Source organism: Herbaspirillum sp. NPDC101397 (assembly GCF_044767325.1).
Classification (GTDB): domain Bacteria; phylum Pseudomonadota; class Gammaproteobacteria; order Burkholderiales; family Burkholderiaceae_D; genus Herbaspirillum.
In genome coordinates this window covers 56,692-114,362 of record NZ_JBIWNS010000005.1, presented here as the reverse complement: position 1 = coordinate 114,362, position 57,671 = coordinate 56,692, and the positions used below count along the sequence as shown (strand labels likewise).

47 protein-coding genes (2 of these 47 only partly in view) are annotated in these 57,671 nt (G+C 61.1%); 27 read left to right on the top strand and 20 right to left on the bottom strand.

Annotated elements, in window-relative coordinates:
• On the bottom strand, positions 1-250 hold the 5' portion of the coding sequence (rpsT, locus tag ACIROW_RS13170; RefSeq protein WP_034294187.1) for a 30S ribosomal protein S20. 17 nt of this gene lie to the left of the window's left edge; the window shows 250 of its 267 coding nt (coding positions 1-250); it begins with the start codon at positions 248-250; its stop codon lies beyond the left edge, outside the window.
• A gap of 272 nt (positions 251-522) precedes the next feature.
• Here rpsT and murJ point away from each other — a divergent pair, with 272 nt between their 5' ends.
• Complete coding sequence (gene murJ, locus ACIROW_RS13165; protein ID WP_402276167.1) at positions 523-2,073, top strand: murein biosynthesis integral membrane protein MurJ; 1,551 nt, start codon at positions 523-525, stop codon at positions 2,071-2,073.
• 91 nt (positions 2,074-2,164) lie between these two features.
• Positions 2,165-3,004: a SirB1 family protein gene (locus ACIROW_RS13160; protein WP_402276165.1), complete on the top strand. Its 840-nt coding sequence runs from the start codon at positions 2,165-2,167 to the stop codon at positions 3,002-3,004.
• 43 nt (positions 3,005-3,047) lie between these two features.
• Here ACIROW_RS13160 and abc-f read toward each other — a convergent pair whose 3' ends face one another.
• Positions 3,048-4,958 (bottom strand): ribosomal protection-like ABC-F family protein, encoded by a 1,911-nt coding sequence (abc-f, locus tag ACIROW_RS13155; protein ID WP_402276162.1) that lies wholly within the window; start codon positions 4,956-4,958, stop codon positions 3,048-3,050.
• 410 nt (positions 4,959-5,368) lie between these two features.
• Between abc-f and ACIROW_RS13150 the strand changes: the two genes are divergently transcribed.
• Entirely contained in the window at positions 5,369-7,789 is a 2,421-nt protein-coding gene (locus tag ACIROW_RS13150) for a penicillin-binding protein 1A (RefSeq protein ID WP_402276160.1), read from the top strand.
• A 459-nt stretch (positions 7,790-8,248) separates the two neighbouring features.
• Here the strand turns inward: ACIROW_RS13150 and ACIROW_RS13145 are convergent, their stop codons facing one another.
• Positions 8,249-8,812, bottom strand: a complete 564-nt coding sequence (locus ACIROW_RS13145) for a sigma-70 family RNA polymerase sigma factor (RefSeq protein ID WP_402276158.1) — start codon at positions 8,810-8,812, stop codon at positions 8,249-8,251.
• A 189-nt stretch (positions 8,813-9,001) separates the two neighbouring features.
• Here ACIROW_RS13145 and ACIROW_RS13140 point away from each other — a divergent pair, with 189 nt between their 5' ends.
• A complete protein-coding gene (locus tag ACIROW_RS13140; protein WP_402276156.1) occupies positions 9,002-9,730 on the top strand; it encodes a c-type cytochrome in 729 nt (242 codons plus the stop codon).
• 19 nt (positions 9,731-9,749) lie between these two features.
• Entirely contained in the window at positions 9,750-11,045 is a 1,296-nt protein-coding gene (locus ACIROW_RS13135) for a c-type cytochrome (RefSeq protein WP_402276986.1), read from the top strand.
• Positions 11,046-11,088: 43 nt separating this feature from the next.
• Here ACIROW_RS13135 and phoB read toward each other — a convergent pair whose 3' ends face one another.
• From phoB to ACIROW_RS13110, 5 genes are all read right to left on the bottom strand, one after another.
• Positions 11,089-11,784, bottom strand: a complete 696-nt coding sequence (gene phoB / locus ACIROW_RS13130; protein WP_402276984.1) for a phosphate regulon transcriptional regulator PhoB — start codon at positions 11,782-11,784, stop codon at positions 11,089-11,091.
• A 95-nt stretch (positions 11,785-11,879) separates the two neighbouring features.
• On the bottom strand, positions 11,880-13,217 hold the full coding sequence (glmM, locus tag ACIROW_RS13125; protein ID WP_402276153.1) for a phosphoglucosamine mutase: 1,338 nt from the start codon (positions 13,215-13,217) through the stop codon (positions 11,880-11,882).
• A gap of 42 nt (positions 13,218-13,259) precedes the next feature.
• Complete coding sequence (gene folP / locus ACIROW_RS13120; RefSeq protein WP_402276151.1) at positions 13,260-14,111, bottom strand: dihydropteroate synthase; 852 nt, start codon at positions 14,109-14,111, stop codon at positions 13,260-13,262.
• 207 nt (positions 14,112-14,318) lie between these two features.
• The gene (ftsH, locus tag ACIROW_RS13115) at positions 14,319-16,202 is read right to left on the bottom strand and encodes an ATP-dependent zinc metalloprotease FtsH (protein WP_402276148.1); all 1,884 of its coding nucleotides are present in this window, start codon (positions 16,200-16,202) and stop codon (positions 14,319-14,321) included.
• A 319-nt stretch (positions 16,203-16,521) separates the two neighbouring features.
• On the bottom strand, positions 16,522-17,166 hold the full coding sequence (locus ACIROW_RS13110) for an RlmE family RNA methyltransferase (protein ID WP_402276145.1): 645 nt from the start codon (positions 17,164-17,166) through the stop codon (positions 16,522-16,524).
• A gap of 96 nt (positions 17,167-17,262) precedes the next feature.
• Between ACIROW_RS13110 and ACIROW_RS13105 the strand changes: the two genes are divergently transcribed.
• Positions 17,263-17,727 (top strand): YhbY family RNA-binding protein, encoded by a 465-nt coding sequence (locus tag ACIROW_RS13105; protein WP_402276143.1) that lies wholly within the window; start codon positions 17,263-17,265, stop codon positions 17,725-17,727.
• Between the two features lie 124 nt (positions 17,728-17,851).
• Here ACIROW_RS13105 and greA read toward each other — a convergent pair whose 3' ends face one another.
• The 4 genes from greA to ACIROW_RS13085 all read right to left on the bottom strand — a co-directional run bounded on the left by greA (position 17,852) and on the right by ACIROW_RS13085 (position 23,659).
• A complete protein-coding gene (greA, locus tag ACIROW_RS13100; protein WP_053199973.1) occupies positions 17,852-18,334 on the bottom strand; it encodes a transcription elongation factor GreA in 483 nt (160 codons plus the stop codon).
• A 204-nt stretch (positions 18,335-18,538) separates the two neighbouring features.
• Positions 18,539-21,772: a carbamoyl-phosphate synthase large subunit gene (gene carB, locus ACIROW_RS13095; protein ID WP_402276140.1), complete on the bottom strand. Its 3,234-nt coding sequence runs from the start codon at positions 21,770-21,772 to the stop codon at positions 18,539-18,541.
• On the bottom strand, positions 21,765-22,928 hold the full coding sequence (gene carA / locus ACIROW_RS13090) for a glutamine-hydrolyzing carbamoyl-phosphate synthase small subunit (RefSeq protein WP_402276138.1): 1,164 nt from the start codon (positions 22,926-22,928) through the stop codon (positions 21,765-21,767). Before carA ends, carB begins: the two co-directional genes overlap by 8 nt.
• 323 nt (positions 22,929-23,251) lie before the next feature.
• Positions 23,252-23,659, bottom strand: coding sequence for a heme-binding protein (locus ACIROW_RS13085; RefSeq protein WP_116435047.1), 408 nt, complete (start codon positions 23,657-23,659; stop codon positions 23,252-23,254).
• Between the two features lie 231 nt (positions 23,660-23,890).
• Here ACIROW_RS13085 and ACIROW_RS13080 point away from each other — a divergent pair, with 231 nt between their 5' ends.
• Positions 23,891-24,460, top strand: coding sequence for a C40 family peptidase (locus tag ACIROW_RS13080; protein WP_402276136.1), 570 nt, complete (start codon positions 23,891-23,893; stop codon positions 24,458-24,460).
• 109 nt (positions 24,461-24,569) lie between these two features.
• Here the strand turns inward: ACIROW_RS13080 and ACIROW_RS13075 are convergent, their stop codons facing one another.
• On the bottom strand, positions 24,570-25,490 hold the full coding sequence (locus ACIROW_RS13075) for a patatin-like phospholipase family protein (RefSeq protein WP_402276134.1): 921 nt from the start codon (positions 25,488-25,490) through the stop codon (positions 24,570-24,572).
• 161 nt (positions 25,491-25,651) lie between these two features.
• Between ACIROW_RS13075 and ACIROW_RS13070 the strand changes: the two genes are divergently transcribed.
• The 9 genes from ACIROW_RS13070 to ACIROW_RS13030 all read left to right on the top strand — a co-directional run bounded on the left by ACIROW_RS13070 (position 25,652) and on the right by ACIROW_RS13030 (position 38,205).
• Positions 25,652-26,176: a sigma-70 family RNA polymerase sigma factor gene (locus tag ACIROW_RS13070; RefSeq protein ID WP_402276131.1), complete on the top strand. Its 525-nt coding sequence runs from the start codon at positions 25,652-25,654 to the stop codon at positions 26,174-26,176.
• Positions 26,177-26,178: 2 nt separating this feature from the next.
• Positions 26,179-27,207 (top strand): FecR domain-containing protein, encoded by a 1,029-nt coding sequence (locus ACIROW_RS13065; protein WP_402276129.1) that lies wholly within the window; start codon positions 26,179-26,181, stop codon positions 27,205-27,207.
• Positions 27,208-27,331: 124 nt separating this feature from the next.
• Positions 27,332-29,869 (top strand): TonB-dependent siderophore receptor, encoded by a 2,538-nt coding sequence (locus tag ACIROW_RS13060; protein WP_402276127.1) that lies wholly within the window; start codon positions 27,332-27,334, stop codon positions 29,867-29,869.
• Between the two features lie 210 nt (positions 29,870-30,079).
• On the top strand, positions 30,080-30,568 hold the full coding sequence (locus tag ACIROW_RS13055; protein WP_402276124.1) for a sigma-70 family RNA polymerase sigma factor: 489 nt from the start codon (positions 30,080-30,082) through the stop codon (positions 30,566-30,568).
• Positions 30,569-30,592: 24 nt separating this feature from the next.
• Positions 30,593-31,576, top strand: coding sequence for a FecR family protein (locus ACIROW_RS13050; RefSeq protein WP_402276122.1), 984 nt, complete (start codon positions 30,593-30,595; stop codon positions 31,574-31,576).
• 92 nt (positions 31,577-31,668) lie between these two features.
• The gene (locus tag ACIROW_RS13045; RefSeq protein ID WP_402276119.1) at positions 31,669-34,065 is read left to right on the top strand and encodes a TonB-dependent siderophore receptor; all 2,397 of its coding nucleotides are present in this window, start codon (positions 31,669-31,671) and stop codon (positions 34,063-34,065) included.
• Between the two features lie 192 nt (positions 34,066-34,257).
• Positions 34,258-34,737, top strand: coding sequence for a sigma-70 family RNA polymerase sigma factor (locus ACIROW_RS13040; protein WP_402276117.1), 480 nt, complete (start codon positions 34,258-34,260; stop codon positions 34,735-34,737).
• Position 34,738: 1 nt separating this feature from the next.
• Positions 34,739-35,728 (top strand): FecR domain-containing protein, encoded by a 990-nt coding sequence (locus ACIROW_RS13035; protein WP_402276115.1) that lies wholly within the window; start codon positions 34,739-34,741, stop codon positions 35,726-35,728.
• Between the two features lie 95 nt (positions 35,729-35,823).
• Complete coding sequence (locus ACIROW_RS13030; protein WP_402276113.1) at positions 35,824-38,205, top strand: TonB-dependent siderophore receptor; 2,382 nt, start codon at positions 35,824-35,826, stop codon at positions 38,203-38,205.
• 100 nt (positions 38,206-38,305) lie between these two features.
• Here the strand turns inward: ACIROW_RS13030 and ACIROW_RS13025 are convergent, their stop codons facing one another.
• The 3 genes from ACIROW_RS13025 to ACIROW_RS13015 form a co-directional block, all read right to left on the bottom strand.
• Positions 38,306-38,737: a MarR family winged helix-turn-helix transcriptional regulator gene (locus ACIROW_RS13025; protein ID WP_402276111.1), complete on the bottom strand. Its 432-nt coding sequence runs from the start codon at positions 38,735-38,737 to the stop codon at positions 38,306-38,308.
• A 101-nt stretch (positions 38,738-38,838) separates the two neighbouring features.
• The gene (locus ACIROW_RS13020; protein ID WP_402276109.1) at positions 38,839-39,606 is read right to left on the bottom strand and encodes an alpha/beta fold hydrolase; all 768 of its coding nucleotides are present in this window, start codon (positions 39,604-39,606) and stop codon (positions 38,839-38,841) included.
• A gap of 211 nt (positions 39,607-39,817) precedes the next feature.
• Positions 39,818-40,681 carry an AraC family transcriptional regulator gene (locus tag ACIROW_RS13015; RefSeq protein WP_402276106.1) on the bottom strand — a complete coding sequence of 288 codons (864 nt, stop codon included), beginning with the start codon at positions 40,679-40,681 and terminating at the stop codon, positions 39,818-39,820.
• A gap of 147 nt (positions 40,682-40,828) precedes the next feature.
• On the opposite strand from ACIROW_RS13015, the gene ACIROW_RS13010 reads away from it, so the two are divergent.
• The 3 genes from ACIROW_RS13010 to ACIROW_RS13000 all read left to right on the top strand — a co-directional run bounded on the left by ACIROW_RS13010 (position 40,829) and on the right by ACIROW_RS13000 (position 43,325).
• Complete coding sequence (locus tag ACIROW_RS13010) at positions 40,829-41,578, top strand: siderophore-interacting protein (protein ID WP_402276104.1); 750 nt, start codon at positions 40,829-40,831, stop codon at positions 41,576-41,578.
• 24 nt (positions 41,579-41,602) lie between these two features.
• Entirely contained in the window at positions 41,603-42,199 is a 597-nt protein-coding gene (locus ACIROW_RS13005; protein ID WP_402276102.1) for an MSMEG_1061 family FMN-dependent PPOX-type flavoprotein, read from the top strand.
• 133 nt (positions 42,200-42,332) lie between these two features.
• A complete protein-coding gene (locus ACIROW_RS13000) occupies positions 42,333-43,325 on the top strand; it encodes a diguanylate cyclase (RefSeq protein ID WP_402276100.1) in 993 nt (330 codons plus the stop codon).
• A gap of 97 nt (positions 43,326-43,422) precedes the next feature.
• Here ACIROW_RS13000 and ACIROW_RS12995 read toward each other — a convergent pair whose 3' ends face one another.
• The 3 genes from ACIROW_RS12995 to ACIROW_RS12985 all read right to left on the bottom strand — a co-directional run bounded on the left by ACIROW_RS12995 (position 43,423) and on the right by ACIROW_RS12985 (position 46,605).
• On the bottom strand, positions 43,423-44,388 hold the full coding sequence (locus tag ACIROW_RS12995; RefSeq protein WP_402276098.1) for a transporter: 966 nt from the start codon (positions 44,386-44,388) through the stop codon (positions 43,423-43,425).
• A gap of 62 nt (positions 44,389-44,450) precedes the next feature.
• Positions 44,451-45,509 carry a phenylacetaldoxime dehydratase family protein gene (locus ACIROW_RS12990; RefSeq protein WP_402276096.1) on the bottom strand — a complete coding sequence of 353 codons (1,059 nt, stop codon included), beginning with the start codon at positions 45,507-45,509 and terminating at the stop codon, positions 44,451-44,453.
• Between the two features lie 49 nt (positions 45,510-45,558).
• A complete protein-coding gene (locus tag ACIROW_RS12985) occupies positions 45,559-46,605 on the bottom strand; it encodes a carbon-nitrogen hydrolase family protein (RefSeq protein WP_402276094.1) in 1,047 nt (348 codons plus the stop codon).
• 322 nt (positions 46,606-46,927) lie between these two features.
• On the opposite strand from ACIROW_RS12985, the gene ACIROW_RS12980 reads away from it, so the two are divergent.
• From ACIROW_RS12980 to ACIROW_RS12950, 7 genes are all read left to right on the top strand, one after another.
• Entirely contained in the window at positions 46,928-47,929 is a 1,002-nt protein-coding gene (locus ACIROW_RS12980; RefSeq protein ID WP_402276091.1) for a helix-turn-helix domain-containing protein, read from the top strand.
• 136 nt (positions 47,930-48,065) lie between these two features.
• Positions 48,066-48,488 (top strand): MarR family winged helix-turn-helix transcriptional regulator, encoded by a 423-nt coding sequence (locus ACIROW_RS12975; protein WP_402276088.1) that lies wholly within the window; start codon positions 48,066-48,068, stop codon positions 48,486-48,488.
• A gap of 146 nt (positions 48,489-48,634) precedes the next feature.
• A complete protein-coding gene (locus tag ACIROW_RS12970) occupies positions 48,635-49,732 on the top strand; it encodes an efflux RND transporter periplasmic adaptor subunit (RefSeq protein WP_402276086.1) in 1,098 nt (365 codons plus the stop codon).
• The gene (locus ACIROW_RS12965; protein ID WP_402276084.1) at positions 49,729-52,821 is read left to right on the top strand and encodes an efflux RND transporter permease subunit; all 3,093 of its coding nucleotides are present in this window, start codon (positions 49,729-49,731) and stop codon (positions 52,819-52,821) included. The genes ACIROW_RS12970 and ACIROW_RS12965 overlap by 4 nt, the downstream gene beginning before the upstream one ends.
• A 10-nt stretch (positions 52,822-52,831) precedes the next feature.
• Complete coding sequence (locus ACIROW_RS12960; protein ID WP_402276982.1) at positions 52,832-54,265, top strand: efflux transporter outer membrane subunit; 1,434 nt, start codon at positions 52,832-52,834, stop codon at positions 54,263-54,265.
• A gap of 195 nt (positions 54,266-54,460) precedes the next feature.
• Positions 54,461-55,171, top strand: a complete 711-nt coding sequence (locus ACIROW_RS12955; protein WP_402276980.1) for an N-formylglutamate amidohydrolase — start codon at positions 54,461-54,463, stop codon at positions 55,169-55,171.
• A gap of 121 nt (positions 55,172-55,292) precedes the next feature.
• Complete coding sequence (locus ACIROW_RS12950; RefSeq protein WP_402276082.1) at positions 55,293-56,126, top strand: transglutaminase family protein; 834 nt, start codon at positions 55,293-55,295, stop codon at positions 56,124-56,126.
• Positions 56,127-56,133: 7 nt separating this feature from the next.
• Here the strand turns inward: ACIROW_RS12950 and ACIROW_RS12945 are convergent, their stop codons facing one another.
• A complete protein-coding gene (locus tag ACIROW_RS12945) occupies positions 56,134-57,075 on the bottom strand; it encodes a DMT family transporter (protein WP_402276080.1) in 942 nt (313 codons plus the stop codon).
• Positions 57,076-57,523: 448 nt separating this feature from the next.
• On the opposite strand from ACIROW_RS12945, the gene ACIROW_RS12940 reads away from it, so the two are divergent.
• Positions 57,524-57,671, top strand: the 5' portion of a protein-coding gene (locus ACIROW_RS12940) for a fumarylacetoacetate hydrolase family protein (RefSeq protein ID WP_016835854.1). It continues 698 nt past the right edge of the window; the window shows 148 of its 846 coding nt (coding positions 1-148); the start codon lies at positions 57,524-57,526; its stop codon lies beyond the right edge, outside the window.

Genomic DNA, 57,671 nt, shown 5'->3' with positions numbered 1-57,671 from the left:
TCAGGGCAGCAGCCAGACGGCTCTTGTGGCGAGCAGCCTTGTTCTTGTGGATGATTTTCTTGTCAGCGATGCTGTCGATAGTCGAGACCGAAGCCTGGAACACGGAAGTCGCAGCAGCCTTGTCGCCTGCTTCGATCGCCTTGCGGACAGCCTTGATTGCTGTACGCAGCGTCGAACGCTGGCTGGAGTTGTGCGCGTTTTGCTTAACAGCTTGACGAGCACGTTTGCGTGCTTGTGCGGTATTTGCCATGAATAATTATCCTAAATCGAGATCGAGAGCATCGCAATCTTGATAACTTGCGAGGCGGAATTCTGTAAAGCCACGGATTATAACCATTTTTCATCAAACTGGCAAATACAGCCTGACTATCGCCAGCCGCCTGTTGCAAAAGAGGCTTAATTACCTATATGCAAGATTCAAGGCGAACGTTCTTTGCGCGTTCGCCTCCAACCGCGTCAGCCCTGCGGGAATCCCTTGCAAACCCGTGGCTCCCGCGAAAACGAAAGCTATAATGCCGTCCCATGAACTTGCATAAAACGCTTGCCACCGTTTCTGGCATGACGATGCTCTCCCGCATTACCGGTCTCGCAAGAGAAATCCTGTTCGCTCGCGCATTTGGCGCCTCGGCCTATACCGACGCCTTCAACGTCGCCTTCCGCATTCCCAACCTGTTGCGCCGGCTGTTTGCCGAAGGCGCCTTTTCGCAGGCCTTCGTACCCATCCTCGCCGAATACAAGAACCAGAAAGGCGACATCGCCACCAAACACCTGGTTGACCACGTCGCGACCGTGCTGATCTGGGTGATGGTCGCCACCAGCATTGCCGGCATCGTGGCCACGCCGCTGATCGTGTACTTCATCGCCACCGGGCTCAAGTACAACCAGGGCGCGTTCGAGGCCTCGGTGGTCATGACCCGCATCATGTTCCCCTACATTGGGTTCATGTCCTTCGTGGCGCTGGCCGGCGGCATCCTCAACACCTGGCGCGAATTCAAGATCCCGGCATTCACCTCGGTGCTGCTGAATGTGTCCTTTATCGTTGCGTCCCTGTTCGTCGCCCCTTACATGGACCAGCCGATCTACGCGATGGCGTTTGCGGTGTTCGTCGGCGGCGTGCTGCAAGTCGCGCTGCAGATTCCCGCGCTGATCAAGATCGGCATGCTGCCGCGCCTGTACCTCAATCCGATGATAGGCCTCTCCGACGAAGGCGTCCGGCGCGTGCTCAAGAAAATGGGCCCGGCGGTGTTCGCCGTCTCGGCCGCGCAGATCAGCCTGATGATCAACACCAATATCGCTTCGCGCCTGGCGCACGGCAGCGTGTCGTGGCTGTCGTACGCCGACCGCCTGATGGAATTCCCGACCGCCCTGCTAGGCGTGGCGCTCGGGACCATCCTGTTGCCCAGCCTGTCGAACGCGCATGCCGAAAACGACATGGCCGAATATTCGGCATTGCTGGACTGGGGCTTGCGCCTGACCTTTCTGCTGGCGCTGCCTTGCGCGGTGGGGCTGGCGACGCTGTCGGAGCCGCTGACCGCCACGCTGTTCCATTACGGCAAATTCGACACGGTCTCGGTCGACATGACCGGCCGCGCATTGATCGCTTACGGCGTCGGCCTGATCGGCCTGATCCTGGTGAAAATCCTGGCGCCCGGCTTCTATGCCAAACAGGACATCCGCACCCCGGTCAAGATCGCCATCGGCGTGCTGATCGCGACCCAGCTGATGAACTACATTTTCGTACCATGGATCGCGCATGCCGGCCTGGCCTTGTCGATCGGCCTGGGCGCCTGCCTGAACGCAGCGTTCCTGTTCTGGGGCCTGCGCCGCCGCAACATCTACACGCCGCAACCGGGCTGGCGCATGTTCCTGATCAAGCTGACCGGCGCGCTGTTCCTGCTCGGCGGCGTGGCGCTGGCGGTGGCGCGGCATTTCGACTGGATCGCCATGCGCGCCCATCCGGCAGAGCGCATCGGCGCCTTGCTGCTGGTGTTTGCGGCATGCGGCGTGGCGTATTTCGGCGCCTTGATGGCGATGGGATTCCGATTCCGCGACTTCAAGCGCATCGGTCGCTGAGAGCGTACCTGGCCGCTGCAATGTTGCGTTGATGCTCCATTGCCAGCCAAACATTTCACAAGCGCGCATATTTTGATAGCATGTTCAATATATGACGCTTACACCGCTCGAATATTTTTCCTCGCTGGTTCGTCAAGACGATTCGATTCCGCTTTTTGAATCGGCTCTGGCGCTGGGGCAAGATGCGCACCCCGATCTGGATTTGTCCGCGTGCCAGATCGAGATGGATACCCTGGCGCTCAAGTTGAAGCAGCGTCTGTCCTCGGATGCATCGCATATCCAAAAATTGCGGATGCTCAACCACTTCTTTTTCCAGGAGCTGGCGTTCGCCGGCAACATCAACAATTATTACGATCCCGACAACAGCTACATCCATCGCGTGCTGACGTCGCGCCGCGGCATTCCGATTTCGCTGGCGGTGGTGTACATGGAGTTGGGACAGCAGATCGGCCTGAACATGAAGGGCATTTCCTTCCCCGGCCATTTCCTGATGAAGCTGTCGGTGCAATCGGGTGACATCGTGCTCGACCCGATGAACGGCGCCAGCCTGTCGCGTGAAGAATTGGAAGAACGCCTCGAGCCTTATCTCGAGCAACAGGAATATGGCGACGAGTTGCCGCTGGCGGCATATCTGCGCGCCGCCCATCCGCGCGAAATCCTGACTCGCATGCTGCGCAACCTGAAAGCCATCTACACCGACTCCCAACGCTGGCAGGGTGTGCTTGAAGTACAGGAACGCCTGGTGATCTTGTTGCCGGATGAAATTACCGAACGCCGTGATCGCGGCCTGGCCTACGCCAACCTGGCTGAACCGCAGGCGGCGCTGGACGATCTGGAGGCTTACCTGGCCTTGCGTCCCGATGCGGAAGACGCCGACAGCATGCGTGAAAAGCTGCCGGAGCTACGTCACGCCAGCAGGCGTCCCAACTGAAGTTGGAGACGCCAGCCTCGCGTCACTGACTACTGACTACTGCTTACCCCTTCGAACGCGCTTCAATCAATTCCCAGCGTTCGAGATTTTCCAGCAACAAACCGTCGATTTCAGCAAAACGCGCATTCAGGCGTCCCGCTTCGTCCCCGCCCGCCTTGTACAGATCCGGATCAGCCAGCTTGGCGGAAATCGCCGTCTGCTCTTCTTCCAGTTGCGCGATCAGCTTCGGCAGCTCTTCCAACTCGCGCTGCTCCTTGTAGCTGAGCTTCTTCGGCTTGGCAACAGCAGGCGCCGCCACCGGAAGTTCAGCCGGTTTGGATTCGCTCTTGCCGTCCGATTTCTTCGCGCTTGCCTGGGAGCTGGCGCGCACGCGCTCCCAGTCGCTGTAACCGCCGACATATTCCTTCCAGACGCCATCGCCTTCGGACGCAATCACTTGCGTGACGACGTTGTCGAGGAAGGTGCGGTCATGGCTCACCAGGAACACGGTGCCTTCGTAATCTTCCAGCAATTCTTCCAGCAGTTCGAGCGTGTCGATGTCCAGATCGTTGGTCGGTTCATCGAGCACCAGCACGTTGGCCGGCTTGGCGAACAGGCGCGCCAGCAACAAGCGATTGCGCTCGCCGCCGGACAGGGTTCGCACCGGCGAACGGGCGCGTTCCGGCGCGAACAGGAAGTCGCCCAGATACGTCATCACGTGGCGGCGCTGGCCGTTGACTTCCACCCAGTCGCTGCCCGGCGCGATGGTGTCGGCCAGGGTGGCTTCTTCATTGAGCTGAGTGCGCATCTGGTCGAAGTACGCCACCTGCAATTTGGTGCCTTGGCGGACGGTGCCGGTGTCAGCGGTTTCTTCGCCGAGGATCAGCTTGAGCAGCGTGGTCTTGCCGGCGCCGTTCTGGCCGATCAGGCCGACCTTGTCGCCGCGCATGAGGATGCCGCTGAAATCGCGCACGATGGTCTTGGCGCCGTAGGACTTGCTGACGTTTTCGAGTTCCGCCACGATCTTGCCGGAACGCTCGCCGGACGACACTTCCAGCTTGACCTGCCCCTGCCGGTCACGGCGCGCGCTACGTTCGAGACGCAAGGATTCGAGCCGGCGTACGCGGCCTTCGTCACGCGTGCGGCGCGCCTTGACGCCTTTGCGGATCCAGACTTCTTCCTGCGCCAGGAATTTGTCGAACTTGGCGTTCTCGACTTCTTCGTTATCCAGCAACTCTTCCTTGCGGCCCTGGTAGGTGCTGAAGTTGCCCGGGAAGGACAACAGCTTGCCGCGGTCGAGTTCGATGATGCGGGTGGCGACGTTGTCGAGGAAGCTGCGATCATGGGTGACGAACAGCACGCTGCCCTTGTAGTCGCGCAGCAGGCCTTCGAGCCACAGGATGGAGCCGAAATCCAGATGGTTGGTCGGCTCGTCCAGCAGCAGCACGTCAGGAGCGCCGACCAAACCGCAGGCCAACGCCACGCGCTTTTGCATGCCGCCCGACAGTTCACCGATGAGGGCTTCGCCCTTGAGGTTGAGCTTGTCGAGCGTGGTCTCGACCTTGTTGTTCAGGCTCCAGGCGTCGGCCGCATCGAGGACCAGCTGGATGTCGTGCATGCGCTCCATGAGCGCTTCGTCGTTGTCGCCGCCGAACTGGCCGGTCAGCGATTCGTATTCGGCCAGCAGCGCCGGCAACTCACCGAGGCCGGAAGCGACCGCGTTGAAGATCGTCATCTCGGCAGGGAAATGCGGCTCCTGATCAACGTAGGCGATTTTCAGGCCCTGCTGCATGACCAGCAGACCATCGTCGAGCTTGGAAACGGCGGCGATGATTTTCAGCAAGGACGACTTGCCTGTGCCGTTGCGGCCGATCAGGCCGACGCGCTCCCCGGTTTCGAGAGAAAATTCCGCATGGTCGAGGAGCGGGACGTGTCCGAATGCGAGCTGCGCATTGGAGAGGGAGATGACTGCCATAAGTATGCCGAGGGATGAGATCGAAGGTCGGGGCGGGAATGCCTTTGCCGCGACTCAATTAAAGAAGAAAGACCGCATTGTACCGATTGCGCGCGATGATGGTGTATCTATGCTGCGTATGGACGCCATCTGCACATGATCGGCTGTTGCGGTCAACGCAATCCATTACCTTTGGACAACAAACGATGCGGATTATGGGTTGATTTGATGTTTTTTTATTACGACCACGCACCGAAAAGGGCCCCTGCATACATTTGGAAACACAATCGTCGCGCCGATCGGCCGCAGATCGGCTGTCGCGCCCGGCCCATGTTGTAAGATACGGCACGCCCTTCACTACGAAGCCGTTTCAAGATCAAGCTGGCGCACACCACACCGCCCTGACTTTACGACGGTTTCCTACAATAACCATGCGCTTCAACTCTCGTTTGCACCACCTTTCGCGTCAACGCGGCTTCCTCAATCCCAACATCGCCAAGTTCCTTGCCTTCTCGGTGCTCGGCCTCGTCATCATCGGCGCGCTGATCATCGCTTATGCACTGATCTTCATCAATCCGCGCCTGCCGTCGCTGGACGTGATCACTGACTACCGTCCGAAGATCCCGCTGCGCATCTACTCCGCAGACAACGTGCTGCTCGGTGAATTCGGCGAGGAGAAGCGCAGTCTGGTCAAGCTCGACGACATCCCGGCCAACATGAAGAATGCTGTGCTGGCGATCGAGGACAACCGTTTCTATCAGCACGGCGGCATCGACTACATCGGCATCGCGCGCGCCATCGCCACCGACGTGGTGCGCGGCCACGCCAGCCAGGGCGCCAGCACAATCACCATGCAGGTGGCCCGCAACGTGTTCCTGACCAAGGAAAAAACCGTCTCGCGCAAACTGTATGAAGTGCTGCTGGCCAACAAGATCGAAGCGGCGCTGAGCAAGGACCAGATCCTTGAGGTGTACATGAACCAGATCTACCTGGGTCAGCGCGCCTTCGGTTTCGCGGCGGCGGCGCGCACCTATTTCGGCAAGGACATCAAGGACATCACGCTGGCCCAGGCCGCGATGCTGGCCGGCCTGCCGAAGGCGCCGTCGGCCTACAACCCGATCGTCAACCCCAAGCGTGCGCATATTCGCCAACAGTACATCCTGCAACGCATGCTCGACCTCGAATACATCACGCAGAAGGAATACGACGCGGCCGTCAAGGAAGACATCCAGGTGCGCGCTCCCGGCAACCAGTACAACGTCCACGCCGAATACGTGAATGAAATGGTACGCCAGATGGTGTACGCCCAGTACAAGGAAGACACCTACACCCACGGCATCACCGTCACCACCACCATCAACGCCGCCGACCAGAAGGCCGCCTACGATGCAGTGCGCAAGGGTGTGATGGATTACGACCGCCGTCACGGCTATCGCGGTCCGGAAGAAACCATCGAGCTGCCGTCAAAGGAGGACGAGCGCGCCCAGGCCATCGACGACGCCATGGACGACTATCCCGATAACGACGACATCCTCGCCGCCGTCGTGGTGTCGGCCGATCCGAAACAGATCCAGGCGGTAATCCGCAGCGGCGACAAAATCACACTATCGGGCGACACGCTCAAGTTCGTGGCCGCCGCGCTCGGCCCCAAGGCCAAGAAGGAAATCCGCATCGCTCCCGGCGCGGTGATCCGCGTCATGCAGGACGGCAAGAAGAACTGGCAGATCGTGCAGCTGCCTGAAGTGGAAGCCACGCTGGTATCGGTGACGCCGCAGAACGGCGCCATCCGCGCGCTGGTGGGCGGCTTCGATTTCACGCAGAACAATTTCAACCACGTCACGCAAGCCTGGCGCCAGCCCGGCTCGACGTTCAAGCCATTTATTTATTCCGCGGCGCTGGAAAAAGGTTTTGCGCCGGCTTCCATCATCAATGACTCTCCGGTGTCTTACCCGGCCGGCAACGGCCAGCCGAACTGGGAGCCGAAGGACGACGATCCGCCGGCCGGCCCGATGGCGATGCGCACCGCGTTGCAGAAATCGGTCAACCTGGTCGCCATCCGCACGCTTGACGCGATCGGCGTGAAGTATGCGCAGGACTTCATCACGCAGCACTTCGGCTTCGATACCGACAAGGTGCCGCCGTATCTGCCGATGGCGCTGGGCGCGGGCCAGACCACGCCGCTGCAACTGGCTTCGGCGTATGCGATCTTCGCCAACGGCGGCTACAAGATCAATCCTTATCTGATCACGCAGATCACCGACGCACGCGGCAAGGTGCTGTCCAAGGCTGAGCCGCTGATCGTCGGCAGCAATGCCCCGCGCGCGATCGATGAGCGCAACAGCTACATCATGACCAGCCTGCTGCAATCGGTGGCCCAGCGCGGTACCGGCGCCCGCAGCAACTCGCTCAAGCGCACCGACCTAGCCGGCAAGACCGGTACCACCAATGACGCCTTCGACGGCTGGTTCGCCGGTTATCAGCGCACATTGACGACGGTGGTGTGGATGGGTTACGACCAGCCCAAGAGCCTGGGCAGCAAGGAATTCGGTGCGCAGCTGGCGTTGCCGATCTGGGTCGACTACATGGGCGTGGCGCTGCGCGGAACGCCGCAGTCCGACACGCCGGCACCGGCCGGGATTCGCTTCATCGACGGCGAGCCGTACTATGAGAACTTCACGCCGGGCAACGGTTTCGTCGCCTCGCTGGGCGTTGAAGGCGGCGGCGTGGTCGATGCGCTGTCGAACTTCTTCGGCTGGTCGAAGAATCCGAATTCGGAAACCCAGGCGCCTTCGTCCGGCCCCGCACCGTCTCCGCAAGAGAAGGCCAGGGACAACCTGTATCAGGGGCATTGAGCCGCAACTGATCCGCACTGATCCGATCGCCCAAAGAAAAAAGCGCAGAAGAAAAATCTTCTGCGCTTTTTTTGTCTGGCGCCCCCGACACGGATCGAACGTGTGACCTATCCCTTCGTACCACTATGGCTTTCGCCACCAAGAGCCTTGTTTGTGGTCTGGACTATACCTTGGCCATGGACTTGCAACTTGCAGCCTGCAGGCCGGAGCCGTCTAGTCTCTACACCTTCCGCATCATGAGGTCCGATGCGGCTTGGCTCGGTATTGCCAGCAGCCGCTTGCAGGAAAACAAGCGCTGTCAGGGTTCACCGAATTTGACTCCATTCACGCGGCGCCTTTCGGATGCCGGTGCCCAATTGTATTTAGGAGGGGATCGCTCTATCCACTGAGCTACGGGGGCGTGGTCGCTATTGTAACGGCTGCGGAGGTGGAAGGAAAGTTCGGCGGGGCAGATCAGGATCAGGCCTTGCGGCCTTCAAACCAGTTCTGATCCAGGCACAAACGCAATTGCATGCGCGCGCGGTACAACAGGACGCTGCAGTTGCCGGCGGTGATCTTCAGTTCCTTGCAGATTTCGCTAATCTCGAATTCGAACAGCTCGCGCATCGAAAACACGCGCGCCATCACCGGCGTCAGCTTGTTCAGGCAAAAATCCATGATGTCGAAGAACTGCGCCTGCTGCAGCGTTTCGGCAGGATTGCCCCAGTCGGCCGGCGCTTCGGCCCAATGGCCGGTATCGTCGAACAGGACGTCAAAGTCGCCGGGATCGCCGATTTCCGCCGGGCCGGCCTGGACGTATTTCTTTTCCTTGCGCAATACGTCGACGATCTTGTGCTTGAGGATGCCCACCAGCCAGGTGCGCAGCGCGGATTTGCCCGAATAGCCGGCCGGGTTCTGCAACGCAGCCAACAGGGTTTCCTGGGCCGCATCCTCGGCAGCGTCCTCCTGCAAATGCAGGCGAGCGAACCGCACCAGCATGCTGCGCTCGGCAACGACGGCCTGTTCGAAAGACTTGTCGCTCATGGTTGGGTTTTGCCTTTGCTCATTGCTTGCTCATTGATCTGTACTGCAACAGCCCGTACTGTACTTCGATTTTCGTATAACGGGTGTGCAGGCATGATAAAGGGCCGCTCCGTTACAATGCAATCACCGCGCGATCATTCGACTCCGTCGCCCGATCAGCTCGCCTCATATAACTTACAACGAGACTATATGGCCAGCCTTACGCTTTCATCCGCTTGGCGCGTTGCACGCGTCGCACTATTGACGCTGTCGACGCTCTGGATTGCCGCGACTGCCCCTGTCCAAGCGCAGCAATTACCCGACACCATTGCCCAGCGGGTGGCCGCCTGTACCGCCTGCCACGGCAAGGAAGGCCGCGCTTCCAGCGACGGCTACTACCCCCGCATCGCCGGTAAGCCGGAAGGCTATCTCTACAATCAGCTGACCAACTTTCGAGACGGCCACCGCCAGTATCCGCTGATGACGTATCTGCTTGATCATTTATCGGACGCTTACCTGCACGAAATCGCCGCCTACTTTTCCGCCCAGCATCCGCCCTATCCGGCGCCGCAACAGGTGGAAGCGACACCGGCCGTGCTGGAACGCGGGCGCGCGCTGGTCATGAACGGCGACAGCAGCAAGAAAGTGCCGGCCTGCATCGCCTGCCACGGACAGGCCCTGACCGGCGTGGCGCCGGCGGTGCCCGGCCTGATCGGTCTGCCGCGCGATTACATCAACTCGCAATTCGGCGCTTGGAAAAACGGTGTACGCAAAGCCAAAGCACCGGATTGCATGGCGCAGATCACGCAACGCTTGTCGCTGGAAGACATCAACGCCGCCAGCAGCTGGCTGGCCGCGCAGACGGTTCCGGAAGGCGCGCGTCCGGCCCCCGCAACAACAGTCAGGTTGCCGCTGCCCTGCGGCAGCGTGGCGGAATAAGGAACACGCCATGAGATCCATCAAACGTATCCTGCTGGCGCTGCTGTTGCTGGTCATCGCGGTGCCGGCCGTCATCATCGGCGCCGAATTCATCGATCGCGAGGACGCCGAAAGCGCGGCGACCGCACCGCCATCTTCGCCGGCCACCGAACAACAGATCGCGCGCGGTGCTTACCTCGCGCGTGCCGGCGATTGCATGGCCTGCCACACCGCGCGCGGCGGCCAGCCTTATGCGGGCGGGCGGGCCATCCCGACGCCATTCGGCACCATGTACGCACCCAACATCACCGCCGACAAGGAAACCGGTCTGGGCTCCTGGAGCGCGAACGATTTCTGGCGCGCACTGCATCACGGCAAGTCGAAGGACGGCAGTTTCCTCTACCCGGCCTTCCCGTACACCAACTACACCAAGATCACGCGCGAGGATTCCAATGCCTTGTTCGCCTACATGCAGACCGTGACGCCGGTGCGCCAGGCCAGCCAGGAACATGCGCTGCGCTTTCCGTACAACAATCGCATCCTGCTGGCCGGCTGGCGCGCGCTGTACTTCACCCCGGGCGCCTATCGCGCCGACAGCGGGCAATCGGTGGAATGGAACCGCGGCGCCTACCTGGTGCAGGGACTGGGCCATTGCAGCGCCTGCCACACCACGCGCAACGCCTTCGGCGCGACAGTCGCCAAGTCCGACCTGGGCGGCGGCTTGATCCCGATCATGAACTGGTACGCACCCTCGCTGACCTCGGACGCCGAAGCAGGCCTCGGTAACTGGGAGCTGCAACACATCACGGCGCTGCTGAAAACCGGCGTATCGCCGCGCAGCACCGTATTCGGCCCGATGGCGGAAGTCGTCAGCCGCAGCTTGCAGCATCTCGACGACAGCGACATCCAGGCCATGGCGGTCTATCTGAAGTCGTTACCGCAAAACGATCCACCGCCCGCGCTCGACACGCCGCAACCGGACAAGGGCGCGGCAGATCGCGTGATGCAGGCGGGGGCGAAGATCTATGAACAGCATTGTGCCGAATGCCACAAGGCCGACGGTAAGGGCATCACGCCGGCTTATCCGCCGATGAGCGGCAACCGTGCATTGACCATGGGCTCGGCCGTGAATCCGATCCGGATGGTGCTCAACGGCGGCTTCCCGCCGTCAACCGAAGGCAACCCGCGCCCGTACGGGATGCCGCCATTCGGGCAAATGCTCAATGACCAGGAAGTGGCGGCGGTAGTGTCGTACGTCCGGAACAGCTGGGAAAATCGCGCGGGCTTTGTGTCGCCGCAAGAAGTGAATCGCAACCGTTCAATCCCATTGGATTGACGGTGCAGCGACGGCAGTGTGCGCCGTCGCGGAAGTGGTTCGGCTATTTGTCTTCCATGCTGAGCTTGTAGCCCATGCCACGGACGGTCTTGACGTAATCGGCGGCGGCGCCCAGCGATTTGCGCAGACGCATGATATGGACGTCGACGGTGCGCTCTTCGATGAAGGTGTGATCGCCCCAGACTTTGTCCAGTAACTGTGCCCGCGAAAAGATGCGCTCGGGATGCGCCACCAGGTAACGCAGCAGTTTGAATTCGGCCTGGTCCAACTCGACCTCCTGCTGACCGATCGTCACGCGATGGCGTTCGGTATCGATGCCGACCAATCCATAAGCCAGGCTCTGTTGCCCGACTTCCGGCGCCTTGCGGCGCAGCAGCGCCTGTACACGCGCCACCAGTTCCTTCGGTGAAAACGGTTTGGTGACGTAGTCGTCGGCGCCCTCATTGAGTCCCTTGACCTTGTCTTCTTCCATGCCCTTGGCGGTCAGCATGATCACCGGCAAAGCTGCCGTGCGGGCATCGCGACGCCATTCACTGAGCAATCCCAGGCCGGAGGTGTCGGGCAGCATCCAGTCCAGCAACACCAGATGCGGTAGAGCGTCGGCGATCAACTTGCGCGCCTGCGCCGCGTCGCTGGCGATGGACGTGATGAATCCTGCTCCCTGCATGGTGAACCGCAGCAGCTCGGCGATGCTGGGCTCGTCTTCGACTAACAGGATGTGTAACTGGTCTTTTGACATTCGCGGATATGTTTGACTTGTCATGGGCGACGCCGGTGCAGCGCATTCGCGAGCAGCAGCCCTTCCCGGCTCCTGCTCTGCACTGATGTGTCGCGTCAGGCCGTTACTTTATCAGCAATCCGTCTTGCCATCGTCTGCGCGACTTCCGCCTGCTGCGCTTCGACCATGACCCGGATCAGCGGCTCGGTGCCGGAAGGCCGGATCAGTACGCGGCCGCTGTCGCCCAACGCCTTTTCGACGGCGTCCTTCTCGGCTTGCATGCCGGAATTGGTTTTCCAGTCGAAACCAGCCGGGATCTTCACATTGATGAGCACTTGCGGATACAGGCGGATGTCGGCAGTCATTTCCGCCAGGCTCATACTGGCGCGCTTGAGCGCGGACAACACCTGCAGCGCCGAGACGATGCCGTCGCCGGTGGTGTGCTTGTCCAGGCACAGCAAATGGCCCGAGCCTTCGCCGCCCAGCAGCCAGCCGCGTTCCTGCAAGGTTTCCAGCACGTAGCGGTCACCCACTTTGGCACGGGCGAAGCCGATGCCCATGTTCTTGAAAGCGACTTCCAGCGCCATATTGGTCATCAGCGTGCCGACTGCGCCAGGCACCGGTCCGGTAGCAAGACGATCCTTGACCATCACATACAGCAGCTCGTCGCCGTTGTAGATGCGGCCCGTCGCGTCGACCATCACCAGCCGGTCCGCGTCGCCGTCGAGAGCGATGCCGACGTGTGCCTTGTTGGCCAGCACGGATCTGGACAAAGCCTCCGGCGCTGTCGCGCCAAAACCTTCATTGATGTTGAGGCCATTGGGCTGGTTGCCGATGGTGATGACTTCAGCGCCGAGTTCATGAAACACGTGCGGTGCGATATGGTAAGCGGCGCCGTGCGCGCAATCGACCACGATACGCATGCCATGCAGATCGAGGTCGTTTGGGAAAGTGCCCTTGCAGAATTCAATGTAACGGCCCTGGGCATCATCCAGACGCTTGGCCTTGCCGAGCTTTTCGGAAGACGCGCAGCCCATGGGTTGCTCGAGTTCCGCTTCAATCTCGGCTTCCACTGCATCGGCCAGCTTGTTGCCCGAGGCCGAGAAAAACTTGATGCCGTTGTCGTGATACGGATTGTGCGAAGCCGAAATCACCACGCCGGCCGACAGCCTCAAGGCGCGCGTCAGATACGCCACCGCCGGGGTCGGCACCGGACCGGCCAGCATCACGTCCACTCCGGCGGCGGCAAAGCCGGCTTCCAGGGCAGCTTCCAGCATGTAGCCGGAAATCCGCGTGTCCTTGCCGATCAGCACCGTCGGTTTGGCCGAGGATGACCACTTCTTGGTCAACACCTTGCCGGCGGCATAGCCGAGACGCATCACGAAATCGGGCGTGATCGGCGCCGTTCCCACACGTCCGCGCACGCCATCGGTACCAAAATATTTTGCAGCCATGATTCCTGGTTCTCTCTCGTCAGATATTTTTATAAATTGTTTTCACGCTGTCGCGGCCATGCCGGCCTGCCACACGTTGAGCGCGTCGACAGTCTCCGCGACGTCATGCACACGGATGATCATCGCACCTTGCGCCGCCGCTGCCAAGGCCGCGCCAAGACTGCCGGCCAGACGCTGGTCGAGCGGCTTGCCGGTGATCGCGCCGATCATGGATTTGCGTGACATACCGGCCAGCAGCGGCAGGTCAAGCGTCTCGATCATCCGACGCGTGTTCCGCAGCAGGTCGTAATTGTGCTCGACGCTCTTGCCGAAGCCGAAGCCGGGATCGATGCAAAGGCGGTCATGTTGCACGCCCGCGGCGCGCAAGGCAACGACACGCTCCTGCAAGAAAGCGACAACCTCCTGCACCACGTCGCCATAGCTCGGCTGCTGCTGCATGGTCTGCGGATCACCTTGCATATGCATGATGCACAGCCCGGCCGCGCTGTCCTTGACGGCGTCAATGGCGCCAGGAGCGCGGAAACCATTGATGTCGTTGATCATGTCCACTTCGGCGATCAACGCCTCGCGCATGACTTCCGGCTTGTAGGTATCGATCGACAGCGGTTTGCCGCAATCGCGCAAGGCGTAAATCACCGGCATCACACGCCGCAGCTCTTCATCCAACGGCACCGGCGGAATGCCGGGACGGGTCGATTCGCCGCCGATGTCGATGATGTCGACGCCGTCGGCGATCATCTGCTCGGCATGCGACAGCGCGAACTCCAGCGCGGAATAGCTGCCACCGTCAGAAAAGGAATCGGGGGTGACGTTGAGGATACCCATGACCAGAGGCCTGCGCCCCGGTGCAACGGGAAGGCGGTAGCGCCCGCATTGTAAAAAGTGTTGGCTCATTGAAGCTGCATCGTTTTCAAACCTGGCGCCCAAGGTGTCCGAGGTGCCCGCAGGCGATATTGTTGTTATTGATTCGCCGTCTCCAGACCACATACGACTGACTATCGACTATTCACGACTATCCACTCCTTCACTTCGGCGCTAAACAAAGAAAAAGGGCGAGGATTGCTCCTCACCCTGAGACCAGCTATCCGCCCTGCCCCGCGATCAGGCGGGAGCGGTGGCGGTCGGCGAAATATCGCCTGGTGTATTGTCGGAAGACTTCTTGGCCGGGATACCGGACTTCGGCGGACGCGGCTCGTTGCCTGCCATGATGTCGCTGATCTGGTCGGCATCGATGGTTTCCCAGTCGAGCAGCTTCTGCGCCATGACTTCGACCTTGTCGCGATTCTCTTCCAGCAGACGACGCGACAGCGCATATTGCGTGTCGAGGATGCTGCGAATTTCTGCATCGACCTTTTGCTGCGTCGCTTCGGAAACGGTCTTCGACGACATGCGGCCGAAGTAGGCGTCTTGCTCTGTGTCTTCGTAGACCATCGTGCCAAGGGCTTCAGACATGCCATAGCGCGTCACCATGGCGCGCGCCAGCTTGGTTGCACGCTCAAAGTCGTTGGAAGCACCGGTCGACATCTGATGCATGAAGATTTCTTCCGCGATACGACCACCGAACAGGATGGCGATCTCTTCCAGCATCTTGTCCTTGTACATGTTGACGCGGTCATGTTCAGGCAACTGCCAGGTCAGGCCCAGGGCATAACCGCGCGGCATGATGGTGACCTTGTGGACCGGATCGGCCTTAGGCAACAGCTTGGCAACGACGGCATGGCCGGATTCATGGAACGCGGTATTGCGGCGTTCTTCTTCGCGCATCACGGCGGACTTGCGTTCAGGACCCATGACGATCTTGTCCTTGGCGTCTTCGAAGTCCTGCATCTCCACCAGGCGCTTACTGCGGCGCGCGGCGAACAATGCCGCTTCGTTGACCAGGTTGGCCAGATCGGCACCCGAGAAACCAGGTGTGCCGCGGGCCAGGATATCTGCCTTGACGTCAGGAGCAATAGGCACCTTGCGCATGTGGACGTAGAGGATTTGTTCGCGGCCGCGGATGTCCGGCAGACCGACCATCACCTGGCGGTCGAAACGGCCCGGACGCAGCAGCGCCTTGTCGAGCACGTCGGCGCGGTTGGTTGCGGCGATCACGATGACGCCCGAGTTGGCTTCAAAGCCGTCCATCTCGACCAGCATCTGGTTCAGTGTCTGTTCACGTTCGTCGTTGCCGCCGCCCATGCCGGCGCCGCGATGGCGACCGACCGCGTCGATTTCATCGATGAAGATGATGCACGGTGCATGCTTCTTGGCGTTTTCGAACATGTCGCGGACGCGCGATGCGCCCACGCCGACGAACATTTCAACGAAGTCGGAGCCGGAGATGGTGAAGAACGGCACTTTGGCTTCGCCGGCAATTGCGCGCGCCAGCAATGTCTTACCGGTACCCGGAGGACCGACCATCAGCACGCCGTGAGGAATGCGGCCACCGAGTTTCTGGAATTTGGTTGGATCGCGCAGGAATTCGACCAACTCCTGCACTTCTTCCTTGGCTTCATCGCAACCTGCAACGTCGGCGAAGGTGACCGAATTGCTGTTTTCATCGAGCATGCGCGCCTTCGATTTGCCGAAGGAGAACGCGCCGCCCTTGCCGCCGCCCTGCATCTGGCGCATGAAGAACACCCAGACGCCAATCAGCAACAGCATCGGGAACCAGGAAATGAAGACTTGCGACAGGAAGGATTGCTCTTCAGGCTGCTTCACGTCGAACTTCACGCCGTTGCTCAACAGATCGCCAACCAGGCCGCGGTCCAGATAGGTCGCGGCGGTTTTGACTTTTTTACCGTCTTGCGTGGTCGCGACGATACTGCGGTCTTCGATGGTGGCATCTTTGATGTGACCGGCTTTTACTTCGCTGATGAAGTCGGAGTAAGCGATCGGCGTAGCGCCCGACGCCAGGCTGCGGCTGTCGAACTGTTTAAAGACCATAAACAGCACCAGCGCGATGACCACCCAGATGGCGGCTTTGGAAAACATGTTGTTCACTAGAACTCCTCCGACGCGAGCGCGCCTCATTACCTATATATATCCGATTTTACTCGGATTCATCTGCGCTTACTAGGAAACCGTCCATACCGGCAGTCCTGCTCTGAACTACGGCAAACAGGCGGGCAAACTTGAATGCGGGGAAGACGGCAGCATCACGTCGGAAACAACACCAAAACCGGCGCAAACGATGCCTTTCGGACATGCAAAGGAAGGCTTCCTGCAGTTGATGTGTGGCCGGATAGCGTGAAATCAAGAAGGAAAATGGGCTGAATGCGGCTTTATTACGGAAGTTTTACCGTAAAACGCCGGAGGCAGCTTATCGCGGATTCTTCAGAACCTTGCCCAGGAGAAAAATTTCAGATGACTTGTCGCGGCTGGCCTTCGGCTTCTTCGACATTACCGTCTTGAATTCTGCGCGAAATTTGTGCACCAGTTCGTTGTAACCGGTGCCGTTGAAGCATTTCACGAGTACCGAGCCGGTCGGCTTCATGTGCGCCTGGGCGAATTCAATTGCCAGATCGATAAGATGTTCGACCCGCGCCGCATCGGAAATTGCCACGCCGGACAGGTTCGGCGCCATGTCGGACAGCACCAGGTCGACTTGGCGGCCGTCCAGGATCGCTTCCAGCTGGCGCAGGGAATCCTCCTCGCGGAAGTCGCCCTGGATGAAGTGGACGTCGGCGATCGGATCCATCGGCAGCATGTCCAGTCCGATGATGGTGCCGCGGATGCCGCCGCCTTCGAGGCCGGCCAGCTTGTTGCGGGCATATTGCGACCAGCTGCCGGGCGTCGAACCAAGGTCGACGATCACCTGGCCGGGCTTGATCAGCTTTTCTTCCTCGTCGATTTCCTTGAGCTTGTAAGCCGCGCGCGCGCGGTAGCCTTCCTTTTGCGCAAGCTTCACATACGGGTCGTTAATGTGATCGTGCAGCCAGTTTTTGTTTAATTTCTTCTTTGCCATTCGCGTAGAATACTGGTTTTAAATATTGAGGGACAGAGTTCGGTCCGGTTCTTGCCGGCCCCAGGCGACAAGCCGCTCTCCCACCGGAAACAAACTATGTTGAAACTTACTCCTGCAGAGCGCAGTGAATTGCGCGCCGAAGCGCATGGCCTGAGCCCTGTCGTGATCATCGGCGAAGGCGGCCTGACCGCCGGCGTCACCAAGGAAATCGATGCCAGTCTGAACGCCCACGGTCTCATCAAGGTCCGCGTATTCGGCGATGACCGCGAGGCGCGCGTCGCCATCTACGACACCATCTGCGAACAACTCAAGGCAGCGCCGGTGCAACACATCGGCAAACTGCTGGTGATCTTCCGTCCCAAGAAGGACGCCGTCAAGGAACGCAGCGAGACACGCGGCAAGGGCATGCGCGAAGTCACCATCGTCAAACCCAGCGCCAGCGGCACCAAGCGTCCATCGGTGACCAAGGTCATGATCAAGGGCAACGAACGCGTCACTGCGGGCGGCTCGATCAAGCGCGCCAAACCGCGTCAGAAAAGCGCCAAGAAATCCATGGGCTGATCATCCCACCATCGGATTTAGCAAGAAAAAATGCCCGCTTCAGCGGGCATTTTTTTAACCATCGCAGTGCCGTAAATTATTTTCAGCTTATCCACAGCACCTGCGTCGGCCTTTGCGCTACGACTTAAACGTAGCGCACTTCCAGGATTTCATACTCGCGCACGCCCGACGGCGCTTCGACGGCAACCACATCGCCGGCGCTCTTGCCGATCAATGCACGCGCGATCGGCGACGTCACCGACACCTTCGAGACCTTGATATCGGCTTCGTCGATGCCGACGATCTGATAGGTGACCTTTTCACCGCTGTCCAGGTTTTCCAGATCGACCGTCGCGGCAAACACCACGCGTCCATCGGCGCCCGAGCTCAAGGTCGCAGGATCGACGACCAGCGACGAACCCAGCTTGCCTTCGAGGTCGGCAATGCGGCCTTCGATGAAGGCCTGGCGTTCCTTGGCGGCATCGTATTCGGCGTTTTCCGACAGATCGCCTTGCGCGCGCGCTTCGGCAATCGCGTTGATGACTGCTGGACGTTCTTTGGTTTTCAGACGCTGCAACTCTTCCTTCAGAAGCTCTGCACCATACTTGGTGATGGGAACTGTACTCATAAAACTCTCAACAAAAAAATGAGGCACTTTTGTATGACTTGCCCCATAAGGCTGTTGGGACATTGCCCTGGAAACGGTGGCCCGCCCAGCGCAATGTCCCAACAGCCCTTGCGGGCAAATACAGAGTTTGCCGTTAAAAAAGACACAGAGGGCATCGAATACTCAGATGCCCTCTGTGGCTAGCAATAAAACGTGTATGTGGGTTTAGTGTATAGCTTTATGCAGCCCTTGTAAATCATACACATCCAGCGCATTCAGATGACGCATGCCCTCGACCGCAGCCTCTGCACCGGCGATGGTCGTGAACGTCGTCACGCGCGCTGCCAGTGCCGAAGTACGGATCGCACCGGAGTCGGCAATCGCCGTGCGCTTCTCTTCGACCGTGTTGACCACGAGTGTGATCTCGTTGTTCTTGATCATGTCGACGATATGCGGACGACCTTCCACCACCTTGTTCACGGTCGCGACAGGAATACCCGCAGCGCTGACGGCCGCAGCCGTACCCTTGGTCGCAACGATGGAGAAGCCGAGACCGACCAGATCCTTCGCCACTTGCACCGCACGCGGCTTGTCGCTGCCTTTGACGCTCAGGAACACCTTGCCCGATGTCGGCAACTTGACGCCTGCGCCCAGTTGCGACTTCACGAAGGCTTCGCCGAAGGTCTTGCCCACGCCCATGACTTCGCCGGTCGACTTCATCTCAGGTCCGAGAATGGTGTCGACGCCCGGGAACTTCACGAACGGGAACACGGCTTCCTTGACGCTGAAGTAAGGCGGGATCACTTCGTTCTTGATGCCCTGGCTGTCCAGCGACTGGCCGACCATGCAGCGTGCTGCAATCTTTGCCAGTTGCAAGCCGGTCGCCTTGGACACGAACGGCACGGTACGCGACGCGCGCGGGTTCACTTCCAGCACGAAGACGACGTCTTGCAGTTTGCCGTCGACTTCGGTTTGCTGGATCGCGAACTGCACGTTCATCAGGCCGACCACGTTCAGACCCTTGGCCATCAATGCGGTCTGGCGCTTCAGTTCTTCGATGGTGTCTTTCGCCAGCGAGTAAGGCGGCAGCGAGCACGCCGAGTCGCCCGAGTGCACGCCGGCTTGTTCAATGTGTTCCATCACGCCGCCGATGAAGGTGCGCTCGCCATCCGATAGGCAGTCGACGTCGACTTCGATCGCGTCGTTCAGGAAGCGGTCCAGCAATACCGGCGAATCGTGCGAGACCTTGACCGCTTCACGCATGTAGCGCTCGAGGTCGCGTTGCTCGTGGACGATTTCCATTGCGCGGCCGCCCAGCACGTACGACGGACGCACCACCAGCGGATAACCGATTTCCTGCGCCAGGCGCAGTGCGTCGGCTTCAGTACGTGCAGTGCGGTTCGGCGGTTGACGCAGGCCGAGGTCTTGCAGCAGTTTTTGGAAACGTTCGCGATCTTCTGCAGCATCGATCATATCCGGCGAAGTACCGACGATAGGCACGCCGTTGGCTTCCAGATCCAGCGCCAGCTTCAGCGGTGTCTGGCCGCCGTACTGCACGATCACGCCGTATGGTTTTTCCAGCGCGACGATTTCCAGCACATCTTCCAGCGTCAGCGATTCGAAGTACAGACGGTCGGACGTGTCGTAGTCGGTCGAGACGGTTTCCGGATTGCAGTTGACCATGATGGTTTCGTAACCGTCTTCGCGCATTGCCAGCGCAGCGTGCACGCAGCAATAGTCGAATTCGATACCCTGGCCGATGCGGTTCGGACCGCCGCCCAGCACCATGATCTTCTTCTTGTCGGTCGGCTTCGACTCGCACTCTTCCTCATAGGTCGAGTACATGTACGCGGTGTTGGTCGAGAATTCGCCGGCGCAAGTGTCGACGCGCTTGTAGACCGGACGGATGTTCAGCGCATGGCGCTTCTCGCGCACGGCGGTGTCGGTAACCTTCAGCAACTTGGCCAGGCGACGGTCGGCGAAGCCCTTTTGCTTGAGCTTGTACAGCGTGGCCTTGTCCAGGCCTTCCAGCGTCTGGCCGTTTTCCAGCCACAGCTCGATGTCGACGATTTCCTTGATCTGCGACAGGAACCACGGATCGATGTGCGTCAGGCCATGCACTTCTTCCAGCGTGAAACCTTGTGCGAACGCATCGCCCACGTACCAGATACGGTCGGGACCGGGCTCGCCCAGTTCTTCCTTGATGGTTTCGTGGTCGGTGGTCTTTTCGTTCATGCCGTCGACGCCGACTTCCAGGCCGCGCAGGGCTTTCTGGAACGATTCCTGGAAGGTGCGGCCGATCGCCATGACTTCACCGACCGACTTCATTTGCGTGGTCAGGTGGTTGTCGGCTTGCGGGAATTTCTCGAACGCAAAACGCGGGATCTTGGTGACGACGTAGTCGATCGACGGTTCGAACGAAGCCGGGGTCGCGCCGCCGGTGATTTCGTTGCGCAGCTCATCCAGCGTGAAGCCGACTGCCAGCTTGGCGGCGATCTTGGCGATCGGGAAACCGGTCGCTTTCGAAGCCAGCGCCGAGGAGCGCGAGACGCGCGGATTCATTTCGATGACGATCATGCGGCCGTCGGCCGGATTGACCGAGAACTGCACGTTGGAGCCGCCGGTGTCGACGCCGATTTCACGCAGCACCGCCAGCGAGGCGTTACGCATGATCTGGTATTCCTTGTCGGTCAGCGTTTGCGCTGGCGCGACGGTGATGGAGTCGCCGGTATGCACGCCCATCGGATCCAGGTTTTCGATCGAGCAAACAATGATGCAGTTGTCGGCCTTGTCGCGCACGACTTCCATCTCGTACTCTTTCCAGCCGATCAGCGATTCTTCAATCAGCAGTTCGGTGGTCGGCGAGGCTTCCAGGCCGCGCTTGCAGATGGTTTCGAATTCTTCGGCGTTGTAGGCGATACCACCGCCGGTGCCGCCCATGGTGAACGAGGGGCGGATGATGACCGGGAAGCCCAGTTCCTTCTGCACCGCCCAGGACTCTTCCAGGGTGTGCGACACGCCCGAGCGTGCGGAGCCCAGACCGATCTTGGTCATGGCGTCCTTGAACTTGGAGCGGTCTTCGGCCTTGTCGATGGCTTCCGGCGAGGCGCCGATCAGTTCGCAACCGTATTTTTCGAGCACGCCGTTGCGGTGCAGGTCGAGTGCGCAATTCAGCGCAGTCTGGCCGCCCATGGTCGGCAGGATCGCGTCCGGCTTTTCCTTGGCGATGATGCGCTCCACCACTTGCCAGGTAATCGGCTCGATGTAGGTGACGTCGGCCATTTCAGGGTCGGTCATGATGGTCGCAGGATTGCTGTTGACCAGGATGACTTTGTAGCCCTCTTCACGCAGCGCCTTACAGGCTTGCGCGCCGGAATAGTCGAATTCGCAGGCCTGACCGATGATGATCGGACCAGCGCCGATGATCAGAATGCTTTTAATGTCGTTACGCTTAGGCATGTTTCTTTTTCTCCATCATCGCCACAAATTTATCGAACAGGGGGGCGATGTCATGCGGCCCGGGCGATGCTTCGGGGTGGCCCTGGAAGCAGAACGCAGGCTTATCGGTACGGGCAAAACCTTGCAGCGAGCCGTCGAACAGCGACACGTGCGTGACGCGGCAGTTGGCCGGCAAGGTCGCGGCATCCACGGCGAAACCGTGGTTTTGCGAAGTGATCAGTACTTGCTTGGTGTCCAGATCCTGAACCGGATGGTTAGCGCCGTGGTGGCCGAACTTCATCTTCAGCGTCTTGGCACCGGAAGCCAGCGCCATGATTTGGTGGCCGAGGCAGATGCCGAAGGTCGGGATGCCGCGCTCAATCAGTTCCTTCGACGCGGCAATCGCGTAGTCGCATGGTTCCGGATCGCCTGGACCATTGGACAGGAAGATGCCGTCCGGATTCAGCGCCAGCGCTTCGGCGGCGGACGCCTGCGCCGGCAGCACGGTCACTTTGCAGCCCCGCTCGGCGAGCATGCGCAGGATGTTGTACTTGACGCCGTAGTCGAACGCGACCACGTGGAATTTCGGGGTGATCTGCTGACCGTAGCCGCGACCCAGTTTCCACTCGGTCTCGGTCCAGTTGTAGGCTTGCTTGGTCGACACAACCTTCGCCAGGTCCATGCCGGCCAGTCCCGGGAAACCGCGCGCCAGTTCCAGCGCCTTGGCGGTTGCCGCTTCGATGTTGGTGTCGCCGGCAACGATGGCGCCGCCTTGCGCGCCCTTTTCACGCAGGATGCGGGTCAGCTTGCGCGTGTCGATATCGGCAATGGCCACAATGTTGCTGGCTTGCAGGTATTCGGTCAGTGTCTGCTTGGTGCGAAAATTGGAAGTCAGGCGCGGCAGATCCTTGATGATCAGGCCGGCAGCGTGAATCTGGGAGGCTTCAATGTCTTCGGGATTAACGCCGGTATTGCCGATATGCGGGTAAGTCAGTGTGACGATCTGTTGGCTGTAGCTGGGATCGGTCAGAATTTCCTGGTAGCCGGTCATGGCAGTGTTGAAAACCACCTCACCTGTCGTGTTGCCGGCAGCGCCGATGGAAACACCAAGAAAAACGGACCCGTCTGCTAGCGCGAGGATGGCCGGAACGGTAGGGCCAGAAAGAAGAGGCAGCAAGGGTAACTCCTGAGATTGTTACCGCCGCTGGCCTGACCAGATCGTGCTGCAGAGATTCTGCACTCAGTTACCCAACCGACGACCGGCGCAAATTCCCCGTTTTGATGCAAGGAGGAGCTTGGTTGGCGTGCTGGGACGAGATGGAGGATTCGGTATGCGCTACGGCGGAATTTAAATTAGCTAAACCGCTCGATTATAGCGCAAAATGCGCCCCCCAGCAAATCCTAAGATTGCCGGAAAGCGCATTTCAAGAGCTTGCCGGGAGTCAAAAACCGGCTAAAAATCAACTAATTAGCGAATCGATCACACGCCAATCAGGAAGATTACAGACCCAGTGCAGCGATGCCTGCCTTGCCGATCTGCACGTCTTCCGATGACTTCACGCCCGACACGCCGACCGCGCCGACACATTGACCGTCGACCACGATAGGCACGCCGCCTTCCAGCAGGCCGTCCAGTTCAGGCGCACACAGGAAGGAGAAACGGCCATTGTTGATCATGTCTTCGTAAATCTTGGTTTCGCGGCGACCCAGCGCGGCGGTCTTGGCCTTGGCCGGAGCGATGTGCGACGAAGCAGGCGCCGCGCCGTCCAGGCGTTGCAACCACAGCAAGTGACCGCCATCGTCGACGATGGCAATGACGACCGCCCAGTTATTGGCTTTTGCTTCGGCTTCGGCGCCGGCGGCAATTTTCTTCAGATCGTCGAGGGTCAGATACGGTTTCGTTTGCATGATGCTCCCAAATAGCTCAAGTAAAAAAGAATGCTGATTGTAATTCGAGATTGGCGCGCTGGCACAAAATATGCAAAAGCCCAGCGATGTCCTGCTCATTGAGGGGCATCCTCCTACAGCGTAAGGCATTGACTTTATTGCAATTTTTGTAGGAAAACGTGAAATAAGCTTTTGACATTACTGGCTAAATTGTTTACATTCCAGCAGTCATACCGATAGGGAAATGTCCTGATGACAACACGCAACGCCGCAAAAACCAGCCGACTCCGACGACACCTCGCAAAATCATGCGTGCTGGCGGCCGGATTCTGGTTCTGCAGCACCGCGTGGAGTATCGAAACACCTCTTCAGCAAGACTCTCTTCCTCCCGGCAAAGCAAACATCGCTCTCGCCAAACTGCACGACATCACCAACCGCGCTTCCGAACTCGCTGTCCAGGCATTGAGCATGCTCGGCATCAACTATCGTTACGGCGGCACATCGCCGGAGACCGGCCTGGATTGCAGCGGCCTGGTACGTTACGTATTCAAGGAAGCGCTCGGCACCGATTTGCCGCGTACGTCGGCGGAGATCAGCCGCGTCGGTGAAAAAGTCGTCGACCTGCGTCCGGGCGACCTGGTGTTCTACAATACGCTGCGTCGCGGCTTCTCGCATGTCGGCATCTACCTTGGCGACGGCAAATTCATCCACTCGCCTTCCGCCGGCGGCCAGGTGCGCATCGAAGACATGGATGTGGCTTACTGGAAAAAGCGCTTTAATGGTGCGCGCCGCATTTCGGCGACTGCTGAAGACACGCAATAAGTTCCTGCGGAACATCAGTCCCGCAATCCCTTCATCACCTTCTTATATTAATGAGCCGGCGCACGGATCGCTTCCGGCCCCCTCGCGATTTTTCGCCTGGCAACCCAGATCAGTTCCCGCCCTTGAGTTTCAGCTTCGCCTTCAGATCCGCCATCGCCTTCATGGTCGCCTGCTCACCGGCCAGGATCGCCAGATTGCGTCCGGCGAAGTCGCTGCCCTTCATCGCGCCCAACCCCGGCTGAATCACGACGTCGGCATCCTTGAGCTCGTAGTTGTTGATGCTCTGCCCCATGATCGCGAACGTTTGCAGCATGACGTCGACCGAGCTGGCCGAGGCCTGCGCTTCAGGCTGGGCCGAGATATTCACGGCAATGACAAAGTCTGCCCCCATCTCGCGCGCGAAATGAACCGGCACCGGCGCCACCAGGCCGCCGTCCACGTAGTAGTGGTCGCCGATCTTGACCGACTGGAACACCCCCGGCACCGCCGACGAGGCGCGCACCGCGATGCCGGCATTGCCGCGCCGGAACAGGATCGCCTGCCCGGTCTTGAGATCGGTCGCCACGGCGCCGAACGGAATCTTGAATTTTTCGATCGGCAGGTTGTTTACCGAGCGGTTGACGTAGGACTGCACGCCCTCGCCCTTGAGCACGCCGCTGACCTTGGCGAAGAATGGCACCGACCAGTCTGAAATGGTCGCCTCGTCCATGTCCAGCGCCAGCTTCTGCAAGGCAAAACCGTTGTTGCCGGCAGCGTAAAGCGCGCCGACCAGGCTGCCGGCGCTGGTGCCGACCACGATGTCGGGCACGATGCCTTGCGACTCCAGTGCCTTGATCACACCCACGTGCGCAAAACCGCGCGCGGCGCCGCCGCCCAGGGCGAGAGCGATCTTCGGTTTTTGCGGCGGCTTGGCGACCGGGGCAACCACCGCCACCGGAGACGGCGCTTCGGCGGGCCTGGTCGGCATCAGGCTGCAGGCGGACAAAACGGAAATAAGGAGTGCGGAGAAAGTACGGCGCAAAGCGGACATGTCATCGGGGGAAGAGTCGCGGCCTGAACGGGCTGCGGGACTCGGGCATTGTAGCCCAAACTCCACTCCCTCCTCCCCCGCATTGCCCTCGTGTCTGCGTCTAATATATAATGAGAATAATTCTTATTTAATTAAAGCAACACAGGGCAAGGGGAAAACAGATGGCGGCTACCGACTCGTCACTGCTGCAGGTGCAGACGCTGTACAGCCATCACGGCTGGCTGCTGGGCTGGCTGCGACGCAAGCTGGGCCACGTGTCCGGCAACGCGGAAGCGGCCGATCTGGCGCAGGACACCTTCGTGCGCATCCTGGTCTCCCATCAGCGCGAGCAAACGCCGGAACTGAGGTTGCGCGAACCGCGCGCCTATCTGGTGACGGTCGCCACGCGCGTGCTGTTCAATCACTACCGCCGGCTGTCTCTGGAGCAAGCCTATCTGCAGGCGCTGGAACAAATGCCGCAAGCACTGGCGCCGTCGCCCGAAGAACGCCTGCTGCTGCTGGAAACCCTCAACGAAGTCGATGCCATGTTGGACGCGTTGCCCGCCAAGGCCCGCAGCGCCTTCCTCCTGTCCCAGCTGGAAGGCTTGTCCTACCAGGAGATCGCCGATCAGCTCGACGTCAGCGTACGTACCGTCAAACGCTACATGGCGCTGGCCTTCGAAGAATGCATCATGCTGGGGAACTGACGTTGGCCAAACGCATGACCGGACGCACGTCGTCGCCGGAGACTCCATCCTTCGAACGTGCCATCGCCAGGCAAGCCGCACAATGGCTGGTCAAGCTGCATGACACCCCCGTCAGCGCCGCCGACCTCGACGCCTGCGCACGCTGGCGCGCCGCCCATCCCGAACACGAACGCGCCTGGCAGCGCGCCGAACAAGTCAGCAGCAAGCTCGGCGGACTGCCCGGCGGCATCGCGCTGCAAAGCCTCAACCGCGGCAGCCGTGTGGAGCGCCGCGCGGTGCTCAAGACGCTGTTGCTGCTGATGTCGGCCCCGGTCGGCTACGCCACTTACCGCACCCTGCCGTGGGAGCAATGGAGCGCCGACCTGCGCACCGGCGCGGGCGAACGCCGCACTGTGGCGCTGGCCGATGGCAGCGAGCTGATTCTCAATACCGCCACCGCGGTCGACGTGCGCTTCGATGCTCAGCAGCGGCTGCTGGTGCTGCATGCCGGCGAAATCATGATCCGCACCGCGCGAGATCCTGCCACGGCACAGGGAAGCAGCCGGCCCTTCGTAGTCCGCACTGCGCAAGGCAACATCCGCGCCCTCGGCACGCGCTTCATCGTGTCGGCCGCCGACACCCATCCGACCATGGCGCCGGCTACACGCGTCACGGTGCTCGAACATGCCGTCGAAATCCGTCCCGCCATCGACGCAGGCCATACGCGCGTGGTCGAAGCCGGCCAGCAGGTCAGCTTCAACGGCAGCGAGATCGGCGCACCCCAACCTGCCGACCGCTACGCTGCAGCCTGGGTCGATGGCAAACTGATCGTCAACGCCATGCGGCTGGACGATTTCGTCGCGCAACTCGGCCGCTATCGCCGCGGCCTGCTGCGCTGTGATCCGCAGACTGCCGACCTGCGCATTTCGGGCGCCTTCCAGCTGGACAACATCGACGGCATCCTCAACGCGCTGCCCGACACGTTGCCGGTCGCAGTGTTGTATCGCTCACGTTACTGGGTCACGGTGATTCCCTCGCCGACGGCATCCTGAGGCGGCGTTCACCGTAGCGCCGAAGTTTTCAAAAATATTTTCATTTTCTTTGTCCCCTTTTACGTCCCCCGCGTGTCATCGAGATAAGAAGCGCTATCCGATCATCCGACCAGGGACATTCACCATGCAGCAAGCACGTCAGCAACCTTCTTCGGCCGCACCCGCGGCTGCTTCCATTCTGCGCAGTGCGCCCAAGGCGATGCATTACGCCGTGCGCGGCGCCGTGCTGAGCCTGGCGCTGGCCGCGCCGTTGCAGCACGCGATTGCCGCCGAGACCAACGCCACGGCCGCCAGCGCCAACACCACACGTCGTCATTTCGACATCTCCGCCGGCCCGCTGGGCGACGCCCTGAGCCGTTTTGCCAGCAGCGCCGGCGTCACCATGCAAATGGATGCGCGCCTGGTCGAAGGCCGCCGCAGCAATGCACTCAACGGCAACTACACCGTGGCGGAAGGCTTTGCCGCACTACTCGGCAACGCCGGCCTGCGCGCCGTCGAAAGCTCCGCCAACACTTACGTGTTGCAACCGGGAGCCACCGCAACGCCGGGCGCCAACGCCGCGCCGCAGAGCTTGCCTGCCGTCAGCGTCAACGCCGCCGCGGAACGCGAGAATCCGCTGGGTCCCGTCGCCGGCTACGTTGCCACGCGCAGCCGCACCGGCACCAAGACCGACACCTCGCTGAAGGAAACCCCGCAAACCATCTCCGTCATCACGCGCGAGCAACTCGATGCGCAAGGCGTCGAGAGCATCGCCGAAAGCCTGCGCTACACGCCCGGCGTGGTCACGCAGTACGGCAACACCGACCTGCGCTACGACTGGCTGACCGTGCGCGGCTTCGTGCCGGGACGTTACCTCGACGGCCTGCGCCTGCCCTTCGGCTCGCGCGGCTATTCGCAACCGCGCATCGAACCGTTCGGCCTGGAACGCATTGAAGTCCTCAAGGGGCCGAGCTCGCTGCTGTATGGCCAGGGCACGCCGGGTGGACTGGTCAACATGGTGAGCAAGCGTCCGACCACCGACGCCGTGCATGAAATCGAACTGCAATACGGCAGCCACAACCGCAAGCAACTGGCGCTGGACCTAGGCGGCAAGCTCGATGAAACCGGCGAACTCAGCTATCGGCTGGTCGGCCTGACGCGCCGTAGCGACACCGCCTACAACTACGTCAACGAAGAGAAGACCTACATTGCGCCGTCCCTGACCTGGCGTCCGAATAGCGACACGCACCTGACGCTGATGGCGCAGTACCAGAAGATCAGTTCCCAAGGCGGCGGCGGCGCGCCGGTGCTGCCGGCCAACGGCACGCTCTACACCAGCGTCTTCAAGGCGCTGCCGCTGGAGACGTTTGCCGGCGACCCGAACTTCGACCACTACAGCAACGAGCAATATTTTCTCGGCTATGAATTCGAGCATCGCCTGAACGACACCTGGACCGTGCGACAGAACCTGCGCTACGGCGAGACCATGTCCGATACCAAGCGCGTGCAGCTGTTCTGCCTGACGACCGCGTGCAACCCGGCCAGCATGGGCCGCTATGCATGGGCCTTCCCGGAAAAATCGAAACTGTTCACCGTCGACAACCAGGTCCAGGGCATCTTCACTACCGGCGCGGTCAAGCAGACCGTGCTGGCCGGCGTGGACTATTCTTCCGAGCGTTCGGTCTACGACGAATCCTCGCTGAGCCCGTTGCCGACAGCACTCAACCTCTATGCGCCGGTGTACGTCCCGTATAGCGGCGCGATTCCGCCGGTGGCGACGCACATCGAACAAAATCGCGATCAACTCGGCGCCTATCTGCAAGACCAGATCAAGCTCGATCGCTGGACGCTGGTGACCGGCGGCCGCTACGACTGGGCCGATACCACCACGCGTACGGTGACCAGCGCGGCCAACACGCGCGTCAAGCAAAGCGACGGCGCCTTCACCGGCCGCCTCGGCCTGCTGTACAGCTTCGACAACGGCATCACGCCTTACGCCAGCTACTCGACCTCGTTCCAGCCGGCGGTCGGCACCAGCCGCACGCTGCAACCGTTCCAGCCTACCAAGGGCAAGCAATACGAAGCCGGCGTCAAATACCAGCCTGACGGTTCCAACACCATGATCACGCTGTCGGCCTATCAGCTGACCCAGCAAAATGTCAGCACGCCCGATCCGGTCAACACCAACTTCAGCGTCCAGACCGGCGAAGTACGCATGCGCGGCATCGAACTGGAAGGCAAGGTCAAGTTGCAGAAGGGTCTCGATCTGATCGCCTCCTACGGTTACACCGACAGCAAGATCACCAAGGCCAACCCCAGCGGCACGGTCAACACCACCGGCAATCGCCTGGCCTTCGTGCCGCGCAACCAGGCCAGCGCCTGGCTCGATTACACGGTGCAAAGCGAAGCACTGGCCGGCCTCGGCATGGGCGTCGGCGCGCGCCATATCGGCGAGAACTACGGCGACAACGCCAACGTGTACCACATGCCCGGCGTGACGCTGTTTGATGCAGCAATCCGTTTCGACTTCGGCAAGAACAATCCGCAGCTGAAGGGCTTGCGCGCGTCGATCAACGCCGCCAACCTCCTCAACAAGACCTATGTCGCGGCTTGCCTCTCGGCCACCGGCTGCTACTACGGCGATGGTCGCAATGTTTATCTGACCGTGAAATACGGCTGGTAATTTCTCTCCACGGCCGGACGCCCGTCCGGCCGTATCGCTTCCTCCGCAACGCCCCGCGCTCTGCTCGTCGCACGACATTCCTCACGATTCCAGGATGGCTTCCGGATAAAGATATCGCGTATAATTTAATGAGAATGGTTTTCATTACTAATTCATGCTCTTCGTCCGGGTGATACCGGTGATGCACTTTGTCGGAGTCGTATATCGGCTATGGTGGTCTTGCGCTACTACAATGAACTGGTCGGTTTTTTCTCCCGCTCGCTGCGTGATCGCGACGCGGCGGCCGACATCGTCCATGAATGCTATGCGCGCGTGCTGGCCATGGAAGCGGCATCCACCATCCACGAACCGCGCGCCCTGCTCTACCGCGTCGGCAAGAACATCGTCACCGACGCCGCCCGCCGCAAGATCGCCGAAACGCAGATGCTGGAAACACTGGCGCTGATCGTCCCCGATGAAGCGCCGTCGCCGGAACGTCATCTCAGCTCGCGCCGCCAGCTCGACCGCCTGCTGGCGCGTCTGGACGTGATGCCGCGCAAACGGCGCGACGCCTTCGTGCTGGTGCGGTTGTATGGTTTCACGCATGCCGAGGCGGCCACGCAATTGGCTTGCTCCGAAGCCGCCGTCGAAAAGCACATCGTGCGCGGCGTGATCGACTGCATGGATCTGGCCCGGATGCACGCCGAAGCTTCCACCTGATCCCTCATCATTCCCTTCGCCGCCATGTCGCCACGCAAATCCTTCGAACACGCCCTGCTGCTGATCGCCCGTCAATACGGCGGCAGTGCGGCCACCGCGCAATCGGCGCGGGAAGAACTGGCGCTGTGGCGCGAACAAAGCGAGGAACATGAAGCCACTTATCAGTTGGCGCTGGACGCCTGGGCCGCCTCCGATCTGCACGGCCTGAAAGACCGCGTGCCGCAACCGCAGGCCGGACGTCCGAACGCCGGGCGGCGCGCGCTGCTGTCGGCGCTGGGCGCGGTCGGCGTCGCCGCACTGACCGGCGCCGGCGGACGCTGGTGGTGGCTGCAACCGACCGAACAGGCGGCCCTGAGCACCGACCGCGCGCAAACGCTGGCCCGTCGCATGGGCGACGGCAGCCAGCTCGATCTCGGCGCACGCACAAGGGCGCAGGTGACGTACTTCCGCAACCGTCGCGAAGTCAGTCTGACGCAAGGCGAAATTCGCCTGCAGGTCAGCCCCGACGCCTCGCGTCCCTTCACGGTCAGCACCAGCTGGGGTCAGGTACAGGTACGCGGCACCGTGTTCACCGTGGCGGTGCGCGACAACGGCATGTCGGTCGAAGTGGCGGAAGGCCACGTCGCCGTCTGGGCCAGCCGCGGCAACACGCTCGCGCCGGAATCCGAACGCCGACCGCCGGACATGGAATTGCGCGCCGGCGACGCCGTGCTCGCCGACCGGAACGGCATCGGCGCACGCCGCAGCATCCCGGTCGCCAGCGTCGGCGCTTGGAAAGACGGCTGGCTGGTGTTCGACGGCGCCAGCCTGAGCGATGCCGTCAGCCGCTGGAACGACTACCTCTACCAGCCGCTGACGCTGGCCGACGATGCGCGCCTGCGCGAGCTGCGGCTCACCGGCAGCTTCCAGCTGCGCGATCCAAACGCCTTCCTGAGCGTGCTGCCGCGGATTCTCCCGGTGCGCATCAGCCGCAATACCGACGGCGCGGGGATGATCGTGCCACGCTGATTCCTTCGCCGATTGCACGCCAAAAAATAATTGTCCGGTCTTTGAGCCGCCGTTCGTCTTCACTGTGACAACTTCACAAAAGGGACACAGAAATGCGCAAGACGAATTCCAAGGGAATCCATTCCATCCGCATCAGCGCCATCGTACTGGCCTGCGCCGGCGCCCTCGCCGTCATGGGCGGCATGCAGCCGGCGCAGGCGCAAAGCCTGAGTTCATCGGCCGCCTTGTCGGTCGAGAAGCAATTCTCGGTGCCGGCGCAGCCGCTGGGACAAAGCATCAACGCGCTGGCGCGCCAGGCCGGCGTAGCCATTTCGGTCGACGCGTCGCTGGTCGCAGGCAAGACCGCGCCTGCGGTGCAAGGCGCCATGACCCTGGGTGAAGCGCTGGACAAGGCGCTGGCCGGCAGCGGTCTTGCGGCCAGCACCACTGCCGGCGGCTCCGCCATCGCCATCGGCGTGGCCGGGAAAACCAGCAGCGTGCTGCCGACGCTGACCGTCAACGCCGGGCTGGAAAGCGCCGACGGCCCCGTCCCCGGTTATGTCGCGCGCCGCAGCGCGACGGCCACCAAGACCGATACGCCGCTCTCCGAAATCCCGCAATCGATCTCCGTCATCGGCCGCACGGAAATGGAAGCACGCGGCGTGCAGGACATGATGGATGTCGTCGCGCAGACGCCCGGCGTCAGCGTCAATGTGTACGGTGCGGACAACCGCGGCTGGGAATACATCAACCTGCGCGGCTTCAATGCCTACTCCGGCAACTTCCGCGACGGCTTGCCGCAGACGCCCTTCATTCCGGTCTATGCGATGACCGAAACCTACGGCCTGGAGCGCGTGGAAGTGCTGCGCGGTCCGGCCTCCGTGATGTTCGGCCAAGGCGACGTCGGCGGCGTGGTCAATCGCATCAGCAAGACGCCGACCGGCGAGCGCATCCGCGAAGTGGAAGTCCAGTACGGCAGCTTCGACCGCAAGCAGTTGGGCGTCGATCTGGGCGACCGGTTCGGCGAGAACAGCGACCTGAGTTACCGCCTGGTCGGCGTCGCCCTCGACAGCAATGACCAGGACCGCTATTCCGACGGCAGGCGCATCAACCGCACGCGCTACGCGCTGTCGCCATCGCTGCGTTGGCAGCCGAGCGCGGCGACGTCGCTGACCGTGCTGACGGAATTCCTCAAGAACGATTCCGGCGAAGATCCCTACTACGCCATCGGCGGCGACGGCAAACTCACCAACGTCAAGATGGGCGACTACTCTTTCAGCAAGTTCCGCCACGAACAGACCGCGCTGGGCTACCAGCTCGAACATGCCTTCAACGATCAATGGAAGTTGCGCCAGAACTTCCGCTACAGCGACACCACGCTCAAGCGCAACGTGGTGTGGGTCGACGAACTACAGCCGGACCGACACACCTATTCGCGCATCGCCCGGACGTGGGATGACCGCTTGCGCCAGACCTCGCTGGATACGCAACTGCATGGAAAATTGCAAGGCGACATCGTCACGCAGACGCTGTTGTTCGGCGTCGACTGGAATGAAAATCGCGGCGATGCCAACCGCTTCCGCGGCGCCGCGCCCGACCTCGACCTGCTCAATCCGGTGTACGGCTTGAGCATCCCCACACCGCAGACGCCGCTGGCCAATTATGCGCAGACCGTTAGCCAGCTCGGCGTCTATGCGCAAGACCAGATCAAGCTGCTGGACCGCTGGGTGCTGACGCTGGGAGGTCGCCAGGACCAGGTCCGCAGCGTGACCGACGACGCGCTCAACTCCTCGCACAAAGTGCAGAACGACAGCGTGTTCAGCGGTCGCGTCGGCCTCAGCTACCTGCTCGGCAACGGCTGGGCGCCATATGCCAGTTACAGTGAATCCTTCCTGCCGTCGAGCGGCGTCGACATCAACAACAATCCGTTCAAACCCAGCCGCGGCAAACAGAGTGAACTCGGCGTCAAGTTCCTGCCGGAGAATTCGCGCACCATGTTCGCTGCCGCCGTGTTCGACCTGACCAAGACCAATGTCGTGACCTACGACAACCTGACCGGCGACGCCCGGCAAATCGGCAAGCAGCGCACCCGGGGCCTTGAATTGGAAGCCAAGACCGAGATCGGCCGCCGGCTCAACCTGATCGCGTCGTACACCAAGCTCAACATGAAGGTGCTGGAAAGCGCAGACGCCACCGAAGTCGGCAAAGTCCCGGCCACCATGGCCGACCGTACCGCTTCGCTGTGGCTGGACTATGACGCCGGCGGCGGTTTCGGTTTCGGCGGCGGCGTGAACTACGTCGGCCCGCGCCAGAACGACGAGGCTAATACTTCGGTGCAAGGCGGCTACTCGCTGTTCAACGCGATGATGCGCTACGAATACGGTCCCTGGCTGCTGCGCCTGAACGCCGCCAACCTGCTCAACAAGAACTACTACAGCATCTGCTATCACGGCGAGTGTTATCAGGGCGCCGAGCGCGCGGTGAGCGCGACCGTGAAGTACCGTTTCTGATCTGAAATAAATGCCGCACCGCAGGGGTGTTTTGCCGGCGGCGCGGCGCAAAAATCGCAGCGCCGGCTTGTTCTGAAAAACAACTGCGGCGGCGCCCATCTTGGCGCAAAAGTCATTTGCAGATTACAATGAGAACCATTCTCATTATTTTTTGTCGTCATGACCACCGCCGTCCATCCCCATCACCAAGACATGACAGGCCTTTATACCGGCCATCACCACTGGCTGCTTGGCTGGCTGCGCCGTCGTACCGGCAACCCGGAATTGGCGGCCGACCTGGCACAGGACACCTTCCTGCGGATCATGGTGTCGCGCAGCGATTTCTACCTGGAAGAAGCGCGCGCCTTGCTGGCGACCATTGCCCGCGGCCTGGTGATCGATCATTTCCGTCGCTGTGCGCTGGAAGCCGCTTTCCTCGAAATGCTGGGGCAATTGCCGCCCGAGCACGTGCCGTCGCCAGAAGCGCGGCTGGCCGTACTGGAAACCCTCAACCAGATCGACGCCATGCTGGCCGCCCTGCCGGCCAAGGTGCGCAGCGCTTTCCTGCTGTCGCAGCTGGACGGCCTTGGCTATGCCGAGATCGCCGTGCGACTGGACGTCTCCCTGAGTTCGGTGCAGCAATACATGAAGCGCGCCTTCGCGGCTTGTTATCACGTGCAATATGGCGAGTGACATGGCTGCCGATTCCGCCGCGCCGCCCGGCGATATCGTGATGACCGCCATCGACTGGATGGTGAAGCTGCAATCCGGCGCCGCCACCGAACAGGAACGCGAAGCCTGCCGCCGCTGGCGCGCAGAAGAAGCGCGCCACGAACTCGCCTGGCAGCGGCTGCAATCGCTCAGCGAACGCGTCTCCAGCCTGCCCAGCGCGCTGGCTCACGGCAGCATCGGCGACGCCAGCAACCGCCATCGCCATAACCGCCGCTTCGCCGTCAAAACCCTCTGCGTCGCCGTCGGTGTCGGCCTGCTGGCCGCCGGCGGCAATGAAATCATGCCGTGGCGGACCCTGATGGCCGGCTATGCGACCAAAGCCGGTGAACGCCGGCGCGTAACGCTGGCCGACGGTACGGCCGTCGAACTCAACACCGCCACCGCCATCGACGCCATCTACGATGAACAGTCCCGCCTGGTGCGCCTGCATCGCGGTGAAGTACTGATCACCACGGCGAAAGAAAGCAACCGCACCTATCGTCCCTTTGTCGTGCACACCCGGCTGGGCCAGGCACGCGCGCTGGGCACCCGCTTCCAGATGCGCGACAGCGAAGCCGGCATGCAGGTCGCGGTGTTTGAAGGCGCAGTGGAATTCCAAGCGGCGGCAGCATCCCGCCCCATCCGCATCGATGCCGGACGCCAGGGCCTGTTTGATCGGCGGGGATTGATCGGCAGCCTGTCGCCGGCCAATGAAGAAGCAGTAGCCTGGACCGACGGCGTCATCGTGGCCGACCGCATGCCGCTGGGCGAACTGGTGGCGGAACTGGACCGCAGCATACCCGGCAAGCTACGCTGCGACCCAGCCATCGCCGGCCTGACCATCTCGGGCGTATTCCCGCTCGACCAACCTGTGCGCATCCTGGCCGCGATCGCACGGACCCTTCCGGTACAGGTCGATACCTTTACTCCTTACTGGATTACGCTGCGCCCACGCGCCGGCGCACAAGGTTAGAAGCAGGGCTGTAAAAAATTTCAATTTGTTCTGCAGGTTTTCGTGGCTCGTTCGGTTTACCTGATAGCACCTTTGCCAATCACCGTAATCACGCCATGAAAAACCTGACCCGTTTCCCTTCCCGCCCGACCCTGGCCCGGCTTGCCGTACTGGCTGCCTTCGCCATGCCGATGGCCGGCCTGCAAGCGCAGGTCGTCGATGGCCAGCGCCTGGCCTATGACATCCCGGCCGGTCCGCTGGACCGCGTCCTGAACAACTTCGCCCGACGCGCCGGCGTGCTGCTGTCGTTCGACCCGGCCATCACGCATGACCGCCAGACTCCCGGCCTGTCCGGCCGTTACACCGTGGCCGAAGGCTTCACCATCCTGCTGGCAGGCTCCGGCTTGCAAGCAGTGAAGAACGCCGACGGCGGCTACGTATTGAGCACTGCGACAGTCGGCAGCAACAACAATGCCGTGCTGCCCACCGTCACCATCACCGAAAGCGCAGATCCCACCGCGCCCTACGCCGGCGGCCTGGTCGCACGCGGCGGCAGCCTGGGCGTACTCGGTACGGCCAGCGTGATGGACACGCCGTTCAGCACCACCAACTACACTTCCCAGGGTATCGAAGACGTGCAGGCGCGCGCGATCGGCGACGTGATCGCCAATGACTCCTCAGTGCGCAACACCAACGGCAACGGCGGTTTCGGCGACAGCTATCAGATCCGCGGCTTCACGATGTCCGCCAACGACGTTGCATTCAACGGCCTGTACGGCATGGTGCCGCTGACTCGCATGCCGATCGCCATGGTCGAGCGCATCGAAGTGCTGAAAGGTCCGGGCACCCTGATGTACGGCATGGGTCCGGCCGGCGGCGTCGGCGGCGCAGTCAACCTGGTCTCCAAGCGCGCCCACGAAGATCCGATTTCCAGCGTGACCGCGACCTACCTGTCCAATTCGCAGTTCGGCCTGAAGGGCGACATCGGTCGTCGTTTCGGCGAGAACCAGGAATGGGGCATCCGCGTCAACGCGCTGTACGCCGACGGCAACACCGGCCTGTCCGGCAGCAACCAGCAGCAGAGCATGGGCTCGGTCGGCCTCGACTACAACGGCGGCCGCGTACGCTGGAGCCTGGATGCCTACACCCAGCATGAGGACACGCGCAACTTCCGTCCGCAATTCAGCCTGGGGGCCGCCCTCACTGCGGTGCCTAAGGCACCGTCGGGCGACACCAACCTGTATCCGGGCAACACGATGCAGAGTGACGACAAGGCCGTCGCCACGCGTCTGGAATACGATATTAATGACAACCTGACGGCCTATGGCGCAGTCGGTTACCACGTCGCACAATCGGCACAGAATTTCCCGCGCGCCACGATCACTTCCGTGCAGGGCGCCACCAGCGTGACCAACGGCTACTACGACCAGAAGGTGACATCCACTTCGGCCGACGTCGGCATGCGCGTGCGCTTCAACACCGCCGGCATCAAGCACACGGTGATCGCGGGCGCCAACATGCTCAATCAGCAAACCGATTACTTCTATCCGGCGGCAAGCGCAGCGGTGGCGTCCAACCTGTATAACCCGGTACCTTTACCGGCAATGACGGGCGTACGTGGAGATCCAACGCCACGCAGCCAACAGCGCCTGACCAGTCTGGCGCTGACCGATACGATGTCGTTGCTCAATGACCGTCTGATCTTTATTGCAGGCCTGCGCCATCAACAGGTTTACACGCATAGCCTGACCGACGCTACGCAGACGTCGAACAAGACGGCGATTTCGCCGGTGATGGCGGTAGTCGTCAAGCCAATCGAAAATCTGTCCCTGTACGCCAACTACACGGCGGCGCTGACCGCAGGCAGCATTGTCCAGCCGCCAAATGCCAATCAGGGCCAGGCGTTCCCGCCATCCAAGTCCAAACAATATGAGACCGGCGCCAAGATGGACTGGGGCCGCATCACTACCACTGCGGCAGTGTTCCAGATCGAACAAAGGAACAACTCCACCCAACTGATCAACGGCTTGCAATACGCCACCCAGGATGGCCGTGCGCGCATCCGCGGCCTTGAACTGGCGGGCTATGGCGAACTGGTGCGAGGTCTGCGCTTCAACGCCAGCGGCACCTTCTTCGATACCGAACAATCGCACACCGCCGGCGGCACCAGCGACGGCCGGGAATTGGGCGCCGTGCCGAAGAACAACTTCAACCTGGGCCTGGACTGGGATACCCCATGGCTGACCGGACTGGCGCTGAATACCCGTGTCACCCGCACCGGCGCCACCCTGTACAGCAACACCAGCAACCTGAAGGTGCCGAGCTGGACGCGTACCGACATTGGTGCACGCTACATCACCAAGACAGCCGGCCAGGTCATCACCTATCGCGCCAACATCGAGAACCTGTTCGACAAGAACTACTGGGTGATGCAGAACGGTTATGTCGGCACGTCATCCGGCCGCACTTTCGTGCTGTCGGCGCAAGTGGACTTCTGATCGGGAAATTGCTGCAGATCCGACGCTTTATCAGCCCGCCTTCTTGGCGGGTTTTTTTCGTTGGTTGCGATGGGACGATGGGATTCCAGGCGCTGCTTTTTTAACTCAGCGTTTTATTGAGTTTGGCCAGATCCGCCATCATGCGCTGGTATTCCGCGCTGGTGACCGAACAGCTGTCGGCGATCGCTTCGCTCACCCGCAGACCGGCTTCGCGCATGGCTTCGCCGGCGGGGGTCAGGCTGAGCAGGACATTGCGCTCGTCGCGCGTATCGCGCGCGCGGCTGATGAGGCCTTCGGCTTCCAGGCGCTTGATCAGCGGCGTGACCGACCCGGAATCCTGCTGCAGGCGCTCGGCTACATCCTTCACACCGAGTCCCTGCTGCTGCCACAGCACCACCATCACCAGGTATTGCGGATAGGTGAGGTTCAGCGGCGCCAGCAGCGGCTTGTAGAGTTGCGTCATCTTCAGCGAGGTGCTGTAGAGCGAAAAACACAGGTGCTGGTCGAGCGTGGGCGGGTTGAATTTGGCCATGGCGAAGAAGCTGCGGAAAATCGGAATCCCCTAGCCTAACGGCTCGCGGCCGCCAAGGCAAATCGCCTTTGCGGCCGCAGTTGCGGACAATGCGCCTTCGATTAACGTTGAGCAGCAGCGAAAATCACTTCCGCGACCTTCTCAGGCTGCGACACCATCGGTACGTGGCTGGTCGCCAATGTGGTTGTGGTGGCGTTGATCTTCTTCGCAAAAGCTTGTTCCAGTTCCGGCGAGATCATGCGGTCTTGCGACGACACGATGTAGTAGTTCGGCTTGTTGCGCCAGGCGGCGACGGTGGTCTTGTCGCCGAACGCCTTGGCGGCGATCGGCCCCTGGGTTGCGGCGATCAGTGCGGCCGTGGCAGGCGATACGTCTTGCGCAAAGTTCTTGGCGACCGAGTCAGCCGGCAGCCACAGATAGCCGCCCGCATCCTGTTGCAATGTAGTGATGCCGGCCGGCACGGCGTAATCCTTGCCGAGCGTGGCGGTGGCTTCGCCTTCCGACGGCGCGAACGCGGCGACGTAGACCAGCGCCTTGATCTTGTCGCTGGTGCCGGCTTGCGTGATCACGGTGCCGCCCCAGGAATGGCCGACCAGCACTACCTTGCCGGTCTGGGCATCGACCACGCGCTGGGTGGCGGCGACGTCATCGGCCAGCGAGCTGAGCGGATTCTGCACGGCGACGACTTTCAGGCCCTTGGCTTGCAGCAACGGGATGACCTTTTCCCAGCTGGAGCCGTCGGCGAAGGCGCCATGCACCAGCACGACGGTAGTGGCGTCGGCGGCCAAAGGCGCGGCTTGCACGCTGAATGCAGCGGCCGACAAGAGTGTGGAAGCGAGAACGGCGTTGGCGATGGTGGTCAGTTTCATGATGAGTCCTTTTTGGTTGAAGTCAGATAAAAGTCAGATAAATTAGTTAGCGCGCTAAGTAATAAAGTATTAAAAACGCGCTTCAAGAGGCACGGCGGGGACGACGGGATTAACTATAGCGAACAATTAATTAGCGCGCAATATAATTTTAAATAAATTTGAAACTACGGCAATTTACCCCTTGTTTGCTTTCCGGCAAGAACGCCCGCGTCTATCCGCCGCCGGCACCCGCGACGGTCGGCCGCGAGGATTGCGCAGGCTGCGCCATCTCAGTCATATAGCGTCCCGGCGATACCCCGACCGCCTTGCGGAACATCGTCACGAAGCTGCTGGCGCTTTCGTAGCCGAGATCAGCGGCGACCTGTTGAATGGAAGCGCCCTTCGCCAGCCATTGCACCGCCAGCACGATGGTGAACTGCTGGCGCCAGCGGCCGAAACTCATGCCGGTCTGCTGCGCGACCAGACGCGACAACGTACGCTCACTCAGGCCGGCCCATTTGGCCCACGTCTCTATCGTCCCGCGTTCGGACGGCGTCGCCAGCATCATGCCGACTATCCTGCGCAGCCGCTCATCGACCGGCATCGGCAAATGCAGCGTGCTGATCGACGCGGCGTTGATTTCGTCGAACAACAGCGTCACCAGATGCGATTCCGTGCCGCCTTCGGGATACAGCGCCGGAAAACCGGCCGAGCGGATCAGCAACTCGCGCAGCAACGCCGTCGCGGTAAATGTGCAGCAAGTCGAAGGCAGCTGTGAAGGAATGGCCGGATCAAGGAAAGCGTTATAACCCTCGATTGTCCCCTCGGCCTTGATCGCGTGCAGCATGTCGCAGGGAATCCAGATGGCGCTGTGCGGCGGCACCAGCCAGAGTCCGCCCGCCGCTTCGCATGTCAGCACGCCGCGCAGGCACAGCAGGATCTGTCCCTTCCGGTGCCGATGAAAGTCCAGCTCCAGCCGCCCGGTCGTCTCCATGGCGATGCCGAATGTGGTGATGGGACGAGGAATATCGTCGGGATCGATCCAGGTGGTCGGCGGCGGCAATTCGGGCCGGGGGAGTTCTGTCAGGATCGGCATGGCGAGAGCCCCCGTAACGTTTGATTGGCAAGAATACGAAATATATTGGCAAAGTTTAGCATTGCTGCCCATCGGCACCACCGATATGCTGACCTGAACAGGCAATGCCACCGCAATGCCAATCCAAAGTCACTCACCCCGCCCTCCATGACCACCTCTTCGCACGCAACGACCACTACGACGCCACGCCAGACTGGCGGTTTCAGCAAAGCCCTGCTGCGCCTGTTCATGAAACGCGCCGTCATCGTCGCGACGGAGAATCTGGCCGGACAATTTCATTTGCTCACGCTGGAGAGTCCTGCATTCAGGGGAGTGGCATGGCAACCCGGCCAGAAAGTGCAGATAGCGATGGGATCCGCCTTTGTCGCGCGCACCTTCACTCCTGTCGAATGGCATGCCGCGACCGGCCGCACGCGCCTGCTCGGCTATGCGCATGGGGCAGGACCGGGCAGCGACTGGCTGCGCGAGGCCAGGAAAAACGATGAATGCGATGTGTTCGGGCCGCGCTCTTCACTCGATACGCGTGCGCTCACGGGGCCGGTGGTCATCTTTGGGGATGAAACCTCCATCGGACTCGCCTGTGCGCTGCAACACCGGCATCAGGAAACAGCTGTGCAAAGTTTCCTGGAAACCGATGATATGGACAGCGTCCGCGCCGTGGCGGCGCACCTCGGAATCGGCGGCCTCCACCTGTCGCAGAGGATAGCGGGCGACGCGCATCTGCAGGCCATCGTCGAACAGCTTGCGGCGCTTGCCTCCACCGGTTCGACCTTCCTGCTGACCGGCAAGGCGCAGTCGATACAGCGGTTGCATCGCGGCCTGAAATCCACCGGCGTCCCCGGCGCGCGCATCCTGACCAAAGCCTATTGGGCGCCAGGCAAGACCGGTCTGGACTGAAACATTCTCACGACGGAGTTCCCCATGCCCGATCTCGACAGTCTCTATTCGCCGCCTTCCGAAATGATCCAGAAGTCGGTGCTGCCACATCTGGTGCCGTTCCATGTCGCCTATATCGAGGCGGCAACATTCTTTTGCCTGGCCACGGGGCGACAGCAGGGACTGGACGCCTCGCCGCGCGGCGGCGAACCGGGCTTCGTTCACGTCCTCGATTCAAAGACGCTCGCCTTCGCCGACTGGCCCGGCAACAATCGCATCGAATCGCTGCGCAACCTGCAGGAAGACCCACGCGCCGCGCTGCTGTTCATCTTCCCGGGCCTCGATATCTTCATGCGCGTCAACGGCAACGCCACCGTCTGCACCGATCCCGATTTGCTCGCCACCCTGGGCGAATCCGGGAAAATACCCAAGACCGCCATCGTCATCCTGATCGACGAAGTGCTCTTCCATTGCGGCAAGGCAATCAACCGCGCACGGCTGTGGGCAGACGAATCGCGCCTCGACCGCGCGGCGCTGCCCAGCGTCGGCGCCATGAAAGCCTCGTTCACCGGCGCAGGCGAAGAACAGGCCAGGCTGGTGGATGAGCATTCTTCCCGCAGCGTCAGGACCGATCTTTACTGAAACCCCGATGCCGGCATCAGGAGTTTCAACAAGCGTTTCAACAAGCATTCCAACAACCGCCAAATCGGCAATTGACATGACCGCCTGACAACGACTACGCTGGTCCCGATGCAGTCTACCGGGGGAGGCAGTCATGACGGGGAGTCAATCGCGGCCGCTGACGTTGCCGGAGGTGATGGAGCACCATATCCAGTTCACCGAAAACGCCATCGCCATCTTCGATCCGGACGGCAACTTTGTCTTCCACAACCAGGCCTTCGTCAGGACCTTCGGGCTGGAAGCCGAGGCCATGGTGGGCTGGCATTCCGATGACTGGCTGACGTGGATGTACGTGCACCGCGGCGGCGTCAATATTGAATGGGATTCGCTGGAGGCGTGGTTGAATTACGTACACAGTGTCTCCCGCTCCAAACCATTCCGCCGTTTCGAGACCGACCTGATCGACGGCCGCTGGCTGCTGGTGAGCGAACAAATCTATTCGTCCGGACACCTGGTCCTGCATTGCGCGGACATCACTCTGCAAAAGAAGACCGAACGGGATCTGAAGGAAGCCATCGCCACCATCAAACACATCGCGCAAACCGACGAGCTCACCGACCTCCCCAATCGGCGCCACGTATTGAGCCGGTTCCACGAAGAGCTGCTGCGCGCCGCGCGCTACAAACATGCGCTCTGCATCGGCATCCTCGACATCGATCATTTCAAGCGCGTCAACGACAAGTACGGACACCCCGTCGGCGATGCCGTGCTGCGGCACTTCTCAACGTTTCTGCGCACGCATCTGCGCGCCCAGGACATCGTCGGACGCCTGGGCGGCGAAGAGTTTGTCGTGATCTTTCCCGAGACCAAACTTGCTGATGCGATGTTCGTGCTCAACAGGATCATCGGCATGCTGCATACGGAATGCCTGGCGGAAATCGCACCCGATCTCTCTTATACATTTTCCGGCGGGCTGGCCTCCACCGAGGCAGGACAAGCGGATAACAGCGACCTGCTCCTGGCCAATGCGGACAACGCCTTGTACCAGGCAAAAAATGGCGGACGCGACAAGGTCGTCTGCTACCGGCATTGTGCCGACACCCCGGCCCCTTTTTCCGTCCTCGGCGACGAACAGATGTCGGGATGAGATGATTTTCCTCACGTAGACTCCGCCTGCGCGGCCCGCCCATGCGCAAACGTCCGGCACCCGGCCGGACGTTTTTCTTTCCTGAAAAACGAAGCGATCAGAACAGCTTGGCGATACGGAAGTTGATGCGGTTGCGCTCCTTCAGGCCGTTTTCGACGGCGACATCCTGGCCGTACTGGAACTGCACCTGCGTGCTCGGATTGATGAAGCTGGTGACGGTCAGGCGGGCATATTGCGTGTTGAGCTTGTCGCCCTGCTTGACGCCGTTGACCTCGGTCTCGCCGCCGCGCACGCTGCCGAAACCGACCGACAAGGCGGTGGCAGCCGACAGGTTGTAGCGCAGATGCGCCTGCGCCTCATAGCGCGGAGCCTGCTTCATGGTGGCGTGCGCCGGTGTGAAGTCGGTGTTGTTGCCGTTGATCGTCACGTCGCCCACCAGGTCGAGCGCCCAGTCGGCGTTGAAGTGGCGGATGTAGGCCAGCTGGAACAAGGCCTTCCAACGGTTCTCCCCGAGGTTCAACAGCTTGTTGCTGTCGTAGTTGCCAGTCGGCAGATACAGATAAGGGCCGATGCTGATGACGTCGCGCGTGGTCTGGTCGAGGATGAACTTGACCGGCGCGCCCAGGATCAGGTCGCCGGTGCCGCTGGCGTTGCCGAGCACGGAGGCATCGCCGTTGGTGCGCAGCGTGCCGAACGGCAGGATGAACTGCGGGTCGAGCACGGCGCTCTCGGAAATTTTGACGACGTGAATGTAACGCGCCAGCGCCACGTTGGACGTCAGCCCGAAGTTGCCGGATACCTTGTTGCCATGCACGTAGGAATCCTTGCGTTCGGCATACTGGTAGTACAGCATCGCGATGTTGGCGCCGGCGGGGTAGGCTTCATAGTCGCCGGCGGTTACCTCCAGCGCAGAGGCAGATTGTGACAGCGACAGCGCATAGAGCAGGCTGGCGGCGAGCACCGCGCGCCAGATGCCGGTGCCATTGCCTGTACATTGCGGCGGATGGTCCTGGTGCGATGAATACATCTGATCTTTCTTGCTACCCGAATTTTTTGTGAACATGGTTCTCTCCCTGAATAGTAGTAAGGACATGACGGTGAAACTACAGATGCGATACCGATGAATCAGTCGGCGACGGCATTCATCAGGCCGGTGCGTGCATGGCAATTGAGGTATTCATAGTCCTGCTCCTGCGGCTTGAGGATCGACACTTCGTGGTAGACCGCGAGCTTGAGCTGGAACTGCAGCGCCTGCACCATGCGCATGAAGGTGGCGAAGATCTCCACGTGGGTGGGATGCGACTCCGACCAGCGCTCCATGTCGGCCAGCGAGCGCCAGTAGCTGACGCCGAAACTCTTTTCCAGCGGTTTTCCCTGCGCGTCGACGTGCGTCATGTAGCGGTTGCTGTAGCAACCGATGCTGCGGCCTTCGTCGCGCAGAAACTTCATGCCCGCGGCCAGTACCGGCTCCATCTCGTCGAGATACAGCTGGCGTTCGCGGCCGTCGGTGTCGGTCCATTCCTGCCCGGAGCGAATGATCGCGACGTTGTCGTGGCCGGCGAGCTTGACGCGCTTGCCGAAGCCGGGCGTACCGCTCGTCACCTGCACCTGCCCTTCTGCCACCAATGCATCGGTCTGCGCCAGCGGGATGCGGTCGCGCATCGAGCCCCAATAGCCGTGCTCCTGGAACTCGCCGCTCAATCCTTCCATGACGACGCCGACGCCTTCAAGGTGATTGGGCGTGTTGAACATGGTTTCAAAATGTTCGATGCGCGGCGTCAGTATTTCGCGGAAATAGCCGATTCCGTCCTGCAGCCGCTGTTGGTCGTTCCACCACGACGACACCGCCAGGCTGTCGCGCCAGCGCAGATAGGCGGCGGGCTCGCTCCAGTAGGCGATGGCAATCATGTTGTCGTAGCCCTCGGCGTCGACGTAATGCGTCAGATCGTGATGGCCGGGGCCGTCCGTCACGGCAAAGCCGGCGACGATCTGCGCGAGCGCACGGCAGGCCTTGCCGTGCTGTTCCCTGCCCTTGGATTGCACGCCGAAATAGCCCATTACCACTTGGGTGACGGCGCCATCGGCGCGCGACGTCCAGCAGGGATATGGCGGCGCGTAGTCGTCTTCGATACGCCGGGTTCGGGTGCGCGGGCATTGCAGGTGTGGGGCGATTGCTGATTCCATGAAGTGCTCCTGTTCGGATCGGAAGGAAATATCGGTTGCTGGCGGTTTGTTACTGAACCGTCACGGGTGGAGATACTGGCGGGGCGGCCTCATCGTCGATGCGCTCCTGCTGGTCCAGCGGCAGAGAGAAATATTCGACCGGCGCCGCCTTGCGCTTGTTGAGCAGCAGGCGCGTGACATCCGGACGGGCGTAATGGCCAGCCGGGTCGGCCACCGACTTGGCGACGTTGATGGCGCTGAAATCGAGCTCGGCAATCAGCAGGCCTTCCTGGTCCGGCGGCAGCTTGTCGCACAAGGGCGCGCCATCCGGTCCATAGATCACGGCATGGCCGCCGCCGGCATGCAGCAGCTGGTGTTTGTCGTCGGTATCGCACAGCAGCGAGATCATCTCCGGCGACACCGTGGCGCACGGCGCGATCACGAAACAGGAACCCTCCACCGCGTAGATGCGGCTGGCGGCATTGTTGACCTCGGCGCCGAGCGCATGCGCGAACGGATCGTAGATCGAGAAGCTGGGCCAGGCGGCGACGTGGATCTGCTCGTTCTGCGCATACATGGCGTACTTGGACAAAGGTTGCAGATGCTCCCAGCAACACAGTGCGCCCAGACGACCGATATCAAGATCGTGCACCGCCAGGTCACTGCCGTCGCCCTCGCCGAACACGGTGCGCTCGACATGGGTCGGCTTGAGCTTGCGACGGCGCGCCACATCCTTGCCATCCGGGCCGATGATCCATTGCCCGATATACAGCGTGCTGCCGCTGCGCTCGGACAGGCCCATGACGACGTACATGCGGTTGCGCCGGGCGGCGGCACGCAGTTGTTCAGCTTCGGCACTGTCGTAACGCAGCGAGTTGTCGACGTAGCTGCTGACGAAGCCGCGCATGATGGCCCAGGCCGGCGTTCCTATCCAGGTCCAGAACGGATAGCCGGGCAACCAGGTTTCGGGAAAGGCGATCAGCTGCACGCCGGCGGCGGCGGCTTCATCGATCAGTTGCACCGATTTGTCGATGCCGCCCTGCAGGTCGAGAAATGCGGGAGCGGCCTGCACTGCCGCCACTTTCAGTGTGACGGGGTGCTTGCTTGATGAGGACATGCGTTTCTCCAACAATAAATCCACGATGAAAGATGCAGCTGAGACATGACGCATGCCGCAACTGCGCTTGCACGGCCCGTGAAGCAGCCGTCGAAGCGCAGTATGTGGACAAGCCCGGCATGCGTCTTGCTCAGGACGGCAGTGGACTTGACTGAAACGGAGATGGCGCGCTTTACAGTTGCGCAAAGCCGGGAGTATTGTCTGCATGTCAGATGCGGCAAGGATTTGCGGCGCATGCGTATTGATGGACGGCATCAGTCTCCGGACATCAGGCGAGACACTCAGAGGGACAACAAGGCGACACGGGGGAGGCCCGGCAAAGATGAACCCAAAGCTGCATCCGGAAACTGTTTCTGCCGCATCGCTCGGCGGCGCCGTCGCGCTGTCGACCGACGGCTTGCTGCCGCATGAACGGGTGGACTACTGGCGGGAGATGGTGTGCAGGCGTTTTGCCGAAGTACAGATCTCGTCACGCCTGGGCCGTGATTTTTCCGGAGAAATGCTGACGCATCAATATGGCCCGTTGCGCGTCACGAACGTGGTCGCCAAGGCGCAGTCGGTGTCGCGCGTGGCCCGGCAAGCCAAAACCGAGAGCGAGGATTGCTACTTCGCGGTCATCCTGCTGGCCGGTTGCGAATTCCTGGAACAGGACGGCCGCGAAGCGCGTCTGCGGCCCGGCGACATCTCGATCTACGATGCGACACTGCCGCACAACCTGATCTTCCCGGAAGACTTCAAGAAGCTGATCATTCAGATTCCGCGCCATGAACTTGGCAAACGCGTCACCGGTCTGGACCGCTCCACCGCGCTGACGATCCCGGGGAGCGATGGCGCCGGCGCCATCGCTTCGGGTTTCTTTCGCTCGCTGGCCGGCCACTCCGCGCAACTCAACGATCAACAGCGCACCGGCCTGTCGGAACAGGCGCTGGACCTGTTGTCGCTGGCGCTGGCGTCGGTGGCGCCGGTCAATCTGAGCCTGTCGCGCAGCCGCCCTTTTTCGCTGGCGCGGGTCAAGAGTTTCATTGACAGCCAGCTCGGCAATTGCGAACTCGACAGCAACATGGTCGCTCAAGGCGCCGGCTTGTCGCCGCGCTACGTGAACCAGCTGTTCGAGGAGGAAGGCACGTCGCTCATGCGCTATGTCCTGCGCTGCCGTCTGGATCGCTGCCGCGCGGACATGCTGAACCGGAACAGCCCGGACCTGCGCGTCTACGATATCGCGCTGCGCTGGGGTTTCAACGACGCCTCGCATTTCAGCAGATCGTTCCGCAATCAGTTCGGGATCGGACCGCGTGACTTTTGCGCTTCGCAGTTGAAGAAATGAGCTTGGCTGCGGCGTGGGAAACGACGCTGCAGGCCGGATCCGCCCTTCCCGCCTCAAATGCCCCGACGCCGCTCTTGCCCAAGTTCAACATGCGAAACAACTTGACTAGTGCATATGCACATGATAAGGTCTGCACATGGACACTACTCCTTCACTGACGGACTGCAATTTGTTCGCAACCAAACAGGCTGCGCGGTTCATTACGCAGCTGTATGAGCGTCATCTCGCCACGGTCAATGTCACCAGTTCGCAAGTAACGATCCTGGCGGTGATTTATGAGCGCCCCGAGATCACGATGACGGAATTGTCGGAAATGGTCGTGATGGATCGCACCAGCCTGGTCCGTGCCATCCAGCCCTTGAGCCGCGATGGATACGTTGTGCAACAGTCGGAGGCCGGATCGAGGAAAATCAGCCTGTCGCTTTCCAAAGCAGGTTCGAGGAAATTCCTCGATGCCCTCCCGCATTGGCGTGCGGCTCAGAAAGAGTATGAAGAACTGGTCGGCAAGGATCGCGCCAAATTACTGCGGCAGGAGTTGCTCGCGGTAACTCAACGCTGAGGACAAAGCGCTGAATTACCGCGCTGAATCACCGCATTAAAATCCAGTTAAAAGGCATCAGGTTCATGGCGAGGCACTGTCCTCGCTATTTTTTAACACCATAAAGTGCATATGCACATTTAATTGATTAATCAGCGAGGGGTTTCATGGGAATCAACAATAAATATCTGGGCATGGCGCTGTCAGGCGCATTGATCGCAACACTTGCCGCCTGCAGCAAACCAACGCCGCCTCCGGCGACAACGCCCAAAGTTGCCTCCTTTACCGTGCAAAACGTGGAACATGATTCCGCCAGCTACACCGGCGTCGTGCATGCACGCACCGAAAGCAATCTGGGGTTCCGGGTGCCGGGCAAGATCGTGGGACGCCTGGTCGATCCCGGCGAATTGGTCAAGCGCGGCCAGGCTTTGTTCAAGCTCGACAGCACCGACTACACCCTGGCGCAACATGCAGCGCGTTCCGCCGTGATCGCGGCCGAAGCACGCGACGTGCAAGCCCAGGCGGATGAAGTGCGCCTGCGCAAGCTGCTCAGCTCCGGCGCCGTTTCCAGGCAGGCGTATGAGCAAAGCAAGGCGCTGGCGGATTCCACCAAGGCGCAACTCGATGCCGAACGGGCCCGCGCCGGCCAGGTTGAAAATCAATCCGACTACTCCGTCCTGCGCGCCGATGCCGAAGGCGTCGTCATGGACGTCCTGGCCGATGCCGGACAAGTGGTCAGCGCAGGACAGACGATCGTGCGACTGGCGCAGAAAGGTCCGCGCGAAGCGGTCGTCAGCATCCCCGAGAACGGCCTCGGCCAGGCGCGCCGCCAGGCCAGCGCCGCACTCTACACCGACGACACTCAAAAATTCCCGGCAAAGCTGAGAGAGCTCTCGGCCATGGCCGATCCCCTCACCCGCACTTACCAGGCGCGCTATGTCCTGTCCGGCAAAGGAGAACAGGCGCCGCTGGGCTCGACAGTCACCATCCGGCTTACCGGTGACGCCTCGGCAAGCGAGCAGACCGAAGTTCCGATCGGCGCACTGATCGACAAGGGTCATGGCGCGAGCGTCTGGCTGATCGAAAAACAAACCCAGGTCGTCAAACTGGTCCCCGTGACGGTAGTCCGCCTCGGTGAAGAATTCGCCGCCATCGGTGCAGGCTTGAAGTCGGGCGATGTGATCGTCGCCTATGGTACGCATCTGCTGAAGGCCGGCGACAAGGTGTCGACGCTGCCGGCTACACGTACGGGTGGTGCGTCATGAGCGGCTTCAATCTTTCCGCTTTCGGCGTAAGGGAACGCGCGGTCACGCTGTTCCTGATCATCGCGATCGCCGTTGCCGGCGCCTTCGCCTTCATCAAGCTGGGGCGTGCGGAAGACCCCAGCTTCACCGTCAAGATCATGACCGTGACCGCGCTGTGGCCAGGTGCCACCGCCAAGGAAATGCAGCAGCAAGTCGGCGACCGCCTGGAAAAGCGCCTGCAGGAACTGGAGTCCTACGATCGCGTGGAAACCGCCGCACGGCCAGGTCTGATCACGATGAAACTGTTCCTCAAGGATTCGACGCTGCCCGCGCTGGTGCCGGAACAGTTTTACCAGGCCCGCAAGAAACTGGGCGACGAGGTCATCAACATACCGCGCGGCGCCATTGGCCCGGTCATCAATGATGAATACTCGGATGTCTATTTCACGCTGTTTTCACTCAACGCACCAGGCCTGCCGCATCGCCAGTTGGTGACTGAAGCCGAAATCCTGCGCCAGCAATTGCTGCACGTGGACGGCGTCCAGAAGGTCAATATCCTCGGCGAGCAGCAACAAAAAATCTACGTCGACATTTCCAATCAACGTCTCGCCACGCTGGGCGTCAAGGCGCAAGCCATCTTTGACGCGCTGAATCGTCAGAACGACATGACGCCGTCCGGCTTTGTCGAAACCACCGGCCCGCGCGTCTATCTGCGCGTGGACGGGGCAATCAACAACATCGAGGCGGTCAAGGCGATTCCCGTTGCTGCCGGTGGACGCAGCTTCAAGCTCGGCGATATCGCCGACGTCAAGCGCGGCTATGAAGACCCAAAGTCTTTCCTGGTACGCATCCAGGATGAACCGTCGCTGATGCTGGCTGTGGTCATGAAAAAGGGCTTCAACGGACTGACGCTGGGCAAATCCCTGACAAAAGAACGTGACCTGATTCAGGCTTCGCTGCCGCTGGGCATGTCGCTGACCAAGGTGTCGGACCAGGCGCTGGCCATTGAAGCGGCGATCGATGAATTCATGATCAAGTTCGTCATGGCGCTGGCCGTGGTCATCATCGTCAGCCTGGTGACGCTGGGCTTCCGGGTCGGCGTCGTCGTCGCGGCGGCGGTACCGCTCACGCTGTCGGCGGTGTTCATCATCATGTTGGCGACCGGTCGCGACTTCGACCGCATCACGCTGGGCGCACTCATCCTTTCACTGGGCTTGCTGGTCGATGACGCCATCATCGCGATCGAGATGATGGTCGTGAAAATGGAAGAAGGCATGGACCGGATTTCCGCCGCAACCTACGCCTGGGGCGCCACTGCCGCGCCAATGGCATCCGGCACGCTGGTGACCATCATCGGTTTCCTACCGGTCGGCTTCGCCAGGTCCACGGCCGGCGAATATGCCGGCAACATCTTCTGGGTCGTGGCGTTTTCGCTGATCACGTCGTGGTTTGTCGCGGTCCTCTTCATTCCCTACCTGGGCGTCAAGATGCTGCCGAATATTCCGGTGCATGCCGGCGGACAGGATGCCATCTACGCCACCAAAAACTATCAGCGCTTCCGCGCATTGGTGCGCTGGTGCGTCGACAAGAAATGGATCACCGCCGCGGTCACCATCGGCGTGTTTGCCGCCGCCATTTTCGGCATGGGCTTCGTGCAGAAGCAGTTCTTCCCCAATTCGGAACGGCCGGAGCTGACCATCGAAGTCAACCTGCCGCCCGGCAGCGCGTTCAGCGCCACCGATGCCACCGTCAGGAAGATAGAAGAAGCGCTGCACAAGGAACCTGAAGCAAAAATCGTCTCGAGCTACATCGGCCAGGGCGCCCCGCGCTTCTTCCTCTCGGTCAATCCCGAGCTGCCCAATCCGGCTTTCGCACAACTGATCGTGTTGACCGACAACGCCAAGGACCGCGACGCCCTCAAAGCCAGGTTCAGCAAGATGATCGCCGACGGCAAGTTCGCCAATGCCCGCGTGCGGGTGAGCCAGTTCGTGTTCGGCCCGCCGGTGCCGTTCCCGGTCCTGTTCCGCGTCGTCGGACCGGACCTCAATACCGTGCGCGACATCGCCTTCAAGGTCAGGGACGTGGTGCAGAGCAATCCCGACACCCGCGACGTGCATCTGGACTGGGGCGACCGGACGCAGACCTTGCGTCTGGAACTGGATCAGGAACGCCTGCGCCAGGTCGGTCTCAATCCGCGCGATGCCGCCCTGCAACTGCAATCGATCCTCAACGGCGCCTCGACCACGCAGGTCAGGGACGGCCTGCGCATTGTCGACGTGATGGTGCGGGGTGTGAAACGCGACCGCACCAGCCTGGCGGAAATCGGCAACCTGACGCTGACGACCCAGGACGGCGTTGCGGTTCCGCTGTCGCAGGTCAGTAAGCTGTCGTCGAACGTCGAAGACGCCGTATTGAAACGCTATAACCGCGAGCTCTATATCGCCGTGCAGGGCGACGTGCGCGACGGCGTGCAACCGCCCGACGTCACGCACGCCATCCTGCCAAAACTGGATGCGATCAAGGCTGCATTGCCGGCCGGCTATCACATCGATACCGGCGGTTCGGTGGAAGAAAGCGCCAAGGCCGACGTCGCATTGGCCGCGATGTTCCCGCTGATGATCATCCTGATGCTGGCCGTGATCATGTTCCAGGTCCGCTCCTTTGCCACCATGTGGATGGTCTTCGCCACCGCGCCGCTGGGGCTGGTCGGTGCCGTGCCAACATTGCTGATCTTCCACCAGCCGTTCGGATTCAACGCCATCCTCGGCCTGATCGGCCTGGCCGGCATCCTGATCCGCAACACGCTGATTCTAGTTGATCAGATCCGCAGCGACCTGCTGTCGGGCATGACGCCGTACCAGGCCGTGATCGAATCGACCGTGCGACGCGCACGTCCGGTCATCCTGACTGCGGTCGCCGCCATGCTGGCCTTCATTCCGCTAACGCATTCCTCGTTCTGGGGTCCGCTGGCCTACGTCCTGATCGGTGGCGTCGGCGTCGGCACGGTGCTGACGCTGCTGTTCCTGCCGGCCCTTTATGCCATCTGGTTCAAGGTGAAACGCCCGGCCGCATCCGCCCATCCAGCCGGCGTCAGCCACTCACCTATTTGAGGCAAGCATGATGAAAACCAATTTCCAGTCCTTACAGACAATCGCTGGCATTTCTCTGATCAGCGCGTTGCTGGCGGCGTGCTCGCTGGCGCCGTCGTACGAACAACCGCCGCTGCCGGTCGCGGCGCATTGGCAAAAAACGGATGCTGCTGACGTGCAGCCCGACGCCCTGCAGGCGGCATCAATCGCCTGGACCGATTTCTTCCAGGATGCGCAATTGAAGTCGGTGATCGCCGCCGCACTCGACAACAACCGCGACCTGCGCGTGGCCACGCTCAACATTGAACGCGCCCGGGCGATGTACAACATCCAGTCCGCCGACCGGCTGCCCAACCTGGCATTGAACGGCAACGGCGCACGCCAGGGCCTGCCGGCGGACGTCAATCCGACCGGCAGAGCCGGCGTCAACAGCAGCTATTTCGCCGGCGTCGGCCTGGCCGCGTTTGAAATCGATCTGTTCGGCCGGGTCAGGAACCTGAGCGAAGCGGCGCTGCAACGCTACTTCGCGACAGAGCAGGCGCAACGCAGCGCGCAGATCAGCCTGATCGCCGAAGTGGCCAACACCTACGAAGCGCTGGTGGCCGACCGGCGCCTCTTGCAACTCACCGAAAATACGCTGGCCAGCCGGGCCGATTCCTATGATCGGCAAAAGCAGTTGTATGCCGAAGGCGCGAGTTCCGAATATGACCTGCGGCAGGCGGAGTCGCTTTTCGAAGCCGCCAAGGCTGCGCGCGCGCAACAAACACGGCGCAAGACGCTCGATGAAAATGCCTTGACCGTACTGGTCGGCCAACCGCTTGCAGCGGATATCGGAACCGCGAACGCGGTATCGGCCGGGCAGGTTCTGCCGGACCTTCCCGCCGGACTGCCTTCGGACCTGCTCACCGCACGACCCGACATCCTCCAGCAAGAAGCCGTACTGCGTTCGCAGAACGCCAACATCGGCGCGGCGCGGGCGGCATTTTTCCCGCGCATTTCCCTGACGGGGAATTTCGGCTCCGCCAGCAGCCAGCTGTCCGGATTGTTCGACTCGGGCTCGCGCTCGTGGTCGTTCCTTCCGCAGATCTCCATCCCGATCTTTGAAGGCGGCCGCAATATCGCCAACCTGAACGTGGCCGAGACCGACAAGAGAATCGCCGTCGCCCAGTACGAAAAGACGGTGCAGGTCGCCTTCCGCGAAGTCGCCGATGCGTTGGCGGGCCGCGCGACGCTGGCCGACGAAGCCCGTGCCGTAAAGGCCCAGGAGGCGGCGGAATCGGCACGCTACGGTTTTGCCAGGAGCCGCTATGAAGCCGGCTATTCCAGCTATCTGGAATACCTGGACGCGCAACGCTCGCTGTTCGCAATCCAGCAGCAATCCATCCAGGTGCAACTTGCGGAGCTGCAGAATCGCATCACGCTCTACAAGGTTCTTGGCGGCGGCTGGAAGACGGCCAAACAATAGGAACAGAAACAGAAGCCGGCCTCGTCTCTTTTTCAGGGGCGGGGAAATGCTTCAACACCGCCAACAAGTGTCCCTGGCGACATACGTGTTAAGGTGAGCTCGTGCGCATCGCCGCACGAAGCTCACACCCTTCCGGCAGACTTGGCCGGGGACCGTGTTCCCTCATGTAGCTGAACACCATGTCTCGAAGGGGCTCTGATCCACTCTTTCATCATCACCTGCGAGCACGGCGGCAATCGCATTCCTGCGCCGCATGACGGTCTGTTTCTGGATCAGTTGAGTTTGCTCGACTCTCATCGCGGCTACGATGCCGGTGCGCTGCTGATGGCGCAAGATCTGGCGACAGCTTTCGATGGAGCGCTGGTGATCTCGACCGTCAGCCGTTTGCTGGTCGATCTCAATCGCTCTATCGGCCATCCGCAACTCTTTTCAGAGACGACCCGACGCTTGCCACCATCGGTACGTGAAGAAATCCTGGCGCAGTATTACCGCCCTTATCGCGAGCAGGTCGAGCATCTGGTGGCGCAAGCCGTAGCCGACGGACAGCGCGTGATCCACATTTCTTCGCACAGCTTCACGCCAGAGCTGAACGGCAAGGTGCGCAATGCCGATATCGGCTTGCTCTACGATCCTGCCCGACACGGCGAGGTCGAACTGTGCGCCCGCTGGCGGGCGACCTTGGCTGAACTTGCACCATCATTGCGCGTGCGCCGCAACTATCCCTATGCAGGCAAAGGCGACGGCCTGACCGCCTGGCTGCGCCGGCGCTTCGCACCGACCGCCTATGTCGGCATCGAGCTGGAGGTCAATCAGCAGATTGTTGATGCGGCAGGCGAGCAATGGATGGCATTGCGTGGTTTGCTGGTGGACAGCCTGGGCACGGTATGTGCATTGAAGGTTGGATGAACGTGTTTCGCTACCTGCGGTCTGGTTAACTGTCTTGTTAACTTAACGCCCCTCAACCTCAGCCGTTTGTCCTGCGTGCAACTTGCATCTCGCTTGACGCGGCTGAAAACCGGAACCTGTCATGAAAATCCATATCGGTTTTGAAATGGTCTACGATTGCCCGCAACCGACTCCCATGATTTTCAACCTGAACGTCCACTTCACGCGGGTATCCGATCTGGTCAGCCGCGATGACCTGATGTTCGATCCCCCGGTTCCGCGCACGGCCTACCGCGACAGTTTCGGCAACTGGTGTACGCGTATCGTGGCGCCACAAGGCCGTATGCGCATTTCCGCCGATGCCGTCGTCAACGACAGCGGCGCCCCTGACGTGCTCTCGCCGCAGGCGCGACAGCTGGCCGTGCAGGACTTGCCCGAAGAGCCGCTGCTGTTCTTGCTCGGCAGTCGCTACTGCGAAACGGATCGCCTGTCGCCGATTGCGTGGCAACTGTTCGAGCATGCACCGACAGGCTGGGGCCGCGTGCAGGCAATCTGCGACTACGTCCATCACCACATCGTGTTCGGCTACGAAAACGCCCGCATGACGCGCACCGCGCTGGAAGCATTCAACGAAAGAGTCGGCGTTTGCCGCGACTACGCCCATCTGGCGGTCGCGTTCTGCCGCTGCATGAATATTCCGGCGCGCTATTGCACCGGTTACCTGGGCGACATCGGCACGCCACCGCCGCATGGCACGATGGATTTCGCCGCCTGGTTCGAGGTGTTCCTCGACGGTAGCTGGCACACCTTCGACGCCCGCAACAATACGCCGCGCATAGGCAGGGTCCTGATTGCCCGTGGCCGCGACGCCGCCGATGTGGCGCTCAACAACACCTTCGGTCCCAATACGTTGAGCAGCTTCAAGGTGTGGACCGACGAAGTCAGTCAGCGTCAGCCGGGCGAACCGTGGCTATGATCGTCTGTTAGAGAACGCCCGCGCTGCGCCGCCATGCCATGCGCGGCAATGCCGGGATCAGCAAGCCCAGGCAAATCAGCGCCACGCCCATGAGCAGATCCGCCGACAAGGCCTCGCCAAAGATCAGCGACGACAGCGTGATGCCCACCACCGGCACGCCCAGCATGCAGACCGAGACGGTCACCGGCGACAGGCGCTGGGTCATTTGCAGCACGATCAGAAACGTCAGCGCCGTCGCCAGCGGGCCGGTGTAGGCGATCACGTACCAGGCATGCGGTTCGGCGAGGAAAGCCGGCACGCCCTCGACAGCCAGCGCCAGCACCGTCAGCGGCAGCGCCGCCACCAGCGTCTGCCAGGGCAGCAAGTCGAAGTCGAGACGCACGCCCTTGATCGACTTGATCTGCAGGATATTGATGGCCCACGACAAGGATGCCGCCGCCAGCATCAGATAACCGATCATGCCGTGCAGGTCGGCATGCAGCAACGCCGGCAACACCACAATCGCCATGCCAAGATAACTGAACATCGTCGCCAATCGTTGCTGACCGCTGAGACGCTGCTTGAGCACCAGGGCGGCGCCGGGCACCACCCAGATCGACGTGGCGTAAGCGATCAGCGATGCGCGTCCCGGCATCACGAAATGCAAGGCGCCGGTGACCAATGCAGTAAACAATCCCATCTGCAAAATACCCACGCCCAGCACCACCGGCCATTCTTCGCGGCGCGGCAGGCGCAGCTTGCCGATGGCGGCGGCGATCGCAAAACTGAGCAGAGCGGCGGAAACAAAACGGCTGGCGGCGAACCACAGCGGCGGGATGTACTGGCTGCCGAACTTCATCACCGGCCAGTTGCCGCCCCAGATGCAGATCGCCAGCACCACACAAACGAGGAAGGGTCCGCTGAGGGCTTTTGCTTTTTTGAGAGGGGCAGACGGCGTGCTGGGCGACATGGATGTTCCGGGTGAAAGAGGCAGGGATGGATGCGATGTGCTTGCGAAGATGCCAGTGGGCATCTGATGTTGCACTGCATCTAATTTGACCGTTATGGTAACGATTCACGCACAGATAGTGCTGCCGCATTGCGTGGAACAAACGTGATTTATAAGCATAAATATCTTCATATTTATATTGTTACGATCAATTATGCTTTTTAAGAAATAAAATTCAGGATTAGTACCTATCCGGCATTTCTCGCAGATACCTCTGCAGCGCCGCATCAATAGACCCGAACCGACCTCCCCTGCACCGCCGCCCGATTAGAAATTTTCACCTGAGGGGTGGCAAAGTTGTTTGATGGTCTTACCAATTAATTGGTATTATCTCGATTCCCAAGCAGGACCATGCGCCGCAGTCGCCACGACGGCGCTTTACTTCAGACCAACCACCAAAGGAAGAGCAATGAAATTACTCCGTTACGGCCCTGTCGGCCAAGAAAAGCCAGGCATCCTGGATCAGGCCGGCAAGATCCGCGACCTGTCGGCGCATATCAAGGACGTCAACGGCGCCGCTCTGGATGACGCCACCCTGGCGAAAATCCGCGCACTGG

Coding starts and splice junctions, on each gene's coding strand:
- murJ (WP_402276167.1), top strand. CDS start 523: ATGAACTTGCATAAAACGCTTGCCACCGTTTCTGGCATGACGATGCTC.
- ACIROW_RS13160 (WP_402276165.1), top strand. CDS start 2,165: ATGACGCTTACACCGCTCGAATATTTTTCCTCGCTGGTTCGTCAAGAC.
- abc-f (WP_402276162.1), bottom strand. CDS start 4,958: ATGGCAGTCATCTCCCTCTCCAATGCGCAGCTCGCATTCGGACACGTC.
- ACIROW_RS13150 (WP_402276160.1), top strand. CDS start 5,369: ATGCGCTTCAACTCTCGTTTGCACCACCTTTCGCGTCAACGCGGCTTC.
- ACIROW_RS13145 (WP_402276158.1), bottom strand. CDS start 8,812: ATGAGCGACAAGTCTTTCGAACAGGCCGTCGTTGCCGAGCGCAGCATG.
- ACIROW_RS13140 (WP_402276156.1), top strand. CDS start 9,002: ATGGCCAGCCTTACGCTTTCATCCGCTTGGCGCGTTGCACGCGTCGCA.
- phoB (WP_402276984.1), bottom strand. CDS start 11,784: ATGTCAAAAGACCAGTTACACATCCTGTTAGTCGAAGACGAGCCCAGC.
- glmM (WP_402276153.1), bottom strand. CDS start 13,217: ATGGCTGCAAAATATTTTGGTACCGATGGCGTGCGCGGACGTGTGGGA.
- folP (WP_402276151.1), bottom strand. CDS start 14,111: ATGAGCCAACACTTTTTACAATGCGGGCGCTACCGCCTTCCCGTTGCA.
- ACIROW_RS13110 (WP_402276145.1), bottom strand. CDS start 17,166: ATGGCAAAGAAGAAATTAAACAAAAACTGGCTGCACGATCACATTAAC.
- ACIROW_RS13105 (WP_402276143.1), top strand. CDS start 17,263: ATGTTGAAACTTACTCCTGCAGAGCGCAGTGAATTGCGCGCCGAAGCG.
- greA (WP_053199973.1), bottom strand. CDS start 18,334: ATGAGTACAGTTCCCATCACCAAGTATGGTGCAGAGCTTCTGAAGGAA.
- carB (WP_402276140.1), bottom strand. CDS start 21,772: ATGCCTAAGCGTAACGACATTAAAAGCATTCTGATCATCGGCGCTGGT.
- ACIROW_RS13085 (WP_116435047.1), bottom strand. CDS start 23,659: ATGCAAACGAAACCGTATCTGACCCTCGACGATCTGAAGAAAATTGCC.
- ACIROW_RS13080 (WP_402276136.1), top strand. CDS start 23,891: ATGACAACACGCAACGCCGCAAAAACCAGCCGACTCCGACGACACCTC.
- ACIROW_RS13075 (WP_402276134.1), bottom strand. CDS start 25,490: ATGTCCGCTTTGCGCCGTACTTTCTCCGCACTCCTTATTTCCGTTTTG.
- ACIROW_RS13070 (WP_402276131.1), top strand. CDS start 25,652: ATGGCGGCTACCGACTCGTCACTGCTGCAGGTGCAGACGCTGTACAGC.
- ACIROW_RS13060 (WP_402276127.1), top strand. CDS start 27,332: ATGCAGCAAGCACGTCAGCAACCTTCTTCGGCCGCACCCGCGGCTGCT.
- ACIROW_RS13055 (WP_402276124.1), top strand. CDS start 30,080: ATGGTGGTCTTGCGCTACTACAATGAACTGGTCGGTTTTTTCTCCCGC.
- ACIROW_RS13050 (WP_402276122.1), top strand. CDS start 30,593: ATGTCGCCACGCAAATCCTTCGAACACGCCCTGCTGCTGATCGCCCGT.
- ACIROW_RS13045 (WP_402276119.1), top strand. CDS start 31,669: ATGCGCAAGACGAATTCCAAGGGAATCCATTCCATCCGCATCAGCGCC.
- ACIROW_RS13040 (WP_402276117.1), top strand. CDS start 34,258: ATGACAGGCCTTTATACCGGCCATCACCACTGGCTGCTTGGCTGGCTG.
- ACIROW_RS13035 (WP_402276115.1), top strand. CDS start 34,739: ATGGCTGCCGATTCCGCCGCGCCGCCCGGCGATATCGTGATGACCGCC.
- ACIROW_RS13030 (WP_402276113.1), top strand. CDS start 35,824: ATGAAAAACCTGACCCGTTTCCCTTCCCGCCCGACCCTGGCCCGGCTT.
- ACIROW_RS13025 (WP_402276111.1), bottom strand. CDS start 38,737: ATGGCCAAATTCAACCCGCCCACGCTCGACCAGCACCTGTGTTTTTCG.
- ACIROW_RS13020 (WP_402276109.1), bottom strand. CDS start 39,606: ATGAAACTGACCACCATCGCCAACGCCGTTCTCGCTTCCACACTCTTG.
- ACIROW_RS13015 (WP_402276106.1), bottom strand. CDS start 40,681: ATGCCGATCCTGACAGAACTCCCCCGGCCCGAATTGCCGCCGCCGACC.
- ACIROW_RS13010 (WP_402276104.1), top strand. CDS start 40,829: ATGACCACCTCTTCGCACGCAACGACCACTACGACGCCACGCCAGACT.
- ACIROW_RS13005 (WP_402276102.1), top strand. CDS start 41,603: ATGCCCGATCTCGACAGTCTCTATTCGCCGCCTTCCGAAATGATCCAG.
- ACIROW_RS13000 (WP_402276100.1), top strand. CDS start 42,333: ATGACGGGGAGTCAATCGCGGCCGCTGACGTTGCCGGAGGTGATGGAG.
- ACIROW_RS12995 (WP_402276098.1), bottom strand. CDS start 44,388: ATGTTCACAAAAAATTCGGGTAGCAAGAAAGATCAGATGTATTCATCG.
- ACIROW_RS12990 (WP_402276096.1), bottom strand. CDS start 45,509: ATGGAATCAGCAATCGCCCCACACCTGCAATGCCCGCGCACCCGAACC.
- ACIROW_RS12985 (WP_402276094.1), bottom strand. CDS start 46,605: ATGTCCTCATCAAGCAAGCACCCCGTCACACTGAAAGTGGCGGCAGTG.
- ACIROW_RS12980 (WP_402276091.1), top strand. CDS start 46,928: ATGAACCCAAAGCTGCATCCGGAAACTGTTTCTGCCGCATCGCTCGGC.
- ACIROW_RS12975 (WP_402276088.1), top strand. CDS start 48,066: ATGGACACTACTCCTTCACTGACGGACTGCAATTTGTTCGCAACCAAA.
- ACIROW_RS12970 (WP_402276086.1), top strand. CDS start 48,635: ATGGGAATCAACAATAAATATCTGGGCATGGCGCTGTCAGGCGCATTG.
- ACIROW_RS12965 (WP_402276084.1), top strand. CDS start 49,729: ATGAGCGGCTTCAATCTTTCCGCTTTCGGCGTAAGGGAACGCGCGGTC.
- ACIROW_RS12960 (WP_402276982.1), top strand. CDS start 52,832: ATGAAAACCAATTTCCAGTCCTTACAGACAATCGCTGGCATTTCTCTG.
- ACIROW_RS12950 (WP_402276082.1), top strand. CDS start 55,293: ATGAAAATCCATATCGGTTTTGAAATGGTCTACGATTGCCCGCAACCG.
- ACIROW_RS12945 (WP_402276080.1), bottom strand. CDS start 57,075: ATGTCGCCCAGCACGCCGTCTGCCCCTCTCAAAAAAGCAAAAGCCCTC.